Source organism: Acinetobacter sp. MYb191 (genome assembly GCF_037572605.1).
In the GTDB taxonomy this organism is placed as follows: Bacteria; Pseudomonadota; Gammaproteobacteria; order Pseudomonadales; family Moraxellaceae; genus Acinetobacter; species Acinetobacter johnsonii.
This window is the reverse complement of sequence record NZ_JBBGZP010000014.1, coordinates 54384-112054: the sequence shown is the minus strand read 5'-3', so window position 1 is coordinate 112054 and position 57671 is coordinate 54384. Positions and strand designations below refer to the sequence as shown.

At 41.7% G+C, this 57671-nt stretch carries 50 protein-coding genes and 1 pseudogene (2 of these 51 cut by a window edge); 29 read left to right on the top strand and 22 right to left on the bottom strand.

Annotation, left to right across the window (positions count from 1 at the left end):
• The 9 genes from mmsB to WH214_RS09765 all read left to right on the top strand — a co-directional run.
• Positions 1–91 carry the 3' portion of a 3-hydroxyisobutyrate dehydrogenase gene (gene mmsB / locus WH214_RS09805; protein WP_339421193.1) on the top strand. The gene continues 800 nt to the left of window position 1, outside the view, so the window shows 91 of its 891 coding nt (coding positions 801–891); its start codon lies off the left edge, out of view; the stop codon is at positions 89–91.
• Between the two features lie 85 nt (positions 92–176).
• Positions 177–1832 carry an AMP-binding protein gene (locus tag WH214_RS09800; protein ID WP_339421191.1) on the top strand — a complete coding sequence of 552 codons (1656 nt, stop codon included), beginning with the start codon at positions 177–179 and terminating at the stop codon, positions 1830–1832.
• Between the two features lie 126 nt (positions 1833–1958).
• Positions 1959–3083, top strand: coding sequence for an acyl-CoA dehydrogenase family protein (locus WH214_RS09795; RefSeq protein ID WP_339422935.1), 1125 nt, complete (start codon positions 1959–1961; stop codon positions 3081–3083).
• A gap of 93 nt (positions 3084–3176) precedes the next feature.
• The gene (locus WH214_RS09790) at positions 3177–3980 is read left to right on the top strand and encodes an enoyl-CoA hydratase (RefSeq protein ID WP_339421189.1); all 804 of its coding nucleotides are present in this window, start codon (positions 3177–3179) and stop codon (positions 3978–3980) included.
• Between the two features lie 9 nt (positions 3981–3989).
• Entirely contained in the window at positions 3990–5054 is a 1065-nt protein-coding gene (locus WH214_RS09785; protein WP_339422934.1) for an enoyl-CoA hydratase/isomerase family protein, read from the top strand.
• Between the two features lie 647 nt (positions 5055–5701).
• The gene (locus tag WH214_RS09780; protein ID WP_339421187.1) at positions 5702–6247 is read left to right on the top strand and encodes a GTP-binding protein; all 546 of its coding nucleotides are present in this window, start codon (positions 5702–5704) and stop codon (positions 6245–6247) included.
• A gap of 9 nt (positions 6248–6256) precedes the next feature.
• On the top strand, positions 6257–6673 hold the full coding sequence (locus tag WH214_RS09775; protein ID WP_004693977.1) for a roadblock/LC7 domain-containing protein: 417 nt from the start codon (positions 6257–6259) through the stop codon (positions 6671–6673).
• A gap of 83 nt (positions 6674–6756) precedes the next feature.
• A complete protein-coding gene (locus tag WH214_RS09770) occupies positions 6757–7749 on the top strand; it encodes a hypothetical protein (RefSeq protein ID WP_339421183.1) in 993 nt (330 codons plus the stop codon).
• A gap of 39 nt (positions 7750–7788) precedes the next feature.
• A complete protein-coding gene (locus WH214_RS09765; protein ID WP_004693972.1) occupies positions 7789–8145 on the top strand; it encodes a hypothetical protein in 357 nt (118 codons plus the stop codon).
• Positions 8146–8195: 50 nt separating this feature from the next.
• Here the strand turns inward: WH214_RS09765 and WH214_RS09760 are convergent, their stop codons facing one another.
• From WH214_RS09760 to WH214_RS09750, 3 genes are all read right to left on the bottom strand, one after another.
• A complete protein-coding gene (locus tag WH214_RS09760; protein ID WP_339421181.1) occupies positions 8196–9068 on the bottom strand; it encodes a histone deacetylase in 873 nt (290 codons plus the stop codon).
• Positions 9069–9072: 4 nt separating this feature from the next.
• Positions 9073–10035: a hypothetical protein gene (locus WH214_RS09755; RefSeq protein ID WP_339421179.1), complete on the bottom strand. Its 963-nt coding sequence runs from the start codon at positions 10033–10035 to the stop codon at positions 9073–9075.
• Between the two features lie 173 nt (positions 10036–10208).
• A complete protein-coding gene (locus WH214_RS09750; protein ID WP_339421177.1) occupies positions 10209–11243 on the bottom strand; it encodes a helix-turn-helix domain-containing protein in 1035 nt (344 codons plus the stop codon).
• 114 nt (positions 11244–11357) lie between these two features.
• On the opposite strand from WH214_RS09750, the pseudogene WH214_RS09745 reads away from it, so the two are divergent.
• From WH214_RS09745 to epmA, 5 genes and pseudogenes are all read left to right on the top strand, one after another.
• A pseudogene (locus WH214_RS09745) lies at positions 11358–12506 on the top strand (alkane 1-monooxygenase); the annotation flags it as partial.
• 65 nt (positions 12507–12571) lie between these two features.
• Positions 12572–12736 (top strand): rubredoxin, encoded by a 165-nt coding sequence (locus tag WH214_RS09740; RefSeq protein ID WP_339421175.1) that lies wholly within the window; start codon positions 12572–12574, stop codon positions 12734–12736.
• Positions 12737–13355: 619 nt separating this feature from the next.
• The gene (locus WH214_RS09735) at positions 13356–14528 is read left to right on the top strand and encodes an OmpP1/FadL family transporter (RefSeq protein WP_339421173.1); all 1173 of its coding nucleotides are present in this window, start codon (positions 13356–13358) and stop codon (positions 14526–14528) included.
• 305 nt (positions 14529–14833) lie between these two features.
• Positions 14834–15901 (top strand): 4-phosphoerythronate dehydrogenase, encoded by a 1068-nt coding sequence (locus WH214_RS09730; protein ID WP_339421171.1) that lies wholly within the window; start codon positions 14834–14836, stop codon positions 15899–15901.
• Positions 15898–16881 (top strand): EF-P lysine aminoacylase EpmA, encoded by a 984-nt coding sequence (gene epmA / locus WH214_RS09725; RefSeq protein ID WP_339421169.1) that lies wholly within the window; start codon positions 15898–15900, stop codon positions 16879–16881. Before WH214_RS09730 ends, epmA begins: the two co-directional genes overlap by 4 nt.
• A 52-nt stretch (positions 16882–16933) precedes the next feature.
• Here the strand turns inward: epmA and WH214_RS09720 are convergent, their stop codons facing one another.
• The 6 genes from WH214_RS09720 to ahcY all read right to left on the bottom strand — a co-directional run bounded on the left by WH214_RS09720 (position 16934) and on the right by ahcY (position 26879).
• Positions 16934–18157, bottom strand: a complete 1224-nt coding sequence (locus WH214_RS09720) for a multifunctional CCA addition/repair protein (RefSeq protein WP_339421167.1) — start codon at positions 18155–18157, stop codon at positions 16934–16936.
• 83 nt (positions 18158–18240) lie between these two features.
• Positions 18241–20520 carry an NADP-dependent malic enzyme gene (locus WH214_RS09715; RefSeq protein ID WP_339421166.1) on the bottom strand — a complete coding sequence of 760 codons (2280 nt, stop codon included), beginning with the start codon at positions 20518–20520 and terminating at the stop codon, positions 18241–18243.
• A 139-nt stretch (positions 20521–20659) separates the two neighbouring features.
• On the bottom strand, positions 20660–23536 hold the full coding sequence (locus tag WH214_RS09710) for a bifunctional diguanylate cyclase/phosphodiesterase (protein ID WP_339993269.1): 2877 nt from the start codon (positions 23534–23536) through the stop codon (positions 20660–20662).
• A 181-nt stretch (positions 23537–23717) separates the two neighbouring features.
• Complete coding sequence (locus tag WH214_RS09705; RefSeq protein ID WP_234303802.1) at positions 23718–24434, bottom strand: 16S rRNA (uracil(1498)-N(3))-methyltransferase; 717 nt, start codon at positions 24432–24434, stop codon at positions 23718–23720.
• A gap of 40 nt (positions 24435–24474) precedes the next feature.
• Positions 24475–25311, bottom strand: a complete 837-nt coding sequence (gene metF, locus WH214_RS09700) for a methylenetetrahydrofolate reductase [NAD(P)H] (protein WP_339400535.1) — start codon at positions 25309–25311, stop codon at positions 24475–24477.
• A gap of 185 nt (positions 25312–25496) precedes the next feature.
• Positions 25497–26879: an adenosylhomocysteinase gene (gene ahcY, locus WH214_RS09695; RefSeq protein WP_339421163.1), complete on the bottom strand. Its 1383-nt coding sequence runs from the start codon at positions 26877–26879 to the stop codon at positions 25497–25499.
• A 221-nt stretch (positions 26880–27100) separates the two neighbouring features.
• On the opposite strand from ahcY, the gene WH214_RS09690 reads away from it, so the two are divergent.
• Both WH214_RS09690 and WH214_RS09685 read left to right on the top strand, forming a co-directional pair.
• Entirely contained in the window at positions 27101–27634 is a 534-nt protein-coding gene (locus WH214_RS09690) for a cysteine peptidase family C39 domain-containing protein (protein WP_339421161.1), read from the top strand.
• Positions 27635–27654: 20 nt separating this feature from the next.
• Positions 27655–28605 (top strand): DUF4424 family protein, encoded by a 951-nt coding sequence (locus tag WH214_RS09685; protein WP_339421159.1) that lies wholly within the window; start codon positions 27655–27657, stop codon positions 28603–28605.
• A gap of 269 nt (positions 28606–28874) precedes the next feature.
• On the opposite strand, the gene WH214_RS09680 is transcribed toward WH214_RS09685, so the two are convergent.
• The 4 genes from WH214_RS09680 to WH214_RS09665 all read right to left on the bottom strand — a co-directional run bounded on the left by WH214_RS09680 (position 28875) and on the right by WH214_RS09665 (position 31878).
• Positions 28875–29393, bottom strand: a complete 519-nt coding sequence (locus WH214_RS09680) for a tetratricopeptide repeat protein (protein WP_058869429.1) — start codon at positions 29391–29393, stop codon at positions 28875–28877.
• Between the two features lie 79 nt (positions 29394–29472).
• The gene (locus WH214_RS09675) at positions 29473–29811 is read right to left on the bottom strand and encodes a DUF3325 domain-containing protein (protein ID WP_339421157.1); all 339 of its coding nucleotides are present in this window, start codon (positions 29809–29811) and stop codon (positions 29473–29475) included.
• On the bottom strand, positions 29808–31520 hold the full coding sequence (locus WH214_RS09670) for a PepSY-associated TM helix domain-containing protein (protein WP_339421155.1): 1713 nt from the start codon (positions 31518–31520) through the stop codon (positions 29808–29810). The genes WH214_RS09675 and WH214_RS09670 overlap by 4 nt, the downstream gene beginning before the upstream one ends.
• 7 nt (positions 31521–31527) lie before the next feature.
• A complete protein-coding gene (locus WH214_RS09665; RefSeq protein ID WP_005399742.1) occupies positions 31528–31878 on the bottom strand; it encodes a hypothetical protein in 351 nt (116 codons plus the stop codon).
• 273 nt (positions 31879–32151) lie between these two features.
• Between WH214_RS09665 and WH214_RS09660 the strand changes: the two genes are divergently transcribed.
• A complete protein-coding gene (locus tag WH214_RS09660) occupies positions 32152–32412 on the top strand; it encodes a hypothetical protein (RefSeq protein WP_339421152.1) in 261 nt (86 codons plus the stop codon).
• Positions 32413–32509: 97 nt separating this feature from the next.
• Here the strand turns inward: WH214_RS09660 and WH214_RS09655 are convergent, their stop codons facing one another.
• Positions 32510–34984, bottom strand: coding sequence for an acyl-CoA dehydrogenase (locus WH214_RS09655; protein WP_339421150.1), 2475 nt, complete (start codon positions 34982–34984; stop codon positions 32510–32512).
• Between the two features lie 291 nt (positions 34985–35275).
• On the bottom strand, positions 35276–36289 hold the full coding sequence (gene lipA / locus WH214_RS09650; protein WP_004693928.1) for a lipoyl synthase: 1014 nt from the start codon (positions 36287–36289) through the stop codon (positions 35276–35278).
• A 208-nt stretch (positions 36290–36497) separates the two neighbouring features.
• Here lipA and sthA point away from each other — a divergent pair, with 208 nt between their 5' ends.
• The gene (gene sthA / locus WH214_RS09645; protein ID WP_004693926.1) at positions 36498–37913 is read left to right on the top strand and encodes a Si-specific NAD(P)(+) transhydrogenase; all 1416 of its coding nucleotides are present in this window, start codon (positions 36498–36500) and stop codon (positions 37911–37913) included.
• A gap of 313 nt (positions 37914–38226) precedes the next feature.
• Here the strand turns inward: sthA and WH214_RS09640 are convergent, their stop codons facing one another.
• Complete coding sequence (locus tag WH214_RS09640; protein ID WP_004693924.1) at positions 38227–38367, bottom strand: hypothetical protein; 141 nt, start codon at positions 38365–38367, stop codon at positions 38227–38229.
• Between the two features lie 420 nt (positions 38368–38787).
• Complete coding sequence (locus WH214_RS09635) at positions 38788–39720, bottom strand: hypothetical protein (RefSeq protein WP_339421148.1); 933 nt, start codon at positions 39718–39720, stop codon at positions 38788–38790.
• A gap of 266 nt (positions 39721–39986) precedes the next feature.
• Between WH214_RS09635 and WH214_RS09630 the strand changes: the two genes are divergently transcribed.
• The gene (locus WH214_RS09630) at positions 39987–40457 is read left to right on the top strand and encodes a YaiI/YqxD family protein (protein WP_004693920.1); all 471 of its coding nucleotides are present in this window, start codon (positions 39987–39989) and stop codon (positions 40455–40457) included.
• 13 nt (positions 40458–40470) lie between these two features.
• The gene (locus WH214_RS09625) at positions 40471–41382 is read left to right on the top strand and encodes a DMT family transporter (protein ID WP_339421146.1); all 912 of its coding nucleotides are present in this window, start codon (positions 40471–40473) and stop codon (positions 41380–41382) included.
• Positions 41383–41397: 15 nt separating this feature from the next.
• Here the strand turns inward: WH214_RS09625 and WH214_RS09620 are convergent, their stop codons facing one another.
• Positions 41398–41967, bottom strand: a complete 570-nt coding sequence (locus WH214_RS09620; protein WP_004693916.1) for a PilZ domain-containing protein — start codon at positions 41965–41967, stop codon at positions 41398–41400.
• Positions 41968–41991: 24 nt separating this feature from the next.
• On the opposite strand from WH214_RS09620, the gene WH214_RS09615 reads away from it, so the two are divergent.
• From WH214_RS09615 to WH214_RS09605, 3 genes are all read left to right on the top strand, one after another.
• The gene (locus tag WH214_RS09615) at positions 41992–43227 is read left to right on the top strand and encodes a lipoprotein-releasing ABC transporter permease subunit (protein ID WP_004693914.1); all 1236 of its coding nucleotides are present in this window, start codon (positions 41992–41994) and stop codon (positions 43225–43227) included.
• Positions 43220–43903, top strand: coding sequence for a lipoprotein-releasing ABC transporter ATP-binding protein LolD (gene lolD / locus WH214_RS09610; RefSeq protein WP_004693913.1), 684 nt, complete (start codon positions 43220–43222; stop codon positions 43901–43903). The genes WH214_RS09615 and lolD overlap by 8 nt, the downstream gene beginning before the upstream one ends.
• Before the next feature lie 101 nt (positions 43904–44004).
• The gene (locus WH214_RS09605) at positions 44005–46476 is read left to right on the top strand and encodes a DNA internalization-related competence protein ComEC/Rec2 (protein WP_339421144.1); all 2472 of its coding nucleotides are present in this window, start codon (positions 44005–44007) and stop codon (positions 46474–46476) included.
• Here the strand turns inward: WH214_RS09605 and WH214_RS09600 are convergent.
• The gene (locus WH214_RS09600; RefSeq protein WP_339421142.1) at positions 46376–47365 is read right to left on the bottom strand and encodes a lysophospholipid acyltransferase family protein; all 990 of its coding nucleotides are present in this window, start codon (positions 47363–47365) and stop codon (positions 46376–46378) included. The two genes, WH214_RS09605 and WH214_RS09600, sit on opposite strands and share 101 nt — an antisense overlap.
• Positions 47366–47492: 127 nt before the next feature.
• Here WH214_RS09600 and sppA point away from each other — a divergent pair, with 127 nt between their 5' ends.
• Together sppA and WH214_RS09590 are read left to right on the top strand one after the other, a co-directional pair.
• Positions 47493–48512, top strand: a complete 1020-nt coding sequence (gene sppA, locus WH214_RS09595) for a signal peptide peptidase SppA (RefSeq protein WP_148826360.1) — start codon at positions 47493–47495, stop codon at positions 48510–48512.
• Complete coding sequence (locus tag WH214_RS09590) at positions 48509–49309, top strand: alpha/beta fold hydrolase (protein WP_339421138.1); 801 nt, start codon at positions 48509–48511, stop codon at positions 49307–49309. The genes sppA and WH214_RS09590 overlap by 4 nt, the downstream gene beginning before the upstream one ends.
• Before the next feature lie 52 nt (positions 49310–49361).
• Here the strand turns inward: WH214_RS09590 and purN are convergent, their stop codons facing one another.
• Positions 49362–49991 (bottom strand): phosphoribosylglycinamide formyltransferase, encoded by a 630-nt coding sequence (gene purN, locus WH214_RS09585; protein ID WP_339421136.1) that lies wholly within the window; start codon positions 49989–49991, stop codon positions 49362–49364.
• 5 nt (positions 49992–49996) lie between these two features.
• Positions 49997–51067, bottom strand: coding sequence for a phosphoribosylformylglycinamidine cyclo-ligase (gene purM, locus WH214_RS09580; RefSeq protein ID WP_087010785.1), 1071 nt, complete (start codon positions 51065–51067; stop codon positions 49997–49999).
• 132 nt (positions 51068–51199) lie between these two features.
• Between purM and cxpE the strand changes: the two genes are divergently transcribed.
• The 4 genes from cxpE (at position 51200) to WH214_RS09560 (ending at position 57505) form a co-directional block, all read left to right on the top strand.
• Entirely contained in the window at positions 51200–52420 is a 1221-nt protein-coding gene (gene cxpE / locus WH214_RS09575) for a chloramphenicol efflux transporter CxpE (protein WP_339400551.1), read from the top strand.
• A 15-nt stretch (positions 52421–52435) separates the two neighbouring features.
• Positions 52436–53140 carry a DnaA regulatory inactivator Hda gene (gene hda, locus WH214_RS09570; RefSeq protein ID WP_004980630.1) on the top strand — a complete coding sequence of 235 codons (705 nt, stop codon included), beginning with the start codon at positions 52436–52438 and terminating at the stop codon, positions 53138–53140.
• Between the two features lie 122 nt (positions 53141–53262).
• On the top strand, positions 53263–55068 hold the full coding sequence (gene rbtA, locus WH214_RS09565) for a rhombotarget A (protein WP_339421134.1): 1806 nt from the start codon (positions 53263–53265) through the stop codon (positions 55066–55068).
• Between the two features lie 16 nt (positions 55069–55084).
• Positions 55085–57505: a CSLREA domain-containing protein gene (locus tag WH214_RS09560; RefSeq protein ID WP_339421132.1), complete on the top strand. Its 2421-nt coding sequence runs from the start codon at positions 55085–55087 to the stop codon at positions 57503–57505.
• Between the two features lie 77 nt (positions 57506–57582).
• On the opposite strand, the gene WH214_RS09555 is transcribed toward WH214_RS09560, so the two are convergent.
• Positions 57583–57671 carry the 3' end of a DUF3106 domain-containing protein gene (locus WH214_RS09555; protein ID WP_010326404.1) on the bottom strand. 316 nt of this gene lie beyond the right edge of the window, so only the last 89 of its 405 coding nucleotides appear in the window; its start codon lies off the right edge, out of view; its stop codon occupies positions 57583–57585.

Here is a 57671-nt window from a genome sequence, read left to right as displayed (position 1 = left end):
GCAACAGTTGTATCAACAATTGTGTTTGCAAGGCAATGCGCATTTAGATTTTTCCAGCATTATCCAGCAATACTTACCCCGAGAAAGTTGATTCAAAAGAAATGAAAGGGTGCAATGAGTGCACCCGATAAAAAACCCTTGTCGTGAATAACAAAAAATGTGACTGAGGTGAAAGGATGACTTCAAATTATCAACAAGCGCAGCAAAGCTTTGATTTACAGCAGGCTGCGCAACGGTTTCTATCAGGTTCAGTCGATGCGCTGAATGCGTGTTATGAGTGCTGTGATCGGCATGCTTTGCCAGGACGAATTGCTTTGTTTTGGCAGGGTAAAGATGGTCGTAAAGAGCAATATACTTTTCGAGAGTTACAACAACGTGCCAGCCAATTTGCTAACTTTTTAAAGTCGCAAGGGGTAAACAAAGGTGACCGTGTTTCGGGTTTATTGCCACGCACGCCTGAGCTGATTATTACCATTTTAGCGGCATGGCGAATTGGTGCAGTCTATCAACCTTTATTTACAGCATTTGGCCCGAAAGCTATTGAGCACCGTTTACAACTGGCGCAGAGCAAACTGGTAGTAACTGATGTTGGCAATCGTGACAAATTACAGGACGTAGATGGTTGCCCTGCCATTGTGACGATCACGGGAGCTAAAGGCACAGGACTGTATCAGGGGGATTATAGTTTCTGGGCAGAGGTCAATCGCCAATCTGATCAGTGCGAATTGGTGATGATGAATATCCAAGATCCGTTCTTGTTGATGTTCACTTCAGGCACGACAGGCCCTGCTAAACCCTTGCAAGTGCCACTCAAAGCGCTGATTGCATTTGGTGCCTATATGCAAGATGCGATTGGTTTAAGAGCTGAAGATTCGTTCTGGAATATTGCCGATCCGGGTTGGGCCTATGGATTGTATTACGGCATTACTGGCCCGCTCTTATTGGGGCATCCAACCATTTTTTATGAAGGCGCATTTACCGCAGATAGCCTATGCCAGATCGTTGAGGATTATGGCGTGAATAACTTGGCAGGTGCACCCACAGCCTACCGCATGATGATGGCGGCTGACCCGAAGCAAATGGCGAAACTCCGTGGCAAATTTCGTGTCGTCAGCAGTGCAGGTGAGCCATTAAATCCTGAAGTGTTTCGCTGGTTCAAACAAGTATTAAATGCCCCGATCTTTGACCATTATGGTCAAACTGAAGTCGGGATGGTGGTGTGTAATCATCATGCATTGGAACACGAGGTTCGAGCAGGATCGGCAGGTTTTGCCAGTCCCGGCTATCGTGTTGTGGCACTAGATGAACAGGGCAATGAACTCGGTGCAGATAGTCCGGGAATTTTAGCGGTGGATATTAGCCAATCTCCGATGATGTGGTTTGGCGGTTATCAAGAAAGTCGTAAATCACCCTTTATTGGACATTATTATTTAACGGGTGATACCGCTGAAATGCATGCCGATGGCAGCATGAGTTTTGTCGGACGCAGTGATGATGTGATTACCACTTCAGGCTATCGCGTGGGGCCCTTTGATGTGGAAAGTGCATTGCTAGAGCATGATGCAGTGATTGAAGCAGCCGTGATTGGTGTGCCTGATCCTGAGCGTACAGAAGTCATAAAAGCTTTTGTGATTTTATCGGGTGAAAGTGCAGCCAGTACTGAACTCGAAAATGAACTGAGCCAATTTGTGAAAAAACGCTTATCTGCCCATGCCTATCCGCGTTTGATTGAGTTTGTGACTGAACTTCCAAAAACACCAAGTGGGAAGATTCAACGCTTTTTACTGCGCAATCAGGAAATTGCTAAACAACAAACTGCGGCTACTGTTTAAATTGAAGAGATTGTAAGGAAAGGATTTATGCAATTCACTGAGGAACACGTCCTGAGTCAGGACAAGGCGAAAAGTTTTGCCCAAGAACAGATGAAACCGAATACCAGTGAGTGGGATCGACAAGGTATGTTTTTTGAAGAACAAGTCCTGATTCAGGACATGGCAAAAAGTTTTGCCCAAGAACAAATTAAACCGAATGCCAGTGAGTGGGATCGACAGGGAACTTTTCCTGCGCAAGCCTTACAGCAAATGGGGCAATTGGGTTTTATGGGCATGTTGGTGCCTGAAGAATGGGGTGGTTCAGCAACAGGCAACTTGGCTTATGTACTGGCATTGGAAGAAATTGCGGCTGCGGATGGTGCAACTTCAGCCATTATGAGTGTGCATAATTCAGTGGGTTGCGTGCCGATTTTGAAATTTGGTACTGAGGAGCAAAAGCAGCAATTCCTCGTGCCTTTAGCCAAAGGGGAAATGATTGGCGCTTTTGCACTGACTGAACCACACACAGGTTCCGATGCCGCAGCCATTAAAACCCGCGCCGTGAAAGATGGTGACCATTACATCATCAATGGTGCCAAGCAATTTATTACTTCAGGGCACAATGCAGGCGTGATTATCGTGTTTGCCGTGACCGATCCGAGCGCAGGGAAAAAAGGCATGAGTGCCTTTTTAGTCCCGCGTAATACGCCGGGTTATGAAGTGATTCGGGTCGAAGAAAAATTGGGTTTACATGCCTCTGACACCTGTCAAATTGCCTTGACTGATGTGCGTGTGCACAAAAGTATGTTGCTCGGCAAAGAAGGCGAAGGTTTAAAAATTGCCTTGTCGAATCTGGAAGGTGGACGTATTGGGATTGCCGCACAGGCTGTTGGATTGGCGCGTGCCGCTTTGGAGGAAGCGACGCGTTATGCCAAGGAGCGTGTAGCTTTTGGGAAGCCCATTTTTGAACAGCAAGCGGTATCGTTCCGACTGGCCAGTATGGCAACAGAAATTGCCGCGGCACGACAGTTGGTACATCAGGCGGCGCGTTTAAAAGAAGCGGGTCAACCGTGTTTAACTGAAGCTTCGATGGCGAAGCTATTTGCCTCTGAAATGACCGAGCGGGTTTGTTCGCATGCCTTACAAATTTTTGGGGGGTATGGCTATCTGAAAGATTTCCCGATAGAGCGGATTTATCGTGATGCCCGAATTTGTCAGATTTACGAAGGCACTAGTGATATTCAACGCTTAGTGATTGCCCGTAGTTTATAAAGCCAATATCGAAAAAACTGACTCTTGCACTTGTCAACAATCACGAGATTTTAAAGAGATATGTGCATTGGTCTATAAAAGAAGGATCGCAACATGCAGTGGGAAAAAACATTCATCGAAGATTTACAGTGGGACACGATTCTAGTTGAAAAGCGTAAAGGCGTCGGGGTGATTACCTTGAACCGTCCTCAAGCGTTGAATGCCTTGAATAGTCAACTGATTACTGAAATTAACCAAGCCTTAGACCAGTTTGAACGCGACGCGGAAATTGGCTGTATGGTATTGGCGGGTTCGGAAAAAGCCTTTGCAGCAGGTGCCGATATTAAAGAAATGGCAGAGCTGAATTTCCCGAATATCTATTTTGATGATTTTTTCCATTTGGCAGATCGGATTGCGCAGCGTCGTAAACCGTTGATTGCTGCGGTGAGTGGCTATGCACTGGGGGGCGGTTGTGAATTGGCTTTGATGTGCGATTTTATCTATTGTGCGGACAATGCCAAATTTGGTTTGCCTGAGGTGACACTCGGTGTGATTCCAGGTATTGGCGGAACACAGCGTTTAACGTTGGCATTGGGTAAAGCCAAAGCTATGGAGATGTGTTTAACCGCACGGCAAATGGGCGCGGTTGAGGCCGAGCAAAGTGGTTTAGTGGCGCGTGTGCTACCGAAAGAAGAATTATTGGCCTATACCTTAGAGGCTGCGGAAAAAATTGCGCAACGATCCCTCACTGCCACCATGATGATTAAAGAAAGCATTAATCGTGCTTTTGAAGTGAGTTTGAGTGAGGGGCTACGCTTTGAGCGTCGTACTTTCCATTCCATCTTTGCCACAGCTGACCAGAAAGAAGGCATGAAAGCCTTTGTGGAAAAGCGTCCAGCCCAATTTAAAAATCAATAAATAAGGAGTCTGCGCATGGAAAATAATTTACAGATCAGCCTCCAAGGACATTTGGGTGTGATTACGCTAGATCGCGCGAGTCATCTGAATGCACTGTCCTTAAGTATGATTCATGGTATTAGCCAGCAGCTAGAACAATGGCGTGAGGACGATCAAGTTCAAGCCGTCTTGATTAAATCCAATAGCCCGAAAGCCTTTTGTGCAGGCGGGGATATTCGTTTCCTCTATGACAGTTATCAAAATGGAACCGCCAATTATCAGCGCTATTTTGCAGATGAATATCACATGCTGAAGAGCCTACGCCAATATGCGAAACCTGTCGTGGTGTTTTTAGATGGCTATGTTTTGGGTGGTGGTTTTGGTTTGGCACAAGCTTGCCAGATTATTGTCAGCAGTGAAAAATCACGTTTTGCCATGCCAGAAACCGCGATTGGCTTTTTCCCCGATGTGGGCGCAACCCATTTTCTGTCTCGTTTAGACGATATCGGTGTGTACATGGCTGTTACGGGTGAACAGATCAGCAGTAGTGATGCTTTGCACTTAGATTTAATTGATTACTTGGTGCCGAGTGAACAGTTACAGCAGTTACAAACAGAACTGGGACATGCCGCGCAATTAACCCAACAATCGATTGAGCAGACCATTGCGCGTTATTTAAAAGAACCTGCGCCTAGTGAATTAAAACAGTATGAAGATGCGATTCGCCAGCATTTCTCTCATGCTGAATTGGCTCAAATTGAATACAGCCTTGCCAATACATTAGATAGTGATTATATGGATTGGGCTGAAAAAATCTTAGCAAACTTACAACAGCGTTCTTTGTTGGCCAAGCAAATCAGCCTAAAACTTCAGCATGTAGGGCGTGGGCTATCGTTAGAACAGTGCATGCAGTTGGAACGTGATTTACAAGATATCTGGTTTGAGCAGGGTGACATGCTTGAAGGTGTCCGTGCCTTGCTGATTGATAAAGACAAGCAGCCGAAATGGCAGACTGAAAACTCTGAACTGATGCAGAGGTTCGAAGAACTTTTGCCAGCGTCACGACAACAGCGTCAGGCGAGTGAGCAAGTGTAAGTTTGCTTTCAATCAGCACCGAAAATCCTCCAATGCTTTGGAGGATTTTTTTATGGTTAGAATATTAGTGAGATAAATGCATCGAACATTCAAGCCTCTTCAAAGTTCATCGTGATTACAGCTCTGATGAGCTTTACCAGTTTTATTTCGTAATGAAAATAAGCCACTAGAAAAAACTTATCTCTTATTCGAATAAGCCAAAGAGTGCAGTTCAAGCCTGAATAAAGAATCAAAATCGACACGTAACCTTTCGTTTAAATCAGTTCATGACGTTTGGATACAGAAATTGAGCGAAGAAACCATCGACTAAACATAGGAAAACGTGAAGTTTCTTGTTTTATTGATTGGAAAAAATCTTTCAAATGTATTTTTTGATCTAAGTTATAGATTGAATTTTGCTTGGTAAAAAATGCCAATAACGCCCTAACTGAGTATGATTCTTATTATTTAATTTAAATAACAAGAAAAGACAGATACTTAAGCTAAGTTAAATAGTATACGTTTGTATAAAAAGCTCAAAAGGTATACAAAAAGTAGGGAAATATGTAAGTGGATTTTACTAAATGGTTTAAAATTTGATGTTTTTTGTCAATAAAATTAAATATAATGTGATGCATTAGGCATTTTATTGTTCTTGGGACTTCTTGATGATACTACAGCAGTACAAAATTGTTTTCGGGGGAACCATGGGGGCAGGAAAATCTGCTGCCATTCAAGCATTGTCTGATATTCCTGTCGTGACGACAGAAGCAGTAAACACTGATACTGCAGCGCACCATAAATTTTTGACGACTGTGGGTATTGATTACGGTGAAATTAGCCTTGAAGACGGTACGCAGATAGGCTTGTACGGTACTCCAGGCCAAGATCGTTTTGATTTTATGTGGTCTATTGTCTGCAAGGGTGCAATGGGAATCGTGATCTTAATCGATCATAGCCAAGCAGATCGTTTAAAGGATTTAGAGTTTTATTTAAAAGCATTTGAGCAGTATGGATCAAATGTGGTGGTTGGCATTACGCATTTAGATCAAGAAGATCAGCATAAGCTCAAAATTTACCGTGATTGGATGCAGATCCATCAAAAACAATTTCCGCTGTTTGCCGTTGATGCGCGTGAACAAGATGATGTTTTACTGATGATTGAAACACTAATTGCAACAATAGAAATGCAAGCTGAATCTGCAGTTGCATAGGTAGGATAAATGAATAGTTCACGTGAAATTCCGCAAGCACTGATTGAGTCTGCCCATATCGAGTTACAACGTTTTTTAAATACCGTTACAGGCATTGACTTTGTGATGTTGTGCTCATCGGATGGTTTTGAGCTTGCTTTGGCTTCAAAGAAAAATATCGACAATACAGGAAAAATTGCAGCAGTTAGCAGCTCCATCTTGGCTATGGTGAATGCATTTATTACAGAAATTCAATTGTTGGGCTGCCAAACCATTACTCTTGATGCGGACAATGGCAAAGTGTTTTTAACGGCTGTCCACCACCCACAGCATCCGATGGTCATGGTGGCGGTCACCCACACAGATATTTTGATGGGGCAGATGCTGTATTACTACAAAGAGTTAAGTGCACGATTAAGCAGTGCGCCGCTCAGCCTTGCATCATAAGAAATTCTATATTTTTTGATTTTTAATTATATCAATCGGCGTGATGCCGTGATTTAAAGGGTGAGGTTGTCGTGGGTTTAGGCATGAAAAACGTATTAAATATTGCAGTATTTGGTTTAAGTTTAAACTCGTTAGAGCAAATAAAAGAACAAATTTTACTGTCTTTACCTGAAAATTTGAATGTGAAATGGGTCAATCTTGCTGAGCAAAAAATCGATTTATTGCTGGTCAATGATGTCTTTTTTAATTCACCTGGCATTCAAAAGTTGCTGACTATTCAAAACATTGTGTATTTGCGTCTGGTCAAAAAGGTTGAAAATGCAGGGCACATTGTCGGAGATCAATTGTTCTATCCATTTTCAAACATAGAGCATTTGCACGATTGGTTATCTAGAAAATTATTGTCACAACATGAACTTACCGCGCCCGTGAAGTCAACGCTTGAAGTCATTATGCCTGTTCAATCTGTTATGCCTACAGTGCTGAACCCAGTAATGACCACGGCACAGGTTTTTAGCGAAATTTTTACACCACGTAATGGCTATATTCAGTTGTTCGATGCCCATGGTTTTCTCGCTTTGGTCGATACGCGGACCGAACGTGTTTGGGTCGAGCCGAATAAAGAGATTCAGTTTAATGAGACCTTGAACCAAACGTATGCAACTGCGCAGTTGGCCCAAGATACGATTAAAGATAAAGATGTTTATGACCTAAGAATTTGGCTGTGGAAAGTGGTGAATGCTTCGTCTGCGATTCAGTTACCGCAAGTCAACTTGAATCAGAACTTTAGGCTTGAAATATGGCCTCAGTTTGAAAAAGATTTACAACGTCGTGACTTTTTGAAGATGGCAACATGCTTCTCACAAGGCGCACAAATTGATCAAGTAAAACAGTCCTTAAATTTAAGTAATGAAAGGGTATTGAATTTTGTAGCATGTGCTGTTCTACTGCAATTAGGTCAGTTTATCGATCAAAATGAAGTGAAGTATCAGGTAGATACACAACAAGTAGAAACAGGGCAAATGAATAAATTACGCGGTTTTATTGGAAAGTTGCGTAAAAAACTAGGTCTTTAAATTTTTTGGGGTAACCCTATAACTAGAGGTAAGAATAAGATGGCACGTGTTAGTTTAGATACGTTAACAGGGATTGATGGTTTTGTTGCTGCTGCACTGGTAGACAGTGATAGTGGCTTAGCACTTGCGACTCAGGGGAGTGGTGTAGACTTAGAGTTAGCAGCAGCAGGTAATACTGAAGTTGTACGTTCTAAGCGTAAAGTTGCGAAAGCATTACAATTAAACGATAATATTGAAGATATTTTGATTACTTTGGGTAAGCAATATCATTTGATTCGTCCGCTTGATAGCAATGAAACATTGTTTTTATATTTGGTACTTGACCGTACCAAGTCTAACTTAGCGATGGCGCGTTATGAGTTAAAAGGCTTTGAGAAAGAGCTTGATTTCTCTTAATTAAATAGCCGAGTTATCTGTGCCAGTGTATGTCAATATGCTGGCATTTTTTATTCAGCATAGTAAGTTTGATAAGCGGTTTGAAACGTTCCCACATGTAGCTTGACCAACTCTGGCAGGGCTTGATAGCCGCCAGCTAAAACAAACATCAAAGGCAGTTGATGCTTTTTGGCCAAGCGAAATACAATTTCATCTCGTTTTTCAATCAGTTCTGTGCTGAACCATGATGACCCGCAAGGATCATCTTGATGGCAGTCCATTCCCGCCTGAAAAATAATTAAATCAGCGTTCCAGTCTAAGGCACGTTGAAACGCTTGATGGATTGCTAAAATGTATTGGCTGAAGTTCCCTTGATGTTTATGCACATGATAGGTTTCTGAACGTTCGTAGGTCGGACAGCCAAAGGCCAGCCCATAAATACTATAATTAAAAAAGTTGTCAAAACGGCGGGTAAATTCTGCCGTACCATTACCGCCATGCTGATCACAGTCCAGCACGAAGATACGTTTATCTGGAAACTGTTGTGCGATTAAAGCTAGCCCGTTAAAGGTGCAAAAAGACCCACCATGTTCGTAAACTGCATGATGGAAGCCTTGTGCAATATTGGCTGAAATTTGATATTTCCATGCCAATTCTGCTGCGAGAATTTGCCCTGCATTAATCTGGTAAACCGCATCACGCAGTTGAGTATTCCAAGGCTTAAAACCTTGGAACGTGGCTAACTTTTCAGGGAACCCTATGTCAAAAGCATCGACATATTTCGGATCATGCAGTTGTTTTAAAATATCTATGGAGAGCTTTTCAGGGCGATGGAACTGCACGATACCAAGCGGATCTAAAGCATCGGCGACAGCGCTCAGTTTTTCCATACTGTTGGTATGGGTCTGAGCATAATAATCCGGTGAGTAGCAAACCTGTAACATGCGTTTAGTTCCGTATTTGCGCGGTCGCGACATCAACCAATTGTTGTAGGCATGTGGTTCCCGGACTAAATAAACCATTTTCAACTTGCTGCTGATAATGCGTTGTAAAAGCACGTGCGCGATTTTCAGGAGAAATGGCTAAGGTCGTGAGTCTTAAAAACCAAAAGCCGTTGATCTCAGAATAGGGGATCACATAGCCTTTATATTGCTGGTTTTGAGTTTTGTTTTGAATGGCTGTGCGATCATAGTTGACTGAGAACAATGAACCCGCAGGCAAACACACCCCATTCATCAGGATCGGTTTTAGGCTAATACAGGAATGATCATCTCCCATATTGAGTTTTTCCAGCAATAAGGGCTGCTGTTGTTCATCGACAAAAATATTGAGTTCGCCCTGTCTTAAGACGCGGCCATGGGCAATTTTAAGAAAGAAATTTTCAGCCATGGGGCAAGAACCGACTTTCGGTTTTTCAGCCAAGGCTTTGAGCTCAACCAAACCTGTTTTCGCCGTGCTTTGCGGGAGAATAATATCGGCAATCAGTTGGCACAAAATTTGAGTTTCTTCCAGTTGCGCTTGTGCGGTGATACTGCGTAATTGTAGTTGTAACTGCCGCTGACGTTGCACTTGCTGAGCAAACTCAGAGCTGTTTTCGGTTGTGAGCAGCGGTTGAATTTTCTCATTCAAATCTAAATTATGCCAATCTGAAATCATGTACTGCGATTGCTCAAGCAATACTTTTAAGGTCTTGGTTTCATATTGGTCAAACAGTTTTAAGTCAGCAAAATCTTGGCTGAGTCTGGGGCTGTTAATATAGTCCGCTAAAACACGTGTCGCCTGCGTATAGCCGCAACCACGACGTTCTGTTTGGTGGGAGAAATGTTCATTTAACATTTCGGTGAGTTTGCTTGAAAGCGGGTGAACGTGTTGTTGAAAAAGTTGAATAATTTCGTGATCAGTTTCGCGCATCCTTGCCCCAAAAAATAAATTTAAAATCTGTTTTATTATACAGTTATATATCAAATTACTATTGATATTGAAATAAAAACCAGCAGGCATTGCGACATTTATTTTGGCAGGATAATCATTGTTTTATTTGGTATGAACTCTTATTAAAGTGTCTTTTATTGAAACTACAAAGGTCAGCTTATCTTCGGCGTGGAATTTAGCCGATACATCTGTGGTGTGGTACCTAATTCAGCTTTAAATGTCCTACAAAAATTCGCTGCCGTGGAGTAGCCCAGCTCAAAACTAATTTCGGTGATGCTTTTGTTGGTGTGCATCAGCAGATGCTCAGCACGGCTTAAAATGACCTGCTTACGAATGGTATTAAAATTGGCATCCTGCTTTTTTAAGTAGCGCTGCAGGGTTTTACTTGAGACATTCAACATTTGTGCACAGTCTTCAAAACTTGGCGGAGGAGATGCTTCGCGGAGCATCATGCTGATCCAGTCAATAATCTCTCCATCTAAACTGATTTGTTTCAGTTGTTCGCGGCACTGTTGTTCCAAAATGTTCAATGAAAATGCATCTGCTTTGGGGAGTTTCGTGTCTAAATTATCCGCTTGAATAAAGATTTTAATGCTAGGACGAATGAGTGTACCAAAGTGAAATTGGGCGGGTTTGAGTTGCTGTATGGCTTGTACATAAGTCGGTTGAAACATGGATAAATGAATGTCATAGGGTTTAACGTTTTGATTGAGCAATTCAGCAAAACTGCTGCAAAAACCCACTGCAATGGCTTCTAAATGAAAATTCAATGTGAGCGTGCTCATGGCTTGCAGCGGGTGAATGTCTAAAACCACGACGTTTGTTAACTCAGTCACTTTTAGTCGAAAGTTCGGCATGATTAAGCTGAAATATTGCGACATCACGCCTAAGGCCTGCATGACATTTTCACAGCTGAGTAAGGCATAGCCAACCAAATGATGCGCGCTCAATTTTAAGGAGCGACCGAGCTCAAAGGCCAAATCACGGTTTTCTGGAAATTTAAGTAAATAGCTGACCAAGGTTTCAATTTGTGCTAGCGAAAGCTTGGCATCTTCCTGTTGTACATAGCTGCTCAAATCCGTTCCTAACAGCTGAAAAAGTTCAGTTAAATCCATCTGACGTTCCAGCAATAAAGGGAGCAAACGTAAATAATATCGGGCTGGAATAGATGGAATGTGAGGATTCATATTTTTAAAGTGATGTCCTTTTTTGAATATATAATGTCCGAAAATGAATAAGAATAACAACTGATTTTACCAATAATGAGCAAGCGTTCTATCTAAAATAAAAAGGAGTTCCGCATGAATGCACTGACCTTGCTTGAGCACCAGCACAGTGAACATCAGTTTAAGGATAAAAAACGGCATTTATGGTTATTTGGTTTGGCTTACCCGTGTATTGCTATGGGTGCTTTGGCTGGCTATCAGTTTGGCCCCAAAAAACTGCGTTCGGTGTTTGCCTCTACAGGCCCGATTTTTATGCACGTGGTCATGCCAGCGTTAGACAAATTGATTGGTGAGGACAGCGAAAACCCACCCGATGCTGCAATTGCAGCCCTAGAGGCCGATCCTTACTATGCACGTATTGTGAAGTTGTTTATTCCACTGCAATACAGTGCCAATTTTTATGCTTTATACCTCGCTAGTCGTGACAGCACTCCAACGCATGATCGTGTGCTTATTGGCACACTATTGGGTGTATTGAATGGTGTCGCGATTAATACTGCACATGAGCTGAGTCATAAACCGAATAAATTAGAACAAATGTTGTCGCATTTGGCGTTGGCACCGACGGCTTATAATCATTTTCGGATTGAGCATCCTTATGGGCACCATCGCCGTGTGGCGACACCTGAGGACCCTGCCTCTTCGCAAATGGGCGAGTCTTTTTGGCAGTTTTGGCCGAGAACGGTTGTGGGTAGTTTTAAGTCGGCAGTTGAAATTGAAACTCGACGTTTAGAGCGCCAAGGTCTTGGTTTCTGGTCACTCAAGAATGAGTTGTTGCAAGGTTGGGCTATGTCAGGGCTTTATCATGCGGCGATGTTAAAATGTTTTGGGAAAAATATTGCGGTCACCCAAGCCACTCAAGCTTTGTATGGTATTACGTTATTTGAAGTCGTAAATTATATTGAGCATTACGGTTTAAAGCGGGAGCAGCTTGAAAATGGCCAATATGCACGCACCCAACCGGAACATAGTTGGAATAATAACAACTTGGTGACGAATCTGTTCTTATATCAGTTGCAGCGCCACTCTGACCATCACGCTTATCCAACGCGAAGTTTCCAAACCCTGAGAAACTATGAAGACGTACCGCAGCTTCCAGCAGGTTATGGGGCCATGATATTACCGGCACTGATTCCAAAGTGGTGGTTTAAATTGATGGATCAACGGGTGGTGGAGCATTATGCAGGCGATTTCAGCAAAATGAATATTTACCCTAAAGCCAAATAGAAGATTCAGCAGAAGTTTGCAGGATTGTTCTCTCAGTCATCCCTTATAGATGAGGATGCAACATGAAGCGCTATCAATGTTTAGTTTGTGGATGGATTTATGATGAGCAGCTCGGATGGCCACAGGAGGGAATCCCCTCGGGTACACCATGGCAAGATGTTTCTGAAAACTGGACGTGTCCTGACTGTGGAGTCTGTAAAGCTGACTTTGATATGGTCGAAATTTAAACAATAGATTTAATACATTCTGTATAAGGTGCTGCTACGGACTGTGGCTGCACCTAAAACCTTTCTATTTGATGATTTATTCTGCTAAACCATTCTAGAACCATTCTTTCGCATGGTTGCTCTGTGCTTTAAGACTGTTAATCTTCTCAAGCAGATTTAATACTCCGTCTCAGAGTGAAAATCGTAAGTCATGTTTTAAAGAAACCCACGATTAAGGATGATTGTGGGTTTCTTTAAAATCTAAAGCATATTTAAAAAAGATCGATGTGAAATCGAATGATAGTAACGAGATAGAAAATTCGAAAATAACACAGATAGAGAAGTCTTGTAGCGGATTACAAGAGAACAAAGCTTAAAAGGATGAATAGCTATGATGAATCAGAAGAACAGAACCGCCATTATCAATTTTCAAATCCAATTCACACTGAAATGTGTACTTCTAAACACAGCTTATCTCCTCACAAATACGCCATAAAAGTCATCAGGTTTTATACGCCTTAATACATGTTTGAGGCCAACAAAAAGGATTAAGTCATCCAAGATTTAATCAAATATGGTGAGTGCTTTTCATAGGAATGTTTGCCACTTGCTGTTTTAAAACGTAACTAAAGGAATAGAAATGAAATTGAATCAGAAGTATCTCATTGGGGCGATACTGTCCATATGTGCAGGCCAAATTTATGCTGCAGGCCTTGAACGTACGCCTCAACAAATTGATGCTTTATTTGAATCTGGCACCTATGCAGAAGTGGGTTATACACATATGTCACCAGATGTGACAGGCACAGATGCAAGTGGGCATTCGATTTCCAATATGGCTGAAGATTTTCAGTTACTCAATTATGCAGTCAAAACAGATTTAAACCCGAATTTTCGTCTTGCGATGATTTATGATGAACCCTTTGGTGCAAAGGTAAAGTTCTCTGGTGAAAATAACTTTATTGCGACAGATTTACCAGCTTCAGATGCCTATACGCGTGTGGAAGTAAAGTCGAGAAATCTTACGGCTCTACTTGGTTATAATCTGAATAAAAATGTCATGATTTATGCTGGCCCAGCACTTCAACAACTTCAGGCAGATGTTCATTTACGTGGTTTTACCTACGCGAAGAATAGTGGTTATAACAACCGTTTTGATGATATGGCTGTAGGTTGGGTTGCGGGTGTAAGCTATGCCAAACCTGAAAAGGGGATTTTGGCATCATTAACGTACCGTTCAGAAGTTGAGCATAAAGCCACCATTCATGAAGATGTACCTTTGGCGGATATTGTATTTGCAGGGGATTATTCGCACAGTAACTCTGGTACGATCACGACCCCTGAGTCTGTGAATTTAAACCTGCAAACGGGTCTAAATGCCACTACAGCAGTTTATGCAAAAGTTCGATATGTGCCATGGAGTGATTTTGCTTATTATCCCGCTGTACTCAAAGCAGCAACGACACAAGCTTTGGGTAAAGGTCTACCTTTAGTTGATTATTCTGAAGACCAATTGGCTGTCGAAATTGGTTTCGGCAAACGTTTGTCGCCAAATTTAGCAATCGCAGTCTCTGGTTTATGGGACTCTGGTGCGGGTGACCCAGCTCCAACTTTAGGTCCTGTGAACGGGTATTGGGGTGCGGGTTTGGCTGCTAAATATAATATCAATCAAAAATTGGCTTTTAGCTTAGGCGGTCGCTATATGTGGTTTGGTGATGCCAAAGGTGAAACTTCAGACCGTCGTATTGTTGGTGATTTCCAAGACAATACCGGATATGCAGTGGGTGTGAAACTCTCATACAAATCTAAATAATTTATCTAGCTTATTGCTCGTTTGAGGTTTTGCCTTCTCTCTGAAATGGTGGGGAGAAGGTTTTTTTCTAACAGTATTGAATTATCTGTTTAATGATGTGTACGGTCGTCAGATTGACTGAGTTGGCTTCATATTGTTTAGTCTTTTGAATGAAGTCAATCTATATAAAACCAATCTTTCAAGGATTCAGTTTTTCACCATTTAGATGAAACATTGTGACTGTTTATTCAGATGTATTGCAGAGCAACATAGTGTTGAGCTTGTGCAACGGTTATCATAGAGTCAACAAAGCGTTGGAAGTCATTATGAAAATCGTGGCAGATGAAAATCTCGCATTTACCGATTATTTTTTTGCCGAATTTGGTGAAGTTGAGCACAAAGCAGGGCGTACTTTAACCCATGCCGATGTTGTAGATGCCAAAGCACTGTTGGTGCGTTCTGTAACTCAAGTCAATCCAGCATTAATCAATAACACCACACTTCAATATGTGGGTAGTGCAACCATTGGTACAGACCATTTAGATATTGACGCTATTGAAAAACAGAATATTCAATGGGCGAATGCCGCAGGTTGTAATGCGCAGGCGGTGGCTGAATATGTGATTACGGCTTTGCTCCATCTGAAGCCAGCATTGCTGAACTCTGAGGATGATTTTACTTTGGGGATCGTTGGCCTAGGAAATGTCGGTTCTCGCTTAGCTTATATGGCCAAACTATTGGGCTGGAATGTGATCGGTCATGATCCTTTTGTACAGCAAAATACGATTCAGCAAGTCGATTTAAATACCTTATTAAGTACTGCCGATGCAATTTCATTGCATGTGCCTTTAACCAAAACAGGACCACATCCAACCTACCATTTGTTCAACGCCGAAGCGTTGGCTGCGATGAAAGCGACAGCAATATTGATTAATTCTGCACGTGGACCTGTAATTGAAGAGCAAGCTTTATTGGCCAACATCGAAAAAACACAGCGCAAAGTGGTATTAGATGTCTTTGAACATGAGCCTGTGATTTCTGAACAAGTGTTGAAAGCTGTGAGTCTAGTGACGCCACATATCGCAGGTTATAGCTTAGAAGGTAAAGCGCGTGGTACACAAATGATCTATGAAGCCTTTTGTAAAACCTTTCAGTTTGAAGCACATAAAAGTTTCGAGTCACAGTTGCCTGTGTGCGCGCAGTATTTTGAAGGGCAAGATTTAAAATCTGCACTTCAACAGCATTTAAATGAAATCTATCCAATTTTACGAGATGATCACGCTTTACGTGCTTGCTTAAAAGAGGGAATGATTGACCAAAAAGCCTTTGATCATTTAAGAAAAACTTATCCATTACGCCGTGAATGGGCTGCACACGGAGGGCCGAAGGCATGAGTCAGGACGTGATCCATTATCAGCCAACCTGTGACTTAAAAGCCATGCGTGCTCGCGCGCAAATGTATAGCCAAATTCGCCAGTTTTTTTCTGAACGTGAAGTGCTTGAGGTTGAAACCCCGATTTTATCTCAAGCTGGTGTGACCGATGTGCATTTGACTTCGGTTCAAGCGCAGCGCCATGTACAAGGTAAGCAACAAACACATTATTTGCAGACCTCACCTGAGTTTGCCATGAAGCGTTTATTGGCCAGTGGTAGTGGGCCGATTTATCAAATCTGTAAAGTTTTCCGTGATGATGAACATGGTCGTAAACACAATAGTGAATTTACCATGCTGGAATGGTATAGACCGAATTTCAGCTTGAAGGATTTGATGTTTGAAGTGACAGACTTATTGAATGTCACATTAAAGCAGCGTTTTGGTGAGGTTCGCCCTACCATTTTGAGCTATAAGCATGCGTTTATGGATCGTTTAGATTTGAACCCACTGCAAGCCAGTTTGAAAGAGTTAAAAGACTGCTGCAATCGCGTGGGTTTAAATTTGGACTTGGGCGATGACCGACTTGGCTATATCGATTTGCTCTTTTCACATTTTGTAGAACCAAGTCTAGGTTTTGATACGCCCGTATTTCTAACTGATTTTCCACCAGAGTTGGCCTCGCTTGCCAAAACTAAAACGGATGAAGACGGTGAATTGGTTGCGGCACGTTTTGAACTGTATATCGAAGGTTTGGAACTCGCTAACGCATATGATGAGTTGATCGATGCGGAGGTGTTGCGTTCACGTTTGGAAGCCGATAATGCTGAACGTGAAAAGTTAGACTTACATGTGATGCCAATCGATGAGTTTTTATTGGCTGCTTTGCCTCAAATGACCGCATGTGCAGGTATTGCTTTAGGTGTGGATCGTTTGTTAATGATTGCAACTGAACACATGCAGTTGGAAAAGGTGATTACCTTTCCCGCATCCATTTCTTAAGTGAAATTAAATAAAGCGCCGATTGTGGCGCTTTATTTGAGTCGATCAAGGTTTAACTGTATTGAGCCTTCAGTTCTCCAATTGCGTGTATTCGACGTTCAATCAGCATTTCACCGATATCAGGGCCTTTGATATCCGCAGGTAGGTCCTGTGCTTTGATATTTCGCACCACGTCCATCACCTTTAAAATATATGCAGACTGTGGGTATTCACGATCTTCAAGCCCTAAACGACCACGTGAGTCACATTCACAGGCCTGCACAAAGGCTTCAACCCGTTCTGGACGACGTAGTACATCTAAGCGTTGTAGTAAGCGCCACAAAGTGCCTGGTTTTAAGGTCAGGGCTTGATGACATTTTAAATGTTCTTTACAGACCGTAATTGCGAGCTGTTTCATCTGCGTTGGGACTTTTAGACGTTCACACACTTCAGTCACAGGTTTGACCCCACGTTCTTCATGCATAATATGACGCGGTAGCTCATCCACAGGTGTCAAAGCTTTGCCTAAATCATGTACCAAAACAGCAAAACGAACATCCAGTGCGTAGTTGGCACGACACGCTTGTTGTAATGACATCATGGTATGAATACCGCAGTCAATTTCAGGGTGATATTCAGGGCGCTGTGGAATACCGTAAAGTGCCTCGATTTCTGGAAAAAGTACTTTTAAAGCACCACAGCGACGTAGCACTTCAAAGTATTCATCGGCATGATCTTCCATCAGAGCACGAGAGGTTTCTTTCCAAACGCGTTCAGGGGTTAGTGCCTCCAGTTCACCCGAGTCCGCGAGTTGTTGCATCAGTGCCAACGTTTCTTCGGCCACCGTAAATCCTAGGGTTTTATAACGTGCAGCAAATCGTGCAACACGCAGGACGCGTAGTGGGTCTTCGACAAAAGCATTAGAAACATGTCGTAAAACACGGAGTTCTAAATCGCGTTGGCCGCCATAGGGGTCATACAGTGTGCCTTCATCATCCATGGCGATGGCATTGATGGTAAGGTCACGTCGAATTAAATCTTGTTCTAAGGTAACGGTACTGTCGGTATAAAACTCAAAGCCATGATAACCATGCCCTGACTTACGTTCGGTGCGTGCAAGTGCATATTCATCTTTGGTTTCAGGATGTAAAAAAACAGGAAAATCTTTACCTACAGGTTGGAAACCTTGGGCAAGCAGTTGTTCAGGCGTTGCACCGACAACTACATAATCTTTTTCGTGATAGGGGTGACCCAGAAGCTGATCTCGGACCGCACCGCCTACTAAATAAACTTGCATGAAAAAACCTCTATTCTTGCAGCCATCATGCTACAGAATAAAGGTTTTCTCAAGTCACAAGATACGTGTATAACGACAAACAATTATTCGCCGTTTTTCTCCGCTTCTTGAATTTCCGCTACAGTCAGCGCAGTCATATTCACTAAACGACGTGTTGTTGCTGTCGGTGTAAGAATATGAACTGGTTTCGCTGCGCCAAGTAGGATAGGGCCAATGGTAACATTATTACCTGAAGTTGATTTCAACAGGTTAAATGAAATGTTGGCTGCATCCAAGTTTGGCATGATCAATAGATTCGCAGAACCTTTGAAGCGCGAGTTTGAATATGCAAAGTTACGGATGTTTTCATCCAATGCCGCGTCCGCATGCATTTCACCTTCAACTTCAAGTTCTGGCGCGATTTGAGTCAAAATCTCAAACACTTTACGCATTTTTTGCGCGCTTGGATCAGTTTGATCTGAACCGAAGCTTGAGTGAGAAAGTAGAGCAACACGCGGTGTCATACCAAAACGACGTACTTCTTCAGCGGCTAAAATTGTCATTTCAGCCAGCTGTTCAGCTGTTGGGTTGGTGTTGACATAAGTGTCAGCAATGAACAGGTTACGGTCTTCAAGCATTAAAGCATTCAATGTAAAGAAAGAGTTGTGACCTTCTTTTTTACCAATGATGTTTTTAACGAAGTCTAAGTGAATGTCGTAGCTTGAATACGTACCACATAGCATCCCGTCTGCTTTACCATGTTTCACTAACATCGATGCGATCAAGGTCGAACGACGACGTGCTTCACGTTGTGCATATTCAGGTGTTACACCTTTACGCTGCATAAGTGTGTAGTAGTCATCTGCAAACAATTCGTAGTCAGGGTTTTTTTCTTGATCGACAATAGTGATGTTCACACCATGTTCAAGACGTAAGCCTAACTTTTTAATGTTCGCTTCAATAACCGCAGTACGACCAACTAAGATTGGTTTTGCAAGATCTTCATCGACCGCAATTTGTACTGCACGAAGTACGCGTAGGTCTTCACCTTCAGCATAAGCGATACGTTTCGGATCAGATTTTGCTTGAGCAAAAATAGGTTTCATCATCAGTGCTGAGTTATAAACAAACTCAGAAAGACGTTGACGGTATGCAGAGAAGTCTTGAATTGGACGACTTGCAACACCTGAATCCATGGCCGCTTGTGCAACAGCAGGTGCAATTTCTAAAATCAGACGCTGATCAAGTGGGCGTGGAATTAAGTAATCACGACCAAAAGATGCAGATTTTTCACCATAAGATGCCGCATCTGCTTCAATGTGTGCCATACGCGCAATCGCATATACACATGCAATTTTCATCTCTTCATTGATAGTGGTTGCGCCTACATCAAGAGCACCACGGAAAATGTAAGGGAAGCAAAGTGCGTTGTTCACTTGGTTTGGATAATCTGAACGACCTGTTGCCATGATCACGTCATCACGAACTTCGTGTGCATGTTCAGGCAGAATTTCAGGATCTGGGTTGGCAAGTGCGAAGATAATCGGATCTTTCGCCATTACTTTAACCATTTCTTTGGTTAAGATACCCGCAGCAGATAAGCCGAGGAACATGTCTGCGCCTGCAATCACGTCAGCCAGTTGAGTGCCTTCAACATCTTGTACATAACGTTTTTTAGAGTCGTCTAGACCTTCACGTTTTGTTGTAAGTAGACCTCGTGAGTCTGCAACAATAATATTTTCTTTTTTTGCACCAATGGCACAAAGTAAATCTAGGCAAGACAGAGCCGCAGCCCCTGCGCCTGAAGCGACGATTTTAATTTCGTCAATTTTTTTGCCATTCAATTGCAAAGCATTCAGTAAAGCAGATCCAACGATAATGGATGTACCATGCTGATCATCGTGGAACACAGGGATATTCATACGTTCACGAAGTTTTTGTTCAATATAGAAGCATTCTGGTGCCTTGATGTCTTCAAGGTTGATACCACCAAAAGTCGGTTCTAATGCAGCAACAATATCGACAATTTTGTCAGGATTATTTTCTGCAATTTCGATGTCAAATACATCAACACCTGCGAATTTTTTAAATAAAACGCCTTTACCTTCCATGACAGGTTTAGAAGCCAGTGGACCAATATTACCTAGACCCAAAACGGCAGTACCATTTGTGATTACGGCAACAAGGTTCCCACGTGCAGTATAAAGCGCTGCTTTTGAAGGATCTTTTTCAATTTCAAGACATGGTGCTGCGACACCAGGTGAATACGCCAAGGCTAAATCGTGTTGGTTGACCAGCTGCTTGCTAGGTGTAACGCTGATTTTCCCTGGGGTTGGGAATTCGTGATAATACAAAGCTTGCTGTTTTAATGATTGATCGTCCATCTGAATCTCTTTGTAGCGTGGGTTAGCCAGCGGAGCTGGTAGTTTTTAGTAGACAAGACCGAATATACCATTAGTTGCTGGCATATCCCAGTGATAGCTGGTGCTTTTTAAGGCAAACTTAGAGCTAAAACAGTCTGATTTATATTAAGTATGTATACGAGGGTGTGTCGAGATGATCTCTTAAATATTGGGTAGCATCGAGCTGCGGAAGAGGTTTGGAAAATAAATAACCTTGCGCGATATCACATTCTAAGTTTTGTAGGTAACTCAGTTGTTGTTCGGTCTCAATTCCTTCCGCCACCACGGTCATACCCATGGCTTTCCCCATGGCAATCATGGCGCTCACAATAGCTTCTTGTTTGCAGTGTCCAATTTTTGAAATGAAGCTTCGATCAATTTTTAAGGTGTCGATTGGAAAGTCGGTCAGATAAGACAGCGATGAATAACCTGTGCCAAAATCATCTAAAGAAATATGAATGCCACGCGATTTGATGGTTTCAAGGAGGTTCTTCACCGCTTCCGAGTTTTCAACCAAAGTGGATTCTGTAATTTCTAATTCGAGGCTACTACCACTGATTTTATATCGATCAAGGGCTTCATCTAAGTCCTTTAAAAGCTGTCCACGTTGTAATTGTTGGGCAACCACATTGACCGAAACGCAGATATTATCAAAACCCAATTTATTCCATTCTTTGATTTGCTTAGCGGTTTGTAAAATTACAATGCGGCCAATATCTGAAATTAAGCTGGTTTTTTCTGCCATCGGAATGAATAGACCTGGTGGCACAATGCCTTTGGTCGGGTGATTCCAGCGTACCAATGCCTCAAAACCATAAATCTTCTGATTGTGAAAGTTGATTTTGGGTTGGTAGTAAACCACCAACTCATTGTTTTGTATCGCCAGTCTTAAATCGCGCTCTAAATAGATCCCTTCTTCCAATGCAACGGTATTGCTCAGGCTGTAGAACTTTGTGGCGTTTCCACCTAAGCGCTTTGCTTCACTCAGTGCTTGTTCAGCACAGTTGTTTAAGTAGTCCAGTTGACGACCATGTTCGGGGTACTGCGAAATCCCCATTGAAAGCGTAATAATGTGCTCTTGACCAAAAATATCAAAAGGCAGGCTAAAGGCTTTGTTAATGCGATCAATATGTTCCTGAACAGAGGGGCGAATATGAGAGACCTCATATACAATTGCAAAATCGTCACCATTTAAGTGAGCCACTATCAAGGCTTCAGCATTGGTTAAACGAAGGCGCTGGGCAACTTGGCGCAGCAGTTCATCTCCGCCATTATTGCTTAAGAATTCATTCAATGGGCGGAAACGGTCGATATTGAGCCGAATAATCGCCAGTTGTTTAATGCTGTCTTGTTGAGAAACCAAATACTGATGAAGCTGATAGTTATAGTAAAAACGGTTGGGCAAATCGGTCAGCGTATCGTAGTTTTCTAAATAGGAAAGACGCTGTTCTTGTAGTTTACGCTCGGTTAAATCGGACACGATACCAATATAATGCGTGACACGATCTTGCTCGTCGGTAATGGCATTCAGATGCATCCAAATACACAGCTCTTTGCCTGATAGGAACTTTTCATTAAGTTCACCGTCGTATTCGCCTTTTTTTAGGAGCTGTCCAATGATTTGGTTATGTGTGCTGCGTTGATGCGACTTATAGTTCGCAACAATATCAAACAGATGCTTGCCATTAATTTGTACAGCCTCAAAACCAGCCAAACGCTCAAAGAACGGATTTACGTCGATATAACGCAGGTCTTCATCTAAGATGAAAATCCCTTGTTCAGCTTGTTCAAGGACGCTCGCTGCTAGTCGAAGGCGTTCTTGGTTGCTTTTTTCATGTTGAATATCGCGTCGAATACCGACCATTTGTAACGGTTTTTGATTGATTGGATCGCGAGCAATGACGCGTCCCGTGTCATGTACCCAGTACCATTTCCCGTTATTGTGTTGCACACGATAAGTGGCTTCATAGCGGTCTGAATGACCGCGTAAATGACTTTTCATTGCAGATTTAAACGGGGCAATATCATTTGGATGAATTAGATACTGAAGCTGAAGTTGATGCTCTGTGGAATTTTTAAGTACTTTTTCTTGTTTGTGATTGGTCAAGGAAATGAGCCGATCTTTAATATTCCAATCCCAAGGACGAATACCTGAAATTTCATGGGCAAGCGATAGGTTTTCTTGCTTATTTTTTAAGTCTTTATTGATTTGATTTACGTCAAAGGTTCGTTCACGTACTTTTTGCTCAAGCAATTGATTATTCAGTTGTAACTGTTGTTCAATTTCTTTGGATTTATTCACTTCGTTTTGTAGCTGCTTGCATAAATCATCGGTCCAAGCGACTTGTTTTTCAGCTTCTTTTTTCAGCTCTCGATTTTTAATTGAGAGACGGGATAAGTGCTGATTAATACGGTTGGTGGCATTGGCACAGAGCAAAATCACAATCAGAATAAAGTTCACAGCAAGGTGAAAAAGAGTATGATTGGCATCGAAGTTGATAAATTGCGAGAGGACATAAGGGGTGATAGACGGAATAAAAACCAAACAAAAATAACTGATGCGTTGCGTTAAATAGGTGAGGCAAACGGTCTGTGTGACAATCACTAAAAGTGCAGATAAGAGTAGGGCATTTGTATAGTTAAAATTGCCAGATAGGCTGGGTAAGTAGTAGTAGATACATACGACGCCTGCTGCAACCAAAAGACCAATACTTAAACAGATGCCTTGAATCCAGCGGTGTGCATGTTTGGCAGAGTGATTTTTCGGGTTGAAATACACGGTGTTCACGAGCCAAAAAATACTGAGAATAAACTCGCAAATAAAAAACCACAGGTTAAAATAAAAAGAATCTTGAGAAAAATTATAGTGATATGCACAGAAAATATAAAAATTAAGAATCAGTAAGCTACTGATGAGGAAACGAAGATGGCTAATGGAATGCGATATTTGCGCAGTCTGCAAGTGCCGATCAAGATTTTCTGTAGAAATATCTGGCATGAATCGCGAAACCTTATTTTTTTTATGACCCAATGGCGTTGTGTTGTGTCTTTTTTCAAATTTAAATGCATTGTGTAAAACACAATCAATTTATATTTTGATATAAGTCAAGGGTAATATTGTTGTACATAATAATCAATATATTAACAGAACAAAAGGGTGACTCGGCTGTTTATGTGATTTAAATCACTAAATTGTAATTGAGGATCGACAAAGCGACGACTGGCGCTGTCTCAGTACGTAATACACGTTCACCAATACACCAGCTGATAAAACTGTGGTCATTGGCTGTCGTAATTTCAGCCTCACTTAAACCACCTTCAGGCCCAATGAGTAGAGCAATGTTTGGTGTTGCATTTGCCAATACGTCGAATTTTTCTTTATTCGGGGCAAGTACAAGCCGCGTCGCAGGTAATTCAGATGCGAGCCATTTGTCTAAGCTGACTGGAGCATGGATAGTGGGAACAATGTTCATGCCACATTGTTCGCATGCCGCGATAGCAATGCCTTGCCAATGATCAATCTTCTTTTGGTCGCGGTCATATTTCAAACGCATTTCACAACGTTCAGAAGTTAATAGTTGAATTTCGGAAACGCCTAATTCAACTGCCTTTTGAATGACATAGTCCATACGATCACCTTTACTCATGACTTGACCGAGTAAAGTTTTAAACGCAGGCGTACGATTGGTTGGGTTAAAAGCCGTGACCTGAACTGATGCTGACTTTTTAGCAACGTCACTTAAGGTCACTTCATATTCGCCGCCTTGTCCATTAAACAAGGTAGCCGTTTCACCGACTTGAGCACGCAAAACTTTGACCCAATGGTGAAACACAGTTTCAGTCAGTTCGACAGTGTGATCAACATTGAGTTCTGCTTCCATAAAAAAACGAGGCATTCGGTTTTACTCTCAAATAGGGTGAATCTAGTTTAAATGCTTATGCTAAACCGAGGTCTAATACAAGCTGGCGGGTAGGGTCAGTGGTGTTCATGGTGTAGAAGTGCAAACTCGGTGCGCCACCTGCAATCAGGCGTTCACAAAGTTTCACAATCACTTCATGACCAAATGCTTTGATGCTGGCAGTGTCATCACCATAGGTTGCCAGTTGCTTACGAATCCAACGTGGAATCTCAGCACCCGTACCATCTGCAAAGCGAATCAAGTTGCTGGCATTGGTAATTGGCATAATGCCTGGTGCTACAGGAATGTTCACGCCTTCTTTTTGAATGCGATCGATAAAGTAGAAGTAGGCATCTGGATTAAAGAAGAACTGAGTCAGTGCGGCATTCGCACCTGCATTGGCTTTGTCACAAAAACGTTGAATGTCTAGGTCAAAACTATCTGCTTGAGGGTGCATTTCTGGATAAGCGGCAACCTCAATTTTGAAATGATCGCCCGAATGTTCACGAATAAAACGAACCAAATCCGTGGCATAAGGTAATTCGCCTAGGCCAACTTGACCTGAAGGTAAGTCACCACGCAGCGCCACAATACGGTCAATGCCTTGATCTTTATAAATGTCGAGTAACTCTGCAATACGTGCTTTGTCATCGCCAATACACGACAGGTGAGGGGCAACAGGTGTGCCTTTACCATTAAATTCTGCAATCGCTGCTAAGGTACGTTCACGGGTTGAACCACCTGCACCATAGGTAATTGAGAAAAATTCTGGGTTTAGCAGCTGTAATTCTTGGTGTACGACTTTCAGTTTTTCTGCGCCCGCATCCGTTTTGGTCGGGAAAAACTCAAAAGAAATAGGAATGTGTTTCGACATGTTCAAATCCTTTTTATAAATGCTTTTTATTTAGACCTCTTCCTAGCCCCTCACTTGCGCGTAGCTTTAAAGCAGTGCTTAAAACCCGCTTTACAGGAGAGGGGACTTTCACTATAAATTGCATTAATAATAAAAAGTCCCTTCTCCCACTAGGAGAAGGCTAGGATGAGGGGGAAATATAAAACTTAGTACTTATAAGCGTCCGATTTGAATGGACCTTCAACCGCTACACCTAAGTAGTCAGCTTGTTCTTGAGTTAAGGTTGTCAACACACCACCAAAACCAGCAACCATTGCCTCAGCAACTTCTTCATCTAATTTCTTAGGAAGCAGTTCTACACGAATGGCAGCTTGTTTTTGATCTTCAGCAAGATCCGCAAATTTTTCAGCGAACAAGTGCATTTGACCTAGTACTTGGTTGGCAAAAGAACCATCCATAATACGTGATGGGTGACCCGTTGCATTACCTAGGTTAACTAAACGACCTTCAGAAAGAAGGATCAAGTAGTTATTTTCATCTTCTGAACGATAAACTTGGTGAACTTGTGGCTTCACTTCAACCCACTTGTAACCACGTAAGTAGTTGGTATCGATTTCAGTGTCAAAGTGACCGATGTTACATACCACAGCGCCTGCTTTTAATGAATCAAGCATTGCAGCGTCGCATACGTGGTAGTTACCAGTTGTCGTTACGATAAGGTCAGTATTTTGAAGAAGATCAACATTTACATCTTCTTTTTTACCAGTTTGTACGCCATTTTTGTATGGAGATACCACTTCGTAACCGTCCATGCATGCTTGCATTGCACAGATAGGGTCAACTTCAGTGACACGTACAATCATGCCTTCTTGACGAAGAGATTGAGCAGAACCTTTACCTACGTCACCGTAACCGATTACAAGTGCACGACGACCAGATAAAAGCATATCTGTACCGCGTTTGATGGCATCATTCAGTGAGTGACGGCAACCGTATTTGTTGTCGTTTTTGGACTTAGTTACTGAATCGTTGACGTTAATTGCAGGAACTTTCAAAGTACCGTCACGAAGCATTTCATACAGACGTTGAACACCTGTAGTCGTTTCTTCAGTTACGCCGTGGATTTTTGCAATCACTTCAGGGTATTTTTCATGAACAAGGAGGGTTAAATCACCGCCATCATCCAAAATCATGTTGGCATCCCAAGGCGTGCCATTCACATTGATTTGTTGTTCTAAACACCACATGTACTCTTCTTCTGTTTCACCTTTCCAAGCAAATACAGGTACACCTGAAGCCGCAATTGCTGCAGCAGCATGATCTTGAGTAGAGAAGATGTTACAAGATGTCCAACGAACTTCTGCGCCTAATTCAACTAGGGTTTCAATAAGAACCGCAGTTTGAATGGTCATGTGGATACAACCAAGGATTTTTGCACCAGCAAGTGGTTTTGCAGCAGCATAACGCTTACGTAGGCCTATAAGTGCTGGCATTTCTGCTTCAGCAAGTTTGATTTCTTTACGGCCGTAGTCAGCGAGTGAAATATCAGCAACTTTGTAATCTGTAAATGAAGCAGTAACCGCGTTCATCACGATCTCCTAATATAAAAAATTGATCATTCAGTTCGCGGATGCCGTTGTTGATTCAAAAGGGATTTGAACCGGATCGTCGAGCCTAGCGATTTCACATTTATGTACCTGTGAAAAAGTCGCAGCATCCCTCGACTAGCGAAGTATTGTACTTGGAAATTGATTCAGTTCCAACGATGTTTTGTTTATTATCAACACAATCATCTTTTTCGAATTGTGTTATGGCCGTGAATATCCCTGAATCCTTAATGAACCTTGAAGCTAATGGCGGTATTTATGCGGTATGGATGCTACTCCAGCATTTATATATCGATGCGGATATTGAACAGTTGATAGAGGTCTGTGGTTATGATGCAGAAAACGGAACGACAACCATTGGCTTGGCAGTCGGATTAAAGAAATTTGGCTTTGATGTTCAATTTTATACTGATGAAGACCCAGAGCTTCAAGCACAAGAAAAATTGAGTTATGCAGAAGCTGAGCAACTAAAACTGCCAGTTTTATCGGCCATCAATTACCAACAAATTCAACAGGAATTTGAGCAAAATAAATTTATCATTGTCTATTACGATACTTTAGAAGGCATTGGAAACCATTCACTGGTTTATTCTATAGATGAGCAGGAAATCTGTTTCTTTGATAGTTTTGATGCGATGCCTGCATCTGTATTTGAACAGCAACGTCAAGTCGAGGGCATCTGCCGACAAGTGATCGTGCTTGATCATTCAAGCGCTCGCATGGAAACAGCACAATAAACATGAAAAGAAGACGTTAAATGAAAAAGATCCTCGGACTATGCGTGTTCATCTCTATGCAGATCAGTGCGAATGACAGCACGGGTTTTGTGGCAACGGGCGGTGTGCAATATCTGAAAAATCCAAAAATCAGTATGCAAAGTGAAGATTTGTTTATCAGTAAAAACATCATTCGGGTGAATTACCAATTTAAAAATCTTACCGCTCAAGATATTACGGAAACTGTTTTATTTCCCTTGCCGCGTGTGGGCAGTTCGCGTGAAAGCGATTTTGCGCATACCGAACAATTGATTCAAAGCTTTAAAGTACAAGCCAATGCACAAAAGATTCAGCCAGAAACGCATGTGCGTGCATTTTTACCCGCTTTAACGGCAGGTGGTGACTTCAATTCCATTGGTGACGTCGTCGATGTGACTGCAGGTTTGAAAAAATGTGGTTTTTCAGATCAAGATTTGATGTATCCGTGGTTATTGCAACAAGACTCTACGCTTAATCAGCGTTTGTATCGTTGTCAGGACAAAACAGTGCAGCAGCTTTTAAAGCCCTATCAGGCGGATGATGAAATTTATTGGGAATCGCAAATTATTTATAGTTGGCAGCAGAAGTTTAAGGCCAATGCGTTGACCCATGTACAACATGAATATATGCCATTGGTCGGTGGTTCGGTCTCTTTATATCCTGAAGAGGATGAAAAGATCTATTGTATGGATCAAAACTTTAAAGCAGGTTTGAAAAAGGCCAAGTCACAATATGCACCTTATCAAGCTTTGGGCTATATCTTAAAAACGGGTGCAAATTGGGCGAAACCTATTCAAAGTTTTAAACTGACCATTGAGCGTGACCCGAATGAATTGGTTTCATTTTGTTGGAATGGTCAGGTGAAAAAGATCAGTTCGACACAATTTCAAATGACAGAAAAGAATTTTGTACCGAAGCAGGATTTAGATATTATTTTTGTGCGTAAGTTTTAAGTCCAATTTTTTGGGCGTTCTTTTGTTTCGGCAAAAGAACCAAAAACATTTGTCATCCGAAAAATCTTTTTATTTTTTGAATCTAGAGCGCCTTTTGTTGCAAAAAACAATTCATTTTAAAGGCGACTACTTCGTCTTACGCGGCAAATAAAAGTATTGCTTTTATTCTTGCTTAGGTTGCGGATGACCTTATGGCCCATCGAATGAAATTTAAAAAATGCCAGTCAGTTTATTCACTAACTGGCATGACATCAAAGGAGGAGTTGTGTTTATTCTTGTTCTGCGGCATCCGCCTTGTCGTGCCAGTATTTGGCTTTTTCTTCATCGGCATCGACACCTAATGCATTTTCATAAATGAATGCCAAATCACGCATGGCTTGAGCCTCACCCAGTTCCGCTGCTTGTTGTACCAGTTCAATTGACTTAGCGACATCTTTTTCAACCACATCGCCCCGACGGTAAAAACCAGCTAACTCTAATATTGCAGTAGGGTGTTTGAGTTCAGCGGCTTGTTTTAACCAGTGATGTGCATGTCCAAAGTAGGTTTCAGCTTCGCTTGGATCTTCTTCGCGAAGTTCTTTGGCATAAAAAGCATAACCTTCACCCAGCCAATACATGGCTTCTACATGACCCAATGCTGCTGCTTTGAGCGCCCATTCTTCTGCAAGCGTAATGTCATCTTCATTTTCACTTTGCATATACAGTTCAGCAAGTTCAAATTGAGCGTCACTATTACCTGTTGTTGCAAGGTTGACCAATTCAGCAGGAATTTTAGGAGATTTAGGCATACAAATAACCAAAGATTTAAACTGTGGATAGCCTAATGCTTTCAAGTGAAAAAGCCAATCCGAAGATTGGCTTTTAGGTTCAGATCAGGTGCAAAGTTAGGCTGAATATAAATAAGAGTAAAACTGAAACAGCGATATTCTTAATTTTTTGCTCAAAATAACTTAAGCAAAGTCCAACAAACAGTGCAGCGAAGCTAATTACGCCAATCCAATAACTGATTTCGGTGCTCCAATGTCCTTGTGTTAAGCAAATGAGCAAAGAAACAATTAACAGTAACCAACCCACAGTGGTTGCTAAGCGTGTTTGCTGAAGTGTCAGTTCTTTAGCAAAGATTTGCTTTTGGTGCTTAGACATACTGCTGGCAAGAGCAAAAAAACCTAAGGCTGCTAAAGCCCAAATGATCAGAAACCAAATCATGCTTCGGCCTCCTGAACAGGTACTTTCACTTTTTTGTTCGGCAAACCTTGATATTTTTTAACTTTGTCATAAGCGAAATAGAAAATCACTGCCATTACCCACATGGCTAAATCAACCGATGCAATCATCCATTGACCCTGAGCAATGCTGTTCCACAAAGCCTGACCGCCTGTCATCAAGTTGACCACTGGCAGCAAGGCGAAAGCGAGTGTTGCCAATAAAAGTAAGTCTAACCATGCTTGGCGGTGGTTACGGAAAATGGCATAAATCAGCGTGAGTAACCATACGGTAAAGAAGCTACGAATTTCCCAGTTCAGGCGCATTTCTACATCTGCTGGAATGAAACGGTTGGCATAAAAATATGCCGCGCAGGCCAAAGGCAAACCAATAATGGCCGCAATATTTAGGACTTCAACCAGTCGGAAACCAAACGATTTATAGCCTTGTTTCTGCTGTTGGGGTGCACGTTTTACACACCAAAGGATCAGACCTGTAGCCACCATGAGCGTGCCTAAAATACCCGAGCAGAATAATAACCAACGCAGTGCTAAGTCGAGGCCACGCGCTTCGTGTAAGACAGTGACCACGTTATAAATGCCACTTGGAATCGATGGATTTTTTATTCGTATATTTTTATCCGTTTCGTTTTTACCCGTGACACCGTTATAGTGGAGGGTTGCATACATATTACGATGCGCGACGCTTTCGGCACGCAAGGCACGAAACTCAATTTTGGCTTGGTCTGTATTGGGTGAAATAATGTTAATTGAAGCAATTGGATTGTCTTTCCACTGTTGTTGTACTGCTACCATAATCGGCGCTAGTTCTGTCAGTGGGGCAGGGCGGAGTTCGGGTTGTGGTGGGCGTTCCTCACCACGACCTTGAGCATGTACACCGCGTTGCTGTCCACGTTCTCCACGAGCCGCTCTTTCGCCTTCGCGTGGCACATCTTCAGCCTTTTGGGGCTGTTCAATCATACTGGCCTGTTGGTCACGTAAAAACTGTTGTCGATTTTCATACGCTTGGTTAATTCCCCAAGGCATGAACATAAACATGAGCAGTAGTAGGCCACTAAAGGTAATCATTAGATGAAAAGGCAATGCAAAGACAGCGGTTGCGTTGTGTGCATCTAGCCATGAGCGTTGACCTTTGCCAGAGCGAAAGGTAAAGAAATCTTTAAAGATTTTTTTATGGGTAATGATGCCGCTAACAATTGCGACCAACATGAACATGGTGGCAATCCCGACCAACCAACGCGTCCACAGGCGGGGTAAACCGTACAATTCAAAATGGAAACGATATAGGAATCCACCACCACGCGTATCCCGTGGTTCAATCACTTCACCAGTCGCACTGTCTAAGGTGATGCGTGTTCCACCACGACGTGCTTTCGGGTCTTCACCAACGGCACGAATAGTCACTTCAGTTGTGGTTTGGCGTGAGTTGGGCAGTTGAATGTTCCAACTGCCAGCATCTAGGTGGTTTTTCTGTAAATAGTTGAGAGCGACCTGCATTTGTTGTACTTGAGACTGCGCAGGGATAGATTGATGTGTTTCTGGTTTCATCCAAGTAGAAATTTCATTTTGAAAAAAACTCAGGGTTCCAGTCACAAAAATTGCATACAGCAGCCACCCTAAAATGAGACTGGCCCATGTATGCAACCATGACATGGATTGGCGCGGTCCTTCCGCTTTTTGATCAACACGCATTGAAAAACTATCCTAAAAATTTGAGTAGGGCATACAGTGCAATACATGGCACAGCAATGCCGAGTGTTGCTTTTAAGGTTTTTTGAACCATAAAGACCCAAATAAAGGCAGCACAGTTAAGACAAAATGCAATGAGGGTGGCGCTCATGGCCGCATTCACAGGATTTGCAATAAAGACTTTAGCAATGGTTAATGCAGAGAGCGCAGCAAGGAGATAACCTCCGAGCAATGCAAGTGCAAATCGATACAACACCATCAGACGGTAGCTAAGTGGTGTGTCGACTTTCTTCTTTTTGGCAGGCTTCGGACGGACTTTTTCCGAATGAACCAAGGCATCAATTTGAGTTGTGCTATTCATGGAAGAGAGTTGGTGTATTAGTAAACAATATTGCAAATGATAACAATTATTATTTAAATAAAATAGATGGTAACTTTATTTATTTTTTCTGTAACGGTAAGTGAGTTTGGTGAATAGAAAAATTTGGATTGTAGTCGCTGCCTTTTTAAATAGATTTGATTCTTATTGTTATTTCTCTAAGGAATGGCTACACAGTGTTACCAAATCACGTTATACGCTGTTTTGTTCTGCGTTAGTTTCATAGTCAATACTTGGGCGAATTTGGAGGAAAAGATGGCTGCTTTTATTAATGCCGAACAGGCAAAAATTATGTCCAACCAAGCGTATTTAGATATTGAAGTCTATAAATTACGTTTAGCCTCACTAATTGAGGAGAGTGCGAAACATGGAAATACTGCGGTATTTACCGTATTGCCAAAACATTTACCCTTAGAAGATATTCGTCATCTTTCAGCAGAACTTACCCAACTGGGATATCAAGTCCGTTTGGAAGTGGAAGAGTTCTATTACCGTTTAAACGTGTATTGGATTTAAAACTTCGCTTTGTTGTCTTGGGTTATATTGTGTGGATAAAATAAAAGCCCGTAAACGGACTTTTATCTTTTAGGAGTTTCCAAAACCGATGAGAGGGTTATGGTTGAATATCGGAAGCCTTTGTATGATAGGGATTCTTTAAATCTAGTGTCTGTTCAAGCTCATGATCGAAAATGTCGGTGAGCATACTATCGAAGCGTTGAGCATTGTAATGAATCAACTGATCCACTTCCTCAGGGTTAATGAATCCTGTTTCAAGTGCATGTTGAATATGTGATTCAAAATCTAAGCCTTCAAATTGTCCTTTAGACTCCGCTTTTTTAAACTTTGTCCACAGTGGATCAATCTTTAATGCTGCTTGGAAGGCATTTTCCATACGCCCAAAGACGTCATTGGGATCGGTATTGTAAAAAACATGCTGCTTTAGTTGTTCACGGAAAGGATTATTTTCCATGATCACACGTCCTAATTGCGTTTTTAGCTGATCACTTGGTTGTTGGGCAACACGACCAAAAGGGAAACAGATGAACTTGACTACACAAGCTGCCGCTTGCATAGGAAAGTTTGCAAACAGACCATCAAATGCATCCTGAATTTGAACAAATGCTTTTTCTAAAGCCAGTTGTGCATGCTGTTGTTCAGCCTCACTACGTTGTCCTTTTTCATAAAACTTCAAAATAGCGGTTGCTATAAATAGATGGGCATGAATGTCAGCCAAACGTCCTGAAAGCATTTCTTTGCGTTTAATATCGCCTGCAAGTAAGCCTAAACACAGGTCTGCGGTTAAGGCAAAGTTTGAACTGAAACGGTTAATGGTTTTGTAAAAAGGACGTGAGAAAGCATCTGTCTGTGCGGAAGCATCTGAAGGGCCACCGAATATGCCATAACTGAATGAACGGGCTGTTCGGTTAAAAGTATAAGCCAAATGTTTAAAAAGTAGCGTGTCGAAAGGCGCTAAAGCTGACTTTGTATCTTCTGCTTGAAGGAGTTGGAGTTCTTCATATAAATAAGGATGACAGCGCATTGAGCCTTGACCAAAGATCATTAAAGAACGGCTCAAAATATTGGCCCCTTCAACGGTAATTGAAATGGGGATGGCCTGATAATTCAGTGCTAAAAAATTGCGTGGCCCCATTTGTACCGCCCGACCACCAACGACATCCATCCCATGATTGACAATTTTACGCATGGTTTCGGTGGCATAGTATTTGGCCATAGCTGTCATCACCGCAGGTTTTCCACCTTCATTTAAACCACAAGTCACCATATAGCGAAAAGCTTCTAACATATACGCACCGCTGGCAATATCACTGGTAGCTTCTTGCACGCCTTCAAAATGTCCTACGGAAATTTTAAATTGTTGGCGAACTTTGGCAAAAGCACCGACACTTAAATAAGCCATTTCAGCTGAAGCAGTGGAGAGCGCTGGCAGTGAAATCCCACGACCTACAGCTAAGCATTCCATCAGCATGCGCCAACCTTTACCTGCATTTTCCACCCCACCAATAATCCAGTCGAGTGGGATAAAAACATCTTGTCCATCGACTGTGCCATTCATAAAGGGTGAACCAGGATTATGTCGCGCGCCGACTTGGACACCTGCATGACTGGCAGGTAATAAGGCACAGGTGATGCCGTATTCAGTTTTGCTTGCATCGCCTAATAGTCCATCAGGGTCATAGAGTTTAAAAGCGAGACCAATCACAGTCGCAATAGGCGCCAGTGTAATCCAGCGTTTTGAAAAATTCATACGTAAACCGAGTACTTCTTGACCTTCAAACTGTCCATAACAGACTACACCTGTGTCCGGTATTGCACCCGCGTCTGAACCCGCCTCAGGACTGGTTAAACCAAAGCAGGGGATTTCTTCACCTTTGGCTAGTCCTGGTAGGTAGCGCTGTTTTTGTTCCTCAGTTCCATAATGTAAAAGCAATTCACCTGGGCCTAGAGAGTTGGGCACCATACAACTGACGGCAGTGGTCAGTGAACGTGAAGAAATTTTGCTCATGATGCGGCTTTGGGCAAAGGAGCTAAAGGCGCGACCGCCGTATTCTTTGGGAATAATTAAACCTAAAAAGCCTTGTTCTTTGATGTATTGCCATGCCTCAACAGGAAGATCTTTTAAGTGGTGATGAATTTCCCATTCATTGAGTAAACCACAAAGGTGTTCAACTTCATGATCTAAGAAGGATTGCTCTTCAGCAGACAGAGTTGGGTAGACATAACCATCAAATTTTTTCCAGTCAGGCGCACCCATAAATAATTCTTTTTCCCACCAACTGGTGCCTGCATCCAATGCTTCACGTTCGGTACTGCTCATACTCGGCATGGCTTTGGCTAAAGCTTTATAGGCTGGTTGAGTGATTAAGGACTTGCGTAACGGATCAATAACCACAATCAGGCTGAGAATAATTAAGGGCAGACCTAAAAGTAATGACCACGGACTGATAAAAATAGCAGTGAAGAGGGATGCAAAAATAATGATTGCAGTTGCCATTAAGCGACTGAGTTCAAAATAAAAAATAGCCCAGAGGATACAGATTAAAAACAGAATGGCGAAAATGAAACCCATTGAAACCTCCCGTTGTTTACACCGTGAGGTCAGTCATACGTTTTATAGAATTCCACGGAAAATAAGGCAAAACGTAGACTAAAAAGGTGTAATAAAATGAATTTGATGTGATGTGTAGCATCACGATTATTTTAGACTTTGAATTAGATTAGGGTGTTTATTGAACAATGACTGTGTTAGAAATGTATGAATACGTAATTGAAAAATATAAAGAACGAAGATCGTAATAAAAAAAGCCCTCATATGAGGGCTTTTAATTTTTGCGTTTTAACTGTTTAACACCACAGCAAATTAAGCTTCAATCGTTTGAACAGCAATCTTTTTCGCAGGATCTGCTTTGCGACGTACTGCTGGTACAGGTTCGCCATAGTATTGACGGTCAGCGAAGTAGCTTGAACGAACCATCGGCGCTGCCCAAATATTTCTAAAGCCCAGCTTTTGACCATGCGCAGTGTAGCGTTCAAATTCTTCTGGTGTAACGAAGCGGTCAATCGGCGCATGCTCTTTAGAAGGCTGTAAATACTGGCCAATTGTTACATAGTCAACGCCGTGTGCATGTAAGTCATCTAGAAGTGAAATGACTTCTTCTTCAGTTTCACCAATACCGACCATTAAACCACATTTGGTTGGAACGTCAGGGCAATATTCTTTAAACATTTTCAACAGATTTAAAGAGTGTTGGTAGTCTGAACCTGGACGCATTGCTTTGTATAAACGCGGCACCGTTTCAATGTTGTGGTTAAACACATCAGGTGGACACTCAGTCATAATGCGAAGCGCAATGTCCATACGACCACGGAAGTCAGGTACTAAAATCTCAAGTAAAGTATTCGGGCTTAATGCACGTGCTTCTTTAATACAGTCAACAAAGTGCTGTGCACCACCGTCAAGTAAGTCATCTCGGTCTACAGATGTGATCACGGCATATTTTAAACCTAAGTTTGAAATTGTTTCAGCCATGTGACGTGGTTCGTCTGCGTCTAGTGCATTTGGACGGCCATGTGCCACGTCGCAGAAAGGGCAACGACGTGTACAAATGTCACCCATAATCATAAAGGTTGCAGTACCGCCACCAAAACATTCGGGGAGGTTTGGACACGCAGCTTCTTCACAAACGGTATGCAGTTTTTGTTCACGTAGGGTTGATTTAATGCGTTGCACTTCTTCGGGTGCTGCCATTTTCACGCGAATCCAATCCGGCTTGCGTGGCGTTTCAACCGTAGGAATAACTTTTACAGGTATACGCGCGACCTTTTCTGCGCCACGAAGTTTGATACCCTGCTCAGGTTTACGGTTTTCAGACATATTCAACTATTCCACTGTTTTTGACGGGGGAGATGCTAAAAATAGCAGTATTAGTATAGCGGAAATGCGAATTGATAGGGCGGAAATACTATTCATTTACTAAATGTGGTTATCACTTAATATATGTAAGCTAAATACAGCAAATTGCCTGCAATTACGTCATAATATGCCCAAGATAAGTAATAAGTTTTTAAAGAAGGAGCGTTGAATGCCACGTAAAAAAGAGGTCGTTGGTGGAACTTTCGTTAAGTACGATGCGGTCGTTCTAGGTTCAGGCCCTGCGGGTGAAGGCGCGGCAATGAAACTTGCCAAATCTGGAAAGCGTGTTGCGATTGTGGATGTACGTGAGCAGCTCGGTGGTAACTGTACCCACGTGGGGACCATTCCAAGTAAAGCTTTACGTCAAACGGTATCGAGTATTATCCGTTATCGCCGTGACCCAATGTTTAAAAAAATGGGTGACTGGCGTCAGTTTACAATGAAGCAAGTACTTCAAAATGCACATAAAGTGATTCAACAACAAGTTGATACACACTCTCGTTTTTATGACCGCAATAAAATTGATATTTACCATGGTCGTGCTTATGTTCAAGACCAAAATACGGTTTTAGTATTTAGCCCTGAAGGCATCAAAGAAACGATCATGTGCAAACAAATCGTGATTGCAACGGGTAGCCGTCCATACCGTCCTGCGGCGCTTGATTTTAATCATCCGCGTGTATTCGATTCGGATAAAATTTTAGACCTTGATTATTCGATCCAAAAAATCATCATTTATGGTGCGGGTGTGATTGGTTGCGAATATGCGTCTATTTTTATTGGACTAGATCACAAAGTTGACTTGATTAATACACAGCACAAATTGCTGAGTTATCTAGATGATGAAATTTCTGATGCTTTGTCTTATCACTTACGTCAACAAGGGGTCTTGATTCGCCATAATGAGCAAATTGATCATCTTGAAACGTATGATGATCACGTGGTGTTGCATTTACAAAGCGGTAAGAAAATTAAAGCAGATGCTATTTTGTGGTGTAACGGCCGCTCTGGAAATACGGATGGCTTAGGCTTAGAAAATGTGGGTATTACGCCAAACAGCCGTGGTCAAATTACAGTCAATGATCAATACCAAACCGAAGTGGAAAACATTTACGCGGCGGGTGATGTGATTGGTTGGCCTTCACTGGCTTCTGCTGCATATGACCAAGGTCGTTGTGCAGGTGCAAACATGAGCGGTGAAGTGGGTGTAGAACCTGTGGTCGATATTCCGACAGGAATTTATACCATTCCAGAAATTTCTTCGATTGGTAAAACTGAACAAGAGTTAACTGAAGAAAAAATTCCGTATGAGGTGGGTCAAGCTTCTTTCCGTCATTTGGCGCGTGCGCAAATTACGGGTGACACAGTGGGTGAATTGAAAATTTTATTCCACCGTGAAACTTTGGAAGTGCTGGGTGTTCATTGCTTCGGTAATAACGCTTCGGAAATTATTCATATTGGTCAAGCGGTGATGAATAGTCCAAACAATACCATCAATTATTTTGTTGAAACGACGTTTAACTATCCGACGATGGCTGAAGCGTATCGTGTAGCGACCTTAAATGGTATGAACCGTTTGTTCTAATTTTTATAGTATTTTCAGAGACCTGCAAGTTTAGACTTGCAGGTTTTTTTATATCTAAAATTGCTATTTTTTTTATTGTAGGTATGTCTCAATGTCTAAAACTTTTCACCAATTTGTGCGGTGGTAGGTGAGTGCGACAAGTAAGGGGGGAGGGAGCAACTTTGCTTATGGGATACAAGTAATTTTGTGGGTGCCATGTTTCTTGGCGTAGAACATGGAAAGAATGATCCAGTGATACGGCGTAGCAGATATTCTAGACATAAAAAAACCAACAAAGTTGGCTTTTTTGAATTGGGCTGCGACGTGAAATCAGTTACAGGATGAACTGATGTAAGAAGTAGGCAGAAATCATCATGCCCAACACAAAAAACATGCACGAATAGGCGTCAAGCTGATAACGCTTTTCTAATTGATGTTCAACATGCTGTATATTTTCTTCTTGCATAATTTTCATGGAAGTTTTTATTCCGATTTAATTATCGTTAAAATCCTATTGCATGTTTGTATTTTTAACATAAAAAAATGCTTAAATAAAGTACTAATTAAAAATAATCAGATCACCACTATACATAATCACTTAAATATTCAAGTTTATGCTGAATTAACTCAGAAGCCAGCAGCTACCAATAACTAACTATCTGAAAGTCATAGAACTTAGGATTTTATTATTTATCGTTAAAATAAGATAATTGAATTTAAAACTGTGGATAAATGTACTTTTAAATGAATTTAAAATACCAAGAGATAATAAAATGTGTGGATAAGTTTTATACAAATGAATTCAAATTAAAATAAATCGTACTGATATAAATAAAGAAGCCAACGCAGCCTATACATCGATCTTGCATAGTCTGCGTTGGCTTGTTTTTATAAATTATTGATTTAATGCATAAATATTGGCTTGAATCCAGATATTTCCGCGAATGTATTGTCCAATATTAAAGTTGGCGTACTTAGGATTTTTAGTGGCAATACGAATCAGTGTTGCAGGTTGGTTGTCTTCATGAATCAAGGCAACATCAAGCAGAGTGTAGTCTTGTTCCATAAATTGCATGCTGGTTTTGCCAACAATATTCCCTTGGAACCATGCTTCATCTTCCTGACCGATCTTTTCGCCATACAAATAAGCGACCATTTTTGAAAAATCGACAGTCACAGGTTCTTTGTCATCATCCGACTTTGGTTCCCATGCATCAATCTGTTCTTGCAGGTTTGCAGGAGCAATGCCATTGTTTGCTGCCAAAATATCGTTCAAGGCACGATGATGTTTAATCGATGCAGGGTCATCGACCACCAGTTGCTCGTGCTCTGCGACTGCTTCTAGTTCATATGCCCATGCATTGAGATGTGCAATATAGGTTTGGTCTTTTTGGTATTGAGCATGATTGACGCTATATAAGCTGTCATAAGCGTAGACGATGCTGTTATTGCCTAAGTTTAAACGTAAAACGGCTTGTGTGTTGGATTGACCGCGAATGATGCGTTCAACCACAGCAGACACTTTATAGGGGCTATTAAAACTTGGAAATGCAGTTTTAACAGCCTTCGGTTTATTGTCTTCAACCGCGATGACTTGAGTCAGTTGAACAGCCGCTTGACTTGGACCTTGAATGAGCCAACAACCCGCATCCATATCTTGTTCAGTCTGGCATAAACCCATCGGCATGGTTGGTGCATTTAAAGCTAAACCTAACCATTTAGGGACATCTTGTGCAGGGTTATCTGTGAGTAAATTCCAATGCTCGACGTGGCTACCAAAGTTTTGGTCATCAATGGTGATTTTTTCTGGACTATTTTGATTGTTCATATGCACGATTGAATGAGGTTATATATCCCTATTAAATCGAGGGTTATTTCTATATTTCAAGTGCTATATTTTATTTTTACTGGAAAATCATCAAAAAAGACTAAAGCCTTACTTTATTTGACAGACAAAATAGTAAAAGCATTTCCTTGCGATACTTAAAAAGTATGACACAAGCGTTGTATTAGGGATTTTGAGCGGTTTTATCTATTATGCTCAAGCACTGAGTTTGTTAGACTAAGGCAGTTTCTTTTGTTTATGGATGTGCAGTGCTGCCATTTAAACTCTGGGTCGATGCAGATGCATTGCCTAAAATTTTACGTGAAGTGATTTTACGTGCTTCAGATCGTTATCAGCTTGAAGTGACCTTTGTGGCCAATCAAAATGTCGGGATCACGCCTTCAGTTCGTATAAATTCAATTCAAGTAATGAGTGGGGCCGATGCCGCGGATAAAGAAATCATCGAACGCATGAAAGAGAATGATATTGTGATGACACAAGACATTCCGCTGGCAGCACAGGTGATTGAAAAGGGTGGAATCGCAATTCACCCACGTGGTGAAATCTATACTACAGCCAATGTCAAAGCTCGCCTACATTTACGTGATTTTATGGATTCATTACGTGGCGCAGGCGTAAACACGGGTGGGCCACCGCCTATTTCAGAGCGTGATAAACGAGAATTTTCTAGTTCTTTAGACCAAACCATTCAAAAGCAAAAACGCAAAACCGCCATTTAGCATCGAGCTGATTATGTCTTCTAAAGCCAATCTGATGGCAACCTATGGATTATTGGTTTTTATTTGGTCCACAACGCCTTTAGCGATTGTGTGGAGTGTGACCGATTTACATATGCTGTGGGCGTTGGTATTACGTTTTTTCATCGCGTTGCCTTTAGCGATTTGTTTGTTATTGGTTTTAAAGCGACAGTTCCCCACTGATAAAGTCGCTTGGCATAGTTATTTGGCTGGTTCTTTTAGCTTGATTGGCTCGCAGTTTTTTACCTATGTGGCGACCAACTATATTAGTTCAGGCATGATTGCATTGATGTTTGGCTTAGCACCGATTATGGCAGGGCTGATCGGACGTTTTTACTTTAAGACCTATTTGAGTGCGATGCAGTGGCTTGGGATGTGTATTGCACTGCTAGGACTTGCGATCATTTGTCTTGCAGGTACAGCACAGCATGTCCATCCATTTGGAATTGGGCTGATGTTACTGAGTGTATTTTCTTATGCAGCCTCTATTTTCTGGGTGAAAAAAGTCAATGCGAATATTGAACCCGTTGCACAAGCGACAGGTTCAATTTTGGTGTCGACATTGGCGGCTATATGTATTGTGCCGTTTATTTGGCAGTATGCACCGCAGCAAATTCCCGATTTGAAAACTTGTTTGGCGCTGCTATATACGGTCATCATGGCGTCATTGATTGCGATGTTCTGTTATTTTAAATTGGTGCAGAAAATTCAACCCACGACTTTATCGCTGACTACTGTCATGACACCGATGATTGCTTTATTTGTAGGTGCTGTGCTGAATCAAGAAAAACTCTCGATGATGGTGATTGTGGGTGCAGTGGTTTTACTGTCAGGTTTATTCGTTTATTTTTATAAAGATCTTCAGGCAAGTCGGAAACTTGCCCAAAAGTTAAAAAGCCAAAACTAGTCCAAGGTTCTTGCTTTAATGATCTTCGACCGTCAAAGAAATACAGTCGGCCAATTTGACACGATCTTGCGGGTGCAAGGTAATAAAGTATGCTCCCGTACGGCACTTTCCATTTTCCTCTTCATTGCTGTACACCACTTGTGCAATCGCGGCAATATGGAAGAAGTTTTCAGGGTGGCTCAAGGTTAAGTGGATATAGGTACCATCTTGAATTTGTTTTTCGCTATAGAAACTCAAACCACTTTCAGAAAAATTCACATGTTCAGGCGTAGGTAACATGGTTTGTACAATTGTGTCGTACAAAGACCCCGTGATCAGGTTTAATTTCTGGTTAAATAGGGATAAGATTCGAGCAATTTGTTGATCTTTTTCAGATAATTGTTCTAATTCGTAGTTTAGTGCATGATCAAATTGATCTAATTCTGCGAGTAGTAGAAAATAGCGCGGTAAAACAAAATTAGGATCGTAAGGGTCATTCAGGGCAACATCATCAGAAATGATCTGATAGTTAATTCTCAAGGCCGCATCGATTCGTGACATCACACGACGTTCTGTTTGAACGTTTTGATGCTGTAAATTTTCCATAATTATGACCTCGGACTAGATGGTATGTTTAAACCAATCTCGCTGTATATAGGGTTGAGATATACTCGCGCACGGCGTAGCAACCACTTTATTTCTTTTATTGCACTGGTTTCGATGATCGGTCTAACACTGGGTGTGGCTGTACTTATTACAGTCTTATCTGTAATGAATGGTTTCGACCGAGAGTTGAAAACACGTGTACTTGGAATGATACCTCAAGCCACTGTTTCTTCAACACAAATTTTAACAGATTGGCCTGAACTTGCAAAAAAAATTGAGACAAAGGAACACGTCACAGGCGTAGCACCGTTTACTCAATTGCAGGGGATGCTTACGGCGCAAGGCCAAGTGGCTGGAATTATGGTCACGGGGATCGAACCTCAATATGAAAAAAAGGTTTCGATTATCCAAGACCACATGGTTGAAGGCGGTATTGATAACTTAAAAAAAGGTGAGTTTGGTATTGTTCTAGGCAAACAAATGACCGATGCCTTAGGTTTAGGTTTAAATGATAGTGTGACTTTGGTTTTACCTGAGGCAACACCATCTCCAGCGGGTGTGGTACCGCGTTTTAAACGTTTCAAAATTGTGGGCATTTTCAGCATTGGTGCTGAGGTCGATTCGATGATGGGCTACATTGCCTTGAATGATGCATCAACGTTGTTACGCCTACCTGATGGCGCGCAAGGCATTCGCTTGAAATTGGATGATATTTTTGCAGCACCTAAAGTGGCTGATGAAATTGTTATGGATCTGCCAAGCGGTTTTTATGCTTCGAATTGGACCTATACTCATGGCAATTTGTTTAGTGCGATCCAAATGGAAAAGGCCATGGTGAGCTTATTACTCTTCCTGATTGTCTTGGTGGCTGCATTTAATATCGTGTCATCCTTGGTGATGGTCGTGACCGATAAAAAATCGGATATTGCCATATTACGTACCCTTGGTGCCTCACCTGCAACTATTACCCGTATTTTTATGGTTCAGGGCACGATTATTGGTGTGATTGGTACGGTATCGGGTGCGATTCTCGGCATTGTTTTCGCCTCTGGAATTAGTGGTTTTGTGGGTTGGTTAAACAATGTGATGGGACTTCATCTGTTTGATGCCTACTTTATCAATTACTTACCATCGTATTTAAGATGGCAAGATGTATTAACCATTGTGTCCCTGTCTTTAATTTTAAGTTTCCTTGCAACAATTTATCCTGCAATGCGTGCTGCAAAAATCCAACCTGCGGAGGCATTACGTTATGAGTAAAATTGTTTTAGAAGCGCAAAATATTGAAAAGCATTTTACCGATGGTAAGTCGACTGTTGAGGTGATTAAAGGTCTATCTCTACAAGTTAAAGCAGGTGAATTTGTCTCGATTGTGGGGTCGAGTGGTTCGGGTAAAAGTACTTTGTTGCATGTCTTGGGCGGTTTAGACCGTCCGAGTTCTGGGCAGGTTTTTTTGCAGGGTAGTCGTTTTGACAGTTTAAATGAAGCCGAGCGTGGTTATTTACGTAACCAACACTTAGGTTTTGTTTACCAGTTCCATCATCTATTGCCTGAATTTACCGCTTTGGAAAATGTGGCAATGCCACTGATGTTACGTCAAGGCACCAACTTTAAAGATGTACAAAAGCAAGCCGAATATTTACTCGAACGTGTAGGATTGACGCATCGTTTAACCCATAAACCGGGTGAGCTTTCAGGCGGGGAACGTCAACGTGTTGCATTAGCGCGTGCATTGGTGGCCAAGCCAGCATTAATGATGGCAGATGAACCGACAGGCAACTTAGATCGTAAAACAGCAAGCAAAATTTTTGAGCTGCTGATGGATTTACGTCAGGAGTTCAATATGGCGATGTTGATCGTGACACATGATGAACAACTGGCTCAGTCCGCCGATTCTATTTTGCATATGCAAGATGGTCTTTGGGTCAATGACTAGGCTGAGAGCCGATAAAAATATGAGATAAAGCCACTATCTATTGAAGCCCACTTCGGTGGGCTTTATTATGGCGCCAATAAAAAAAATAACTGAATAAAAGAATGAAGTTTTTATATGCTGCTGCTTGGATTGTAGGAATTGCATTGATGGGGCAGACCGTTCCCATTCTAAATCACCTTTTTTATCCAGCGCTGATTTTAGTCATCGTACTTTTGCCGTTACAGTTTTTTTTCTTTAAGTACAAACACGCCCTTATTTTGCAGTTTATAGGTGGGCTGATTTATTCCATGTTGTTTTTAACTGCGGGATATCATTATGCACAATCGGCTTTGCAGCAGCGTCTAGCTTATAAAGAAACAAAAGTTGAAGATGCTGAAATTATTGTTTATATCGCAAAAATTAACCAACTGGGTGCTGAGACCATTCAGCAAGAAATGCAGGTCTTGAACCGACATGTGCAACCAGTACAGTGGTTGGGTTTTCAAAAACGAATATCAGATGAGCAAGCGGTCTTGGAACTTGGGAAATACTACCGACTGACAGGGGAAATTCGTCCTGCACATAGTTATGCGGTGCAAGGTGTATTCGATGTTGAGCAGTGGTATCTGCAACGTAATCTCATGTCTGGTTTCAAACTCAAGCACATACAGCCCTTGTCTGAGTCAGAAATTTCTGCATTAGGCTATACCCATCATTTAAAAAAACAGCAGGGCGTACTCAATAAGATTCAACTGGGTATAGAACATCAGCGATTAAACATTCGTCGTTTTATTTATACTCAGCCTTTAAGCCATAAGGGCTTAATTCTAGCACTCCTGACTGGGGATGAAAGTTTCTTAGATAAGGAGACTACAGCCTTTTTTCAACGCTTTGGTATTAGCCATTTATTAGCGATTTCTGGGCCACATGTGTTGATCTTTGCCGTGATGCTGTGTTGGCTGTTACAAAAGGTGCTAAATCGTTATTGGCCACAGATTTTTCTAAAAATCCCACGACCTTATGCATTGTTACTGCCATTTTGTTGCTGCGTATTGCTGTATTGTGCCTTTGTCGGTTTTGAGATTCCTGCACTTCGTACTTTACTCAGTTGTTTCTGTTTAAGTGTGTTGATTTGGCTCAGGCAGAAAATTTCAGCTTTGACGTTACTCTTATTGAGTGCATCCCTCCTTTTACTGTTTGATCCTTTTTCAATTCTATCAGCTGCCTTTTGGTTGTCCTATGGTGCGTGCTTTGTGCTTTTACGCATTTATCAAACCACTATTCGGCTCGATTTGACTCGCCCGCAGTCTTGGCAGAAAAAACTCGTTTTTAGCCTAAAACTTTTGGTTGAGTCGCAGTGGAAAATATTTGTGGCTTTGATGCCTTTGGTGATTATTTTCTTCAAGCAAGTCTCATGGGTGAGCCCGATCAGTAACCTTGTCGCTATTCCACTGATCAGTTTACTGGTTGTACCACTGGAGGTTTTGGCAGCATTTACTTTTTATCTTTTTGAACCGCTGAGCAGCCTTTTGTTTCAGTTGGCAGATTGGGTGCTGGTATTTTTATTGGGCATACTCAATGTGCTGGATGCGCTACTACCGATTAAGTTGTATCCGATTGCGCTCAATAATTGGCAAGTCATTTTGCTGATTTTGCTCTTAATCATTGTTTTTATGCCCAAACCTAGTCTACCAAAATCATGGCTCGTGCTAGGTTTGATTCCTTTGTTGGGGTTCAGTAGCCAAAACAGTCCTTTTGAGTTGATTGTACTGGATGTCGGTCAGGGACAAGCGGTGTATATGCAGCATGGGCAACAGCATGCCATGATTGATGTTGGTGGCTCCTATGATGAATCGAAGTTTAGCGTTGCTAAGCAGATTATTCAGCCATTTTTATCGAAGCAAGGCGTGAGCCAATTAGATCAGCTGATACTTACACATTTGGATCAAGATCATAGTGGAAGTTATGCCAGATTAAAAAATGAGTTGTCGATCAATCAAGTTTACTCTAATCAGCAATTGGATGTGGCAACTACGTCAAACTTTAACTATTGCCAACAAGGTCAGATCTGGCACTGGTCTGAACAAGTGGAAATCAAAATTTTGTCGCCGAAAGCCAATCAATTGGCACAAGTGCCTTATCAGCAAAATGAGCTATCTTGTGTGGTCTATATACAGGTGAAGGATGTACAGTCTTATCAGTATTTTCTGATTATGGGCGATGCTGGCTGGCAAACCGAGTTTCAATTATTACAGGATTATCCGGACTTAAAAGTTGATGTATTGGTCTTGGGCCATCATGGCAGTCGACATAGTTCAGCCTATGCGTTTTTAAAACATTATCAACCGAAATTAGCAATTGCCTCAGCAGGGTTCAATAACCGTTATGGACATCCAAGTACAGTAACGCAAACTCGTTTGAAAGCTTTAAACATCCCACTCTTAACAACAGTAGAGCAAGGCAGTATCAGTTTTATTGTGCAGCCTACAGGGATTATTGAACTGACGACACAACGTCAGACTCGACAGTGGTTACAATCGACTGATTCTGTTGTTCCATACGCAATTGCTCTAAACGGGTCACAGCCTCATTAAAGGGAAGGTTATACAGTGCTCGAAGTTTAGGGTTGGCCTTAAAGCGCTTATAGGTCCAATGATAATGCTCAGGATAACGGTGGACCAAGTCCTCAATAGCTTGGTGAATGACGAAGGTGCCATCATTGGCTGTACCTTGATAAATACTTTCGCTCATTTCTTCAATGTACATATCAAAGCCATCATCATTACGAATAGCATAGAGCAGTAAAGCCTTGGCTTTGGTTTTTTGAATCAGTTTGGCGCTCAGGTTGCTTGAAGCTAAAGGAAAGCCAAAATAAGGAATCATTTCACCGCCTTGTTTTGGGGTATGATCAGGCAGAATTACGGTCGTCCCCCCTTGTTTGAGCGCCTTAAAAATTTGGCGTACCCCCGATTCATCGGTCGGTACAAGGTGAGCGCCTTCACGACTGCGCGCCTCACGAACAAATAAGTCAGCACCGGGGTCCTTGACCGGTTTATACATAATGGTCATTTCAGTAAATTGGGCGACATAACTATTCATAATTTCCCAAGTCCCAAAATGAGGTACGATTAAGACTAAACCTTTCTGAGCGGCAAGCGCCTGATGTAGCAAATGTTCGCCATGTACTTTTTGGACGCGTTCAATATTTTTTTGGTTGCTTGAACCCCAGATACTAAAAAATTCAAAATAGGTGGTCAGTTCATTACGCACTGCTTGTTTCGCAATCACTTCACGTCGCTCATCACTCAGCTCAGGCAGCGCAATTTTTAAATTGAGTCTGAGGGCATCATTGTTTTTACTGATTTTTAAAAGATTGACTAAGCCTGCTAAACCCTTAGCAAAAAAACGTGCAAATTTAATAGGTTGTTTGCTTACAAAACGCAGTAAACGATAAGTCGAGTTTTGCTCTTGTGCTTTAGTCATTCTTTAGAGTCAATGGTACATGTGGATAAAAACATAAAATATTATAGGCTAAAATAAACGGTTTCGACAGTTTTCTACAAATCAGTGTATATAATGAGGGCAATTTTATTCAAGTTTGGATTGTTATATGTCCGATTGGCCACCAAAACCAGAAAATGAAACGCCGAAACAACAGCCTGTACATGAACAACCGACAGGAAACGAATGGAAACTTTTAGAGAAAGCAGTTTTAGCTTCTGTCGAGGAACAACGTCGTGCACGTCGCTGGGGCATCTTTTTCAAATGTCTAACTTTTGCCTACCTTTTGTTTATTCTGATTGCCATGACCAAGAGCTGTTCGACCAGTGGTACGGATGCAACAGCATCTAAACACATAGCTGTAGTTGATATTGTGGGTACTATTGCCGCTGACGAACAAAGCGTAAACAGTGATGACACGATTAAGTCATTAAAGAAAGCTTTTGAAAATAAACAAAGCCAAGCGGTGGTGCTCAATATTAATTCACCGGGCGGTTCTCCGGTTCAGTCGGATGAAATCTGGCAAGAAATTCAATATTTGAAAAAAGCTCATAGCGATAAAAAATTGTATGCGGTGATTGGTGATACAGGTGCATCAGGTGCTTACTATATCGCATCTGCTGCGGACGAAATCTTGGTGAATCCTTCGAGTTTAGTGGGTTCAATCGGTGTGATTATGCCGAACTATGGGGTGAATGGTCTCATGCAAAAACTGGGTGTTGAAGACCGCACCATGACCTCTGGTCAAAACAAAGCTTTATTGTCAATGACACAACCCGTTAACCCTGCACAGCGTGCACATGTTCAAGGTGTACTTGATAATGTACACGAGCATTTTATTAATGCTGTGAAACAAGGTCGTGGCAAAAAGTTAAAGTCGAACGATCCTGCACTTTTCTCAGGTCTTTTTTGGACAGGTGATCAGGCGGTCAAACTGGGTATTGCGGACCGTATTGGTAATTTACATACTTTAAAACGTGAACTAAATACCGATAAAGCGATGGATTATACGGTGGTACATAGCCCACTAGATGCTGTATTAGGCCGTTTAGGTGCATCTATGGGAGCTGGTTTTGCATCTTCACTTTCAAATCAAATGCAATCTGAACAGACCACGAAACTCCAATGAAACCTTTAATTCATTTTGCGCACGCCAATGGCGTGCCTTCTAAGGTCTATCAGAAATTATTTGATTTATTGTCAGATCAGTATGATGTGATCTATGTCCCTTTACTAGGACCAGATAAAAATTACCCGATTGATAACCATTGGAAAAGCTTAACTCAGCAAGTGATTGACAGTATTGTTCGTCAGGCACAGGGTCGTAAAGTGATTGGTTTGGGACATTCATTAGGATCAGTGCTGACGTTTCAGGCGGCGTTACAGCGTCCTGAGCTATTTCAACAAGTCATCATGATAGACCCGCCTTTGATCATGGGCAAAGCCTCGTTTGCATTACACTTTGCGAAGATGTTGAAGTTAAAAATGGTTGATACCATGTCACCAGCAGCGCTATCTTTACGGCGTCGTGACCATTGGGAAAGCCGTGAGCAAGCAGCTGAACTTTTACGTCCAAAAGGCTTTTATAAAGACTTTGATCCAGACTGCTTTCAAGCTTATATTGACTATGCTTTAACGGAAGATCGTGTCCGTGGCGGTGTTGAACTTACGATTGCAAAAATGGATGAAGTTCATATCTTCAGGACCAATCCTTCTTTATGGTGGTTACCTCAGGGCAAACCACAAGTGCCGATGCATTTGCTGATTGCTGAAAAAGGTCCTTTTATTGGTCCAGGGTTTCCACAAATAGTGAAAAAGAAATTTGGCATTCCTTATCAAATCGTTGAGGGAAGCCATATGTTTCCTTTAGAGCGACCAGAAGAAACGGTTGCTTTGATTAAGATGCTGATTCAAGAAAATGTTTAATAGTACTTTTTAGCAACCATAAAAAACGCCTCCTTGGAGGCGTTTTCTATTTTCAAAATTTGCAAAACTGAATTGGCTCGTGCATCAAGGTGTCGCGGTAGAGAACACCTTGGTCTGTATGCTGAATCGTTTGTGTACAAATCCATTCTACTACTTGCGGGTAGATGATATGCTCAAGCATATGTACACGCTGAGCCAAACTGTTCACACAATCATGTGAACCAACTTGCAGTACACCTTGTGCTAAAGCTTGACCTGCATCAAGTTCAGCCGTCACATAGTGCACGGTACAGCCATGCAGTTGATCGCCAGTATTTAGTACGCGCTGATGGGTATGCATACCTTTGTAATGCGGTAGAAGAGAAGGGTGAATGTTGATCATTTTCCCTTCCCAAGCACTGACAAACTTCTCACTTAAAATACGCATAAAGCCAGCAAGAACCACCAAGTCCACATCCCAATCGAGCAATTGTTGATGCATGACATCATCAAAAGCTTCACGATGAGGATACTGTTTGTGCTCAATGACCGCTGTCGCAATACCTGCATTTTCAGCACGCTGTAGCGCATAGGCTTCAGGTTTGTTGGAAATCACACCCACAATTTGCCCTGACAGATTGGCATCAATCAAGGCTTGAAGGTTTGATCCACTTCCTGAAACCAGAACAGCAATTTTAATCATACGAATTAAGCGAATACCACACGGATTTTTTCGTCTGCGCCTTCAACTGACTCAGCATTGTCTGCGATATGCCCCATAGTGAAAGCTTTTTCACCAAGGCTATTGAGTCGTTCAACTGTTTTATCCGCATCAGCAGCATCGACAACTAAGACCATGCCTACGCCACAGTTGAATGTGCGATACATTTCGAACTGTTCAACACCACCTTCACGTTGAAGAAGTTTAAACAATTCTGGCCATTCCCAAGATGCTTCATTCACAACAGCTTGAGCACCATTCGGCAATACGCGTGGTAAGTTACCTGGTAAACCACCACCAGTAATGTGCGCCATTGCATGTACATCAACTTCTTTTAAAAGTTGAAGAATAGGCTTTACATAAATACGTGTTGGTTCCATTGCAACATCGGCAAGTGGACGACCATCAACGATTTGCGTCAAGTCAACGTTTTTCACGTCTAAAATTTTACGAAGTAGAGAGTAACCGTTTGAGTGAGCACCACTTGATGCAACACCAATTAAAACGTCACCCGCTTTGACTTTAGAGCCATCAATAATTTTGCTTTGCTCAACTACGCCTACACAGAAACCTGCCAAGTCGTAATCTTCGCCTTCATACATGCCAGGCATTTCGGCAGTTTCACCACCAACCAATGCACAACCAGCAAGTTCACAGCCTGTACCAATACCAGTAACTACGTTTGCAGCTACATCTACATTAAGATGGCCAGTTGCATAGTAGTCAAGGAAGAATAATGGCTCAGCGCCACATACAAGAAGATCGTTTACACACATTGCAACCAAGTCTTGACCAATCGTGTCATGACGGTTCAAATTCAATGCTAAACGTAATTTTGTACCAACACCGTCTGTGCCAGATACGAGAACAGGTTCTTCATAACCTTTAGGGATTTTACAAAGTGCACCGAAGCCACCTAATCCGCCCATTACTTCAGGACGAGTAGTACGCTTCGCGACAGATTTGATACGATCGACTAACGCGTCGCCCGCTTCAATGTCGACACCTGCATCTTTGTAGCTTAAACCAGTGTTTGGGGTAGAAGTTGAGTTGCTCATAATGAAGTCTCCGCATTCGCGGGGCGATTATACCTGAATATACGAAACACATATGTTATTTCTGCGCTAAAATGTTATCTTTACTAAAATATTTTTCTCAATAACGATTAAATCTGACAAAGGCGAGATTGCATGCAAGATCGTACACTTAAACGTATTTTTATTTTGGCAGGAATCGCGCTCATACTCTGGGTGTTGTATCTACTCAAGCCTGTTGTTTTACCTTTTATTGGTGCATTTTTAGTCGCTTATCTGTTTAGTCCACTGGTCGATAAACTACATAAAATTGGCTTACCACGTTGGTTATCTATTAGTGCTGTTTTTATTGGTATTGGCGTTGTCATTACATTGGCATTTTGGTATTTGGTTCCACTGGTGTGGGAACAGTTGATGTATGCGAAGAACAGCATTCCTTCAGGTATACATTGGGCGAATTATAAATTCCTGCCTTGGTTATCTGACAGTTTTAATTTGGTCCCAATGGAATTAGATGTTGACCAGATTTCAGCCGCGATTATGGAATATGTACAGACCAACTATAGTGCAGACAGTATTCAGGCTATGATTGCCAAGTTGGCTCAGTCTGGACTGAACTTCATTCAGATTGGTGGTACTGTTGTGCTGATCCCAATTATTGCATTCTATTTTTTATTAGATTGGGATCGCATGCTGGACAGTTTCCGTCGTCTTATTCCACGGAGATATGAAGAACAGACCTTAGTCATTGTTAAAGAATGTCATAGTGTACTTGGTGCTTTTGTCAAAGGTCAGTTCTTGGTCATGGTGCTCTTGGGCGTGGTCTATGCAATGGGCTTACAGTTAATTGGACTTGAAGTAGGTTTGATTATTGGGATGGTGGCTGGGCTGTGCAGTATTATTCCGTACTTAGGTTTTGCGGTCGGGATTATTGCCGCAGTGATTGCAAGTTTATTCCAATTTGGAATTGATTGGATGCAATTACTCTTGGTTGGTGTAGTCTTTATGATTGGTCAGGCAGTGGAAGGCTATATCTTACAACCGTTCTTGTTGGGCGATAAAATTGGCTTGTCTCCAGTTGCTGTGGTATTTGCAGTACTGGCTGGTGCGCAATTGGGCGGTATTTTAGGGATGTTGATTGCGTTGCCTGTGGCTGCCGTGATTGTTGTCTTATTAAGACATGCACGTGAGTTTTATGAAAATAGTCCGATGTATAGTACACCTACTTTTGTTGTGCAAGATTCATCCGCGGGTTCAATTACGATTGAAACTGACCAAATCGATGTCGATATTGAACTAAAAAATCAAGCGGTAAAAGCTCAGCAAGCATCTGAAAATTCAAGTAAGATTGATCAGATAGACCATAAAGAACTTTAGGATATACAAACCAGCATGCGTCAATTGCAACTAGATATTGAACCCCAACTCGATGCCCGAATCAGTGATTTTTCTGGGCCGGGATGGGGGCCTGTTATCGATGCAATTCGTCAGTTACATGCAGGTTTAATGAATCGTTTTTATGTTTATGGTGGTGCGGGTTCTGGAAAAAGCCATTTACTTTCAGCAATTTGTGATTCTTATTTAGATGTAGGTAAAACAGCGATTCAAGTTTCATTACTTGAGTTGCTGGATGCGCCAACAGAAGCAATTACCTCTTTAGAGCGTTTTGACCTTGTCGCTTTAGATGACATTGAAGCCATAAGTGGTGTGCCGCATTGGCAGAAAGCGGTTTTTCACCTGATCAACTACAATAATGAAGAAGGCGGGCAGTTGGTGTTCTCTTCTCGTGTTGCGCCGATTGAATTAAAACTTGAACTACCTGATTTACAATCTCGCCTGACGCAGGCTGTAAGTGTCAAAGTACCAAACGGAAGTTTGTATGCCGATCGTTCTACATTGGTGATGTCGGTTTTATCGCGTCGTGGGATTCATATCGATCAACAGATTATTGATTATTTACTCGCACATGGGCCACATCAAACCTCAGTATTATTGCAAAGTTTGGAACAACTGATTCAACTGCTAAAAGGTGAGAAAACCAAACTGAGTAATGCAAACCTCAGACAAATTTATGCGCTAATTGACGAATATCGGTAAATCATAATATTACTTGAGAATTTATCCGAGCTGTGACAGAGTACGAAAAATTGTTAGATATTGCAGGGATTTTGCAATCTAAGAATAAAAAGAAAAGATAAAATAAAAGCAAGGAGATCGTTATGCTCAAGAAGAGCATAGGTGTAGCTACGCTATTGGTGGCGAGTCATGCCTATTCGGACAATATTAAGGTGACCATCACTGACGATATTGTCAAAAATGACACGGAATGTTCACTTCGCGAAGCTATCGACTATATTAATCAAGGTATGCCTGAGGCGGGTTATTATGGCTGCGGGGGCAAAGATGCGATTTCCACCGTCATGCTTGAGAAAAATAAAACTTATTTGCTAAATACCCATCTTGCGATCAAAAAAGATTTAACACTCAGAACAAGTTATGACAGTTCTGTGGGGGAAGAAACTGTTCAGGGTTTAAGTAATGCTATCTTAAAAATGAATGGTTCTGACAATTTATTAAGGGTTGATAATGCTGAGAATGCTTTAATTCGTGTTTTAGTAAAAGAGGTTACTCTACACGGCTGTGCGAAAGACTGTGGTGTGAGTCAAGGTGGTTTAATTTATAACAATGAATATTTAGGTCTTGAGTACGTCAAATTAACAGGTGGTTTTGCAGGGCAAGGGGGTGCGATTTACAATGTCGCAACCTTGCTCGAAGATGGTACAAGTCGTAGTCTAGTCGAAATTCGCTCTACTTTAGTTGAGCAAAACCAAGCGGCACAAGGTGCTATTTTGTATGGGGACGTGCCTTCTTTTCGGATTTATAATTCAGTTTTCAAAGAAAATAAAACAACAGATGCAAGCAGTGCCAATATTTACTCTGTCAATAATGCAGCTGTTAAAGAAGATACAACCTTATCCAGTTTAGCATCACGTCTGGTCAGTAGTACCTTTGTGAAAAATACAGGTTATGTCGTCAATGTTCGAGATGGCATGGCTTTGAATAACTTAACGGTGGTGGGAAACAGTAAAGGGATTTATTTCAATCCATCTACAAACTTGGCTTATCTGGCCAACAGTATCGTTTTAGGGAATGCTGAAAATACCATCACACAAAACTGTGCTGGGGATTTAAGTAAAGCAGTTCTTCAGAACAACTTAGTCACACAAAGTGACTGTGGCAGCGGTGCGAGTTATTATCCGAATGAGTTTTGGTCTGGCGCTTTGATTGCAGGCAGTGATGTGGTGGGTGAGTGTAAAACCATGTCTGCAGATGCTGACAGTTTATTGTGTCCTTATATTGTTCCCAACCAAAAATTTTTAGGCTATATCCGTCCACGCATTTTAATGAGTCAGACACATTGGTTAGATTCTCCAATTGTGAACAAGGGTAAAGTGGTTGTAAACACAACGGATTCTTTAATTGGCTGTGAAAATTCAGATCAACGTGGTGTGAATCGAAATACGAATAATACCTTTTGTGATCGTGGTGCAATCGAGATTGAGGTCCCAACGACCATTAGCTTAATTGGTGAAGATCTGATTGCGGGGCAAGTAGCTAAACTTTCTGTTGCAGATCTGCTTGGAGATAGTGATCTACTGTCCAAAACCGAATGTGCAAGCTTGTTCAAATCGGCTAAAGCGCCAAATGGTGAAGAATGGCAACCCGGTTGTATGCGGGTGCAGCAGACGCAAACGGTATCGAAAGGTAAAGTGGTGATTGATGAACTGGGAAATATTACTTACACGCCAAATGGAGCATGGCATGGTGCTGATATTTTCAGGTTACAGCTGGTCACAACTACGACACGTTTTGATGAGCATATTCCGTTCGTCGAAGTGAATGTACAAATTGTACAAGAACCGCAAAATCATATGGAAAGTGACAAAATTAAAACTTCTGGAGGAAGCACAGGTATTCTGAGCTTACTGGGGTTATTTGCTTTAATTTTGCTGCGTCGAAAATAAAAAGAAAAGGGCAAACATGAAACACTTTAAAAAAGGACTATTGGGTGTCATGGTAGTAGCTGCTATGACATTAATGGCTGCAGAAGATAGAACAATTCATGTCAACACATTTGAGGATGAAGATAATGTAAACATGAATCAATGTTCACTCCGTGAGGCAATCAAAACTGCTAGCTTAAATAAGGCTTATGGTGGCTGTAGTGCAGGGAATACGGGTTCAGGTCAAACCGATTATATTCAGTTAGAAGCCGGGACCTACAAACTGAATAAGGAAATTGTTCCCGAGTCTAAAGTGGTGGTTTTTGGGAAAAGCCCTTATTTAGATCGTGAGAAAAATCCCATCACTTTTAAGTATCCTGCCCTAGGTGAATTGACTTCACGGATTGATGCGGGTGGAAAGTCACGTTTATTTAATACCATTACCAAGACCAGTTTGACACTAGAGAATGTCATTTTAGAAAATGGTTATTCGGCAGATGAAGGCGGTGCTTTATTGGTCGGTGGAGCATTAACCTTAAATAATGCACAAATTCTAAACTCAAAGTCAGATAAAAAAGGTGGAGCACTCTATCTCGTTGGTCCTGGTGAGCATCAGGTGACTGTAAATAATAGTGTATTACAAGGCAACCAGGCGACTGTGGGTAGTGTTCTTGCAATGCAATGTTATGCAGGGCTGTTGGATGTAAAAACCAATATAGAGTTTAGTGCAAATAGTATTATTTCGAATGGTCAGATATCGAATCTAAATACATTCGATTTTTGTGGTAACCCAAAAGTTGCTATGGCGAATAATACCATTGCAAAAAATACTGCGAGTACCGTAAACGGGAGCATTTTGTATGCCGTCAATACCCGAGAGCATAATCTGAGTCTTGAAAGTAATTTTTTATTGTCAAATAACACTATTGTAGAAAATAGTGCAGCGAGCGTTTTGGATTATGATGATTTCGGTACGAAGTCGTTGTATTACAATGTACTTGCATATAATGGAAACACATCATGCCGCTATGTCGGTTCTCAGACACTATCCGACAAATATGATGCAGGTGTGACAGCAGGTTACAATGCGTTTGATACGGTGACCAGTCAGTGTGAACTGGCAGCAAGTGCACGAATACTCGATGGTACGACAGATACTAATATTGATGTGAAAAATGTGGCTATAGGAAGTCTACTCAGTTCCTTAACTTCGCCATCAAAATATAATTTATTCCGCCCAATGTATTTCCCGAAAGTGAATAGTGGAGGAGTTGATTTACTCGATACCAACAGTAAATTGAGCTGTAATGATAGTGACCAGCGTGGTCTAGACCGTATTGTCGACGGAACATTGATGTTGGCACCTGCGGAAGCTAACAGCTGTGATATTGGATCGGTTGAGTTGCGTCGTTTAGCAGCAGCTGATATTGCTGATTTGAAAAATACCTCGCAGGCAGAACGTCTTCAGGCGTATGAGAATAATATTAAGGAATTGGAAGAATTAATCGCCGATAAAAACACCAATTCAGACTTTTTGATCGAGTTTAATGAAGAGTTAAAGCGTTATAAAGAGCTTTTAGCGGCAACCAAACTACATCAAAAGTACCGAGCGATTTATGTCGATCCCTTCCAGTTCGTTTTGCAAGATGAGGCTGTGGTCAACACTGCTGATGGAACGTCGGCTTTAAAAGAAATGAACACTGAGAATTACACCATTACAGAAACTCAGGTATTGGGTGTAGGTGTACTCAGCGCCAAAGATGGTGTGCTGGATACCTCAAAACTTAGAGCGGACCCAACTTTACGCTGTGAGTGGAAGGATGATTTAAAACAAATCATGATTTACCGCACCGATGGTAAGCCTACAACCAGCACAGAATATGTCTATTGCCAATATAGCGTGAAGAGTAAGGCTACGCAGGCAACATCTTCGGGGATTTTAAAAGCGGAGTTTAGCAATATACAACCGATTGCCAAAACGGATGAATACACCCTGAATTATGGTGGCACTTTAAAACTCAATGTAAATCCACTGGCAAATGATAGTGATGATGGTGATGGGCCAATTAGTACAGTCGCGGCAGAACATCAACGTCCAGCATTTCACCGTGATGCGAATGGAAAGGATCTTGCTATTCGTATTGTACGTCAGGATGCAGGCATTAATATTAAGCCAGAACGTACAGGTTCTTGTCCGGGAGAATATGAAAAATATGTATGTTATGGCGGGAATATTGAAGTCGAAGTCCGCAATAATTTCAGTCCATTCCCTTATGAAATTGAATATGTGATCTATGATGCAGAGGCTGAAGAGTCTAAATCTACGATGATGTATTTTACGAACACCGCTAAAAATACCAATACGGAAGCGAGTGGCGGTGGTGGTGGCTCAATGGGTGGTCTTGGGGTGCTTGGATTGTTGTCATTAGCGTGGTTTAGACAACGACGAAAAATATAAATGTAAGCATAAAAAATGCCTCACATGAGGCATTTTTTTATGAGCGTTTCTATAGTATTTATATTCGGCTAGGCATCTTAATGTGTAGCAGTGTTGCTATGGATGTATTTATTGATATATTCATTTCGAATATTCACACGCTCATCAGCATCTGCTTTTTGCATGC

Coding starts and splice junctions, on each gene's coding strand:
- WH214_RS09715 (WP_339421166.1), bottom strand. CDS start 20,520: ATGGACGATCAATCATTAAAACAGCAAGCTTTGTATTATCACGAATTC.
- WH214_RS09590 (WP_339421138.1), top strand. CDS start 48,509: ATGAAACCTTTAATTCATTTTGCGCACGCCAATGGCGTGCCTTCTAAG.
- WH214_RS09795 (WP_339422935.1), top strand. CDS start 1,959: ATGTTTTTTGAAGAACAAGTCCTGATTCAGGACATGGCAAAAAGTTTT.
- WH214_RS09665 (WP_005399742.1), bottom strand. CDS start 31,878: ATGAATAGCACAACTCAAATTGATGCCTTGGTTCATTCGGAAAAAGTC.
- WH214_RS09660 (WP_339421152.1), top strand. CDS start 32,152: ATGGCTGCTTTTATTAATGCCGAACAGGCAAAAATTATGTCCAACCAA.
- WH214_RS09735 (WP_339421173.1), top strand. CDS start 13,356: ATGAAATTGAATCAGAAGTATCTCATTGGGGCGATACTGTCCATATGT.
- WH214_RS09760 (WP_339421181.1), bottom strand. CDS start 9,068: ATGTTACAGGTTTGCTACTCACCGGATTATTATGCTCAGACCCATACC.
- WH214_RS09680 (WP_058869429.1), bottom strand. CDS start 29,393: ATGCCTAAATCTCCTAAAATTCCTGCTGAATTGGTCAACCTTGCAACA.
- WH214_RS09755 (WP_339421179.1), bottom strand. CDS start 10,035: ATGCGCGAAACTGATCACGAAATTATTCAACTTTTTCAACAACACGTT.
- purM (WP_087010785.1), bottom strand. CDS start 51,067: ATGAGCAACTCAACTTCTACCCCAAACACTGGTTTAAGCTACAAAGAT.
- lipA (WP_004693928.1), bottom strand. CDS start 36,289: ATGTCTGAAAACCGTAAACCTGAGCAGGGTATCAAACTTCGTGGCGCA.
- WH214_RS09730 (WP_339421171.1), top strand. CDS start 14,834: ATGAAAATCGTGGCAGATGAAAATCTCGCATTTACCGATTATTTTTTT.
- WH214_RS09640 (WP_004693924.1), bottom strand. CDS start 38,367: ATGAAAATTATGCAAGAAGAAAATATACAGCATGTTGAACATCAATTA.
- WH214_RS09720 (WP_339421167.1), bottom strand. CDS start 18,157: ATGCAAGTTTATTTAGTAGGCGGTGCGGTCCGAGATCAGCTTCTGGGT.
- WH214_RS09765 (WP_004693972.1), top strand. CDS start 7,789: ATGGCACGTGTTAGTTTAGATACGTTAACAGGGATTGATGGTTTTGTT.
- WH214_RS09560 (WP_339421132.1), top strand. CDS start 55,085: ATGAAACACTTTAAAAAAGGACTATTGGGTGTCATGGTAGTAGCTGCT.
- metF (WP_339400535.1), bottom strand. CDS start 25,311: ATGTCGAAACACATTCCTATTTCTTTTGAGTTTTTCCCGACCAAAACG.
- WH214_RS09685 (WP_339421159.1), top strand. CDS start 27,655: ATGAAAAAGATCCTCGGACTATGCGTGTTCATCTCTATGCAGATCAGT.
- WH214_RS09790 (WP_339421189.1), top strand. CDS start 3,177: ATGCAGTGGGAAAAAACATTCATCGAAGATTTACAGTGGGACACGATT.
- WH214_RS09620 (WP_004693916.1), bottom strand. CDS start 41,967: ATGGAAAATTTACAGCATCAAAACGTTCAAACAGAACGTCGTGTGATG.
- WH214_RS09625 (WP_339421146.1), top strand. CDS start 40,471: ATGTCTTCTAAAGCCAATCTGATGGCAACCTATGGATTATTGGTTTTT.
- epmA (WP_339421169.1), top strand. CDS start 15,898: ATGAGTCAGGACGTGATCCATTATCAGCCAACCTGTGACTTAAAAGCC.
- WH214_RS09780 (WP_339421187.1), top strand. CDS start 5,702: ATGATACTACAGCAGTACAAAATTGTTTTCGGGGGAACCATGGGGGCA.
- WH214_RS09705 (WP_234303802.1), bottom strand. CDS start 24,434: ATGCCTCGTTTTTTTATGGAAGCAGAACTCAATGTTGATCACACTGTC.
- cxpE (WP_339400551.1), top strand. CDS start 51,200: ATGCAAGATCGTACACTTAAACGTATTTTTATTTTGGCAGGAATCGCG.
- WH214_RS09600 (WP_339421142.1), bottom strand. CDS start 47,365: ATGACTAAAGCACAAGAGCAAAACTCGACTTATCGTTTACTGCGTTTT.
- purN (WP_339421136.1), bottom strand. CDS start 49,991: ATGATTAAAATTGCTGTTCTGGTTTCAGGAAGTGGATCAAACCTTCAA.
- lolD (WP_004693913.1), top strand. CDS start 43,220: ATGAGTAAAATTGTTTTAGAAGCGCAAAATATTGAAAAGCATTTTACC.
- WH214_RS09740 (WP_339421175.1), top strand. CDS start 12,572: ATGAAGCGCTATCAATGTTTAGTTTGTGGATGGATTTATGATGAGCAG.
- WH214_RS09670 (WP_339421155.1), bottom strand. CDS start 31,520: ATGCGTGTTGATCAAAAAGCGGAAGGACCGCGCCAATCCATGTCATGG.
- WH214_RS09635 (WP_339421148.1), bottom strand. CDS start 39,720: ATGAACAATCAAAATAGTCCAGAAAAAATCACCATTGATGACCAAAAC.
- WH214_RS09655 (WP_339421150.1), bottom strand. CDS start 34,984: ATGGGTTTCATTTTCGCCATTCTGTTTTTAATCTGTATCCTCTGGGCT.
- rbtA (WP_339421134.1), top strand. CDS start 53,263: ATGCTCAAGAAGAGCATAGGTGTAGCTACGCTATTGGTGGCGAGTCAT.
- WH214_RS09750 (WP_339421177.1), bottom strand. CDS start 11,243: ATGAATCCTCACATTCCATCTATTCCAGCCCGATATTATTTACGTTTG.
- hda (WP_004980630.1), top strand. CDS start 52,436: ATGCGTCAATTGCAACTAGATATTGAACCCCAACTCGATGCCCGAATC.
- WH214_RS09770 (WP_339421183.1), top strand. CDS start 6,757: ATGAAAAACGTATTAAATATTGCAGTATTTGGTTTAAGTTTAAACTCG.
- WH214_RS09710 (WP_339993269.1), bottom strand. CDS start 23,536: ATGCCAGATATTTCTACAGAAAATCTTGATCGGCACTTGCAGACTGCG.
- sppA (WP_148826360.1), top strand. CDS start 47,493: ATGTCCGATTGGCCACCAAAACCAGAAAATGAAACGCCGAAACAACAG.
- ahcY (WP_339421163.1), bottom strand. CDS start 26,879: ATGAACGCGGTTACTGCTTCATTTACAGATTACAAAGTTGCTGATATT.
- WH214_RS09775 (WP_004693977.1), top strand. CDS start 6,257: ATGAATAGTTCACGTGAAATTCCGCAAGCACTGATTGAGTCTGCCCAT.
- sthA (WP_004693926.1), top strand. CDS start 36,498: ATGCCACGTAAAAAAGAGGTCGTTGGTGGAACTTTCGTTAAGTACGAT.
- WH214_RS09605 (WP_339421144.1), top strand. CDS start 44,005: ATGAAGTTTTTATATGCTGCTGCTTGGATTGTAGGAATTGCATTGATG.
- WH214_RS09690 (WP_339421161.1), top strand. CDS start 27,101: ATGGCCGTGAATATCCCTGAATCCTTAATGAACCTTGAAGCTAATGGC.
- WH214_RS09615 (WP_004693914.1), top strand. CDS start 41,992: ATGTTTAAACCAATCTCGCTGTATATAGGGTTGAGATATACTCGCGCA.
- WH214_RS09800 (WP_339421191.1), top strand. CDS start 177: ATGACTTCAAATTATCAACAAGCGCAGCAAAGCTTTGATTTACAGCAG.
- WH214_RS09675 (WP_339421157.1), bottom strand. CDS start 29,811: ATGATTTGGTTTCTGATCATTTGGGCTTTAGCAGCCTTAGGTTTTTTT.